Origin of the sequence: Clostridium sp. AM25-23AC, assembly GCF_003435125.1 — a bacterium.
GTDB lineage: Bacteria > Bacillota > Clostridia > Lachnospirales > Lachnospiraceae > Pilosibacter > Pilosibacter fragilis.
Genome location: NZ_QWGI01000023.1, coordinates 1 through 50,797 on the forward strand (window position 1 = coordinate 1; position 50,797 = coordinate 50,797).

Annotated in this window: 44 protein-coding genes and 1 pseudogene; 7 read left to right on the top strand and 38 right to left on the bottom strand. The window is 48.2% G+C overall.

Annotated features, from left to right (window positions below; genetic code table 11):
* Positions 1 to 441 (top strand): RNA-guided endonuclease TnpB family protein (locus DW677_RS13265; protein WP_117567565.1); only part of this gene is annotated, 441 nt, incomplete at its 5' end.
* A gap of 346 nt (positions 442 to 787) precedes the next feature.
* Here DW677_RS13265 and DW677_RS13270 read toward each other — a convergent pair.
* From DW677_RS13270 to DW677_RS13295, 6 genes are all read right to left on the bottom strand, one after another.
* A complete protein-coding gene (locus DW677_RS13270) occupies positions 788 to 2,266 on the bottom strand; it encodes an altronate dehydratase family protein (RefSeq protein ID WP_117567566.1) in 1,479 nt (492 codons plus the stop codon).
* A 7-nt stretch (positions 2,267 to 2,273) separates the two neighbouring features.
* Complete coding sequence (locus DW677_RS13275; RefSeq protein ID WP_117567567.1) at positions 2,274 to 3,773, bottom strand: tagaturonate reductase; 1,500 nt, start codon at positions 3,771 to 3,773, stop codon at positions 2,274 to 2,276.
* A 97-nt stretch (positions 3,774 to 3,870) separates the two neighbouring features.
* Positions 3,871 to 5,157, bottom strand: coding sequence for a TRAP transporter large permease (locus tag DW677_RS13280; protein WP_021905265.1), 1,287 nt, complete (start codon positions 5,155 to 5,157; stop codon positions 3,871 to 3,873).
* On the bottom strand, positions 5,150 to 5,659 hold the full coding sequence (locus DW677_RS13285; RefSeq protein WP_021905264.1) for a TRAP transporter small permease: 510 nt from the start codon (positions 5,657 to 5,659) through the stop codon (positions 5,150 to 5,152). Before DW677_RS13285 ends, DW677_RS13280 begins: the two co-directional genes overlap by 8 nt.
* Before the next feature lie 85 nt (positions 5,660 to 5,744).
* Positions 5,745 to 6,848, bottom strand: a complete 1,104-nt coding sequence (locus DW677_RS13290; RefSeq protein WP_117567568.1) for a C4-dicarboxylate TRAP transporter substrate-binding protein — start codon at positions 6,846 to 6,848, stop codon at positions 5,745 to 5,747.
* Positions 6,849 to 6,959: 111 nt separating this feature from the next.
* Positions 6,960 to 7,994 (bottom strand): zinc-binding alcohol dehydrogenase family protein, encoded by a 1,035-nt coding sequence (locus DW677_RS13295; protein WP_021905262.1) that lies wholly within the window; start codon positions 7,992 to 7,994, stop codon positions 6,960 to 6,962.
* A 296-nt stretch (positions 7,995 to 8,290) separates the two neighbouring features.
* On the opposite strand from DW677_RS13295, the gene DW677_RS13300 reads away from it, so the two are divergent.
* Positions 8,291 to 8,962 (top strand): GntR family transcriptional regulator, encoded by a 672-nt coding sequence (locus DW677_RS13300; protein ID WP_117567569.1) that lies wholly within the window; start codon positions 8,291 to 8,293, stop codon positions 8,960 to 8,962.
* A 97-nt stretch (positions 8,963 to 9,059) separates the two neighbouring features.
* Here the strand turns inward: DW677_RS13300 and DW677_RS13305 are convergent, their stop codons facing one another.
* The 5 genes from DW677_RS13305 to pepD form a co-directional block, all read right to left on the bottom strand.
* Positions 9,060 to 10,364, bottom strand: a complete 1,305-nt coding sequence (locus DW677_RS13305; protein ID WP_117514867.1) for an ABC transporter permease — start codon at positions 10,362 to 10,364, stop codon at positions 9,060 to 9,062.
* A complete protein-coding gene (locus DW677_RS13310; RefSeq protein ID WP_117514869.1) occupies positions 10,361 to 11,401 on the bottom strand; it encodes an ABC transporter permease in 1,041 nt (346 codons plus the stop codon). The genes DW677_RS13305 and DW677_RS13310 overlap by 4 nt, the downstream gene beginning before the upstream one ends.
* Positions 11,394 to 12,983, bottom strand: coding sequence for a sugar ABC transporter ATP-binding protein (locus tag DW677_RS13315; protein WP_117514871.1), 1,590 nt, complete (start codon positions 12,981 to 12,983; stop codon positions 11,394 to 11,396). The genes DW677_RS13310 and DW677_RS13315 overlap by 8 nt, the downstream gene beginning before the upstream one ends.
* Positions 12,984 to 13,112: 129 nt before the next feature.
* The gene (locus tag DW677_RS13320) at positions 13,113 to 14,318 is read right to left on the bottom strand and encodes a DUF3798 domain-containing protein (protein WP_117514873.1); all 1,206 of its coding nucleotides are present in this window, start codon (positions 14,316 to 14,318) and stop codon (positions 13,113 to 13,115) included.
* 55 nt (positions 14,319 to 14,373) lie between these two features.
* Positions 14,374 to 15,837 carry a beta-Ala-His dipeptidase gene (gene pepD, locus DW677_RS13325; protein WP_117514875.1) on the bottom strand — a complete coding sequence of 488 codons (1,464 nt, stop codon included), beginning with the start codon at positions 15,835 to 15,837 and terminating at the stop codon, positions 14,374 to 14,376.
* A gap of 284 nt (positions 15,838 to 16,121) precedes the next feature.
* Here pepD and DW677_RS13330 point away from each other — a divergent pair, with 284 nt between their 5' ends.
* Positions 16,122 to 16,793 (top strand): GntR family transcriptional regulator, encoded by a 672-nt coding sequence (locus DW677_RS13330; RefSeq protein WP_117514877.1) that lies wholly within the window; start codon positions 16,122 to 16,124, stop codon positions 16,791 to 16,793.
* Between the two features lie 617 nt (positions 16,794 to 17,410).
* Positions 17,411 to 18,808 (top strand): ATP-binding protein, encoded by a 1,398-nt coding sequence (locus DW677_RS13335; protein ID WP_117567570.1) that lies wholly within the window; start codon positions 17,411 to 17,413, stop codon positions 18,806 to 18,808.
* A gap of 119 nt (positions 18,809 to 18,927) precedes the next feature.
* On the opposite strand, the gene dusB is transcribed toward DW677_RS13335, so the two are convergent.
* The 6 genes from dusB to DW677_RS13365 all read right to left on the bottom strand — a co-directional run bounded on the left by dusB (position 18,928) and on the right by DW677_RS13365 (position 23,725).
* On the bottom strand, positions 18,928 to 19,887 hold the full coding sequence (gene dusB / locus DW677_RS13340; RefSeq protein WP_117567571.1) for a tRNA dihydrouridine synthase DusB: 960 nt from the start codon (positions 19,885 to 19,887) through the stop codon (positions 18,928 to 18,930).
* Complete coding sequence (locus tag DW677_RS13345) at positions 19,884 to 20,666, bottom strand: hypothetical protein (RefSeq protein ID WP_181968361.1); 783 nt, start codon at positions 20,664 to 20,666, stop codon at positions 19,884 to 19,886. Before DW677_RS13345 ends, dusB begins: the two co-directional genes overlap by 4 nt.
* A 95-nt stretch (positions 20,667 to 20,761) precedes the next feature.
* Positions 20,762 to 21,133, bottom strand: coding sequence for a DUF6145 family protein (locus tag DW677_RS13350; RefSeq protein WP_117470040.1), 372 nt, complete (start codon positions 21,131 to 21,133; stop codon positions 20,762 to 20,764).
* 148 nt (positions 21,134 to 21,281) lie between these two features.
* On the bottom strand, positions 21,282 to 21,932 hold the full coding sequence (locus tag DW677_RS13355) for an HAD family phosphatase (RefSeq protein WP_117567572.1): 651 nt from the start codon (positions 21,930 to 21,932) through the stop codon (positions 21,282 to 21,284).
* Positions 21,933 to 22,119: 187 nt separating this feature from the next.
* Positions 22,120 to 22,758, bottom strand: coding sequence for a cytidylate kinase-like family protein (locus DW677_RS13360; protein ID WP_015552589.1), 639 nt, complete (start codon positions 22,756 to 22,758; stop codon positions 22,120 to 22,122).
* Positions 22,759 to 22,939: 181 nt separating this feature from the next.
* Positions 22,940 to 23,725, bottom strand: coding sequence for an N-acetylmuramoyl-L-alanine amidase (locus tag DW677_RS13365; RefSeq protein ID WP_117470042.1), 786 nt, complete (start codon positions 23,723 to 23,725; stop codon positions 22,940 to 22,942).
* A 192-nt stretch (positions 23,726 to 23,917) separates the two neighbouring features.
* Between DW677_RS13365 and DW677_RS13370 the strand changes: the two genes are divergently transcribed.
* Positions 23,918 to 24,892: an AEC family transporter gene (locus DW677_RS13370; protein WP_165859991.1), complete on the top strand. Its 975-nt coding sequence runs from the start codon at positions 23,918 to 23,920 to the stop codon at positions 24,890 to 24,892.
* 147 nt (positions 24,893 to 25,039) lie between these two features.
* Here the strand turns inward: DW677_RS13370 and DW677_RS13375 are convergent, their stop codons facing one another.
* The 13 genes from DW677_RS13375 to DW677_RS13435 form a co-directional block, all read right to left on the bottom strand.
* The gene (locus DW677_RS13375) at positions 25,040 to 25,477 is read right to left on the bottom strand and encodes an Lrp/AsnC family transcriptional regulator (RefSeq protein ID WP_015552591.1); all 438 of its coding nucleotides are present in this window, start codon (positions 25,475 to 25,477) and stop codon (positions 25,040 to 25,042) included.
* Between the two features lie 230 nt (positions 25,478 to 25,707).
* A complete protein-coding gene (dapF, locus tag DW677_RS13380; RefSeq protein WP_117503422.1) occupies positions 25,708 to 26,502 on the bottom strand; it encodes a diaminopimelate epimerase in 795 nt (264 codons plus the stop codon).
* On the bottom strand, positions 26,499 to 26,876 hold the full coding sequence (locus DW677_RS13385) for a metalloregulator ArsR/SmtB family transcription factor (RefSeq protein ID WP_015552593.1): 378 nt from the start codon (positions 26,874 to 26,876) through the stop codon (positions 26,499 to 26,501). The genes dapF and DW677_RS13385 overlap by 4 nt, the downstream gene beginning before the upstream one ends.
* A gap of 60 nt (positions 26,877 to 26,936) precedes the next feature.
* The gene (gene pfkA / locus DW677_RS13390) at positions 26,937 to 27,914 is read right to left on the bottom strand and encodes a 6-phosphofructokinase (RefSeq protein WP_015552594.1); all 978 of its coding nucleotides are present in this window, start codon (positions 27,912 to 27,914) and stop codon (positions 26,937 to 26,939) included.
* A 196-nt stretch (positions 27,915 to 28,110) separates the two neighbouring features.
* Positions 28,111 to 31,590 carry a DNA polymerase III subunit alpha gene (locus DW677_RS13395; protein WP_117567574.1) on the bottom strand — a complete coding sequence of 1,160 codons (3,480 nt, stop codon included), beginning with the start codon at positions 31,588 to 31,590 and terminating at the stop codon, positions 28,111 to 28,113.
* Between the two features lie 93 nt (positions 31,591 to 31,683).
* Positions 31,684 to 31,938, bottom strand: coding sequence for an HPr family phosphocarrier protein (locus DW677_RS13400; protein ID WP_015552596.1), 255 nt, complete (start codon positions 31,936 to 31,938; stop codon positions 31,684 to 31,686).
* Positions 31,939 to 31,985: 47 nt separating this feature from the next.
* Entirely contained in the window at positions 31,986 to 32,945 is a 960-nt protein-coding gene (gene whiA, locus DW677_RS13405) for a DNA-binding protein WhiA (RefSeq protein WP_117484977.1), read from the bottom strand.
* A gap of 2 nt (positions 32,946 to 32,947) precedes the next feature.
* Positions 32,948 to 33,817, bottom strand: a complete 870-nt coding sequence (rapZ, locus tag DW677_RS13410) for an RNase adapter RapZ (RefSeq protein ID WP_117470045.1) — start codon at positions 33,815 to 33,817, stop codon at positions 32,948 to 32,950.
* Positions 33,818 to 33,845: 28 nt separating this feature from the next.
* Entirely contained in the window at positions 33,846 to 34,715 is an 870-nt protein-coding gene (gene murB, locus DW677_RS13415; RefSeq protein WP_117470046.1) for a UDP-N-acetylmuramate dehydrogenase, read from the bottom strand.
* A 15-nt stretch (positions 34,716 to 34,730) separates the two neighbouring features.
* Positions 34,731 to 35,660, bottom strand: coding sequence for an HPr(Ser) kinase/phosphatase (gene hprK / locus DW677_RS13420; RefSeq protein WP_117567575.1), 930 nt, complete (start codon positions 35,658 to 35,660; stop codon positions 34,731 to 34,733).
* Between the two features lie 363 nt (positions 35,661 to 36,023).
* Positions 36,024 to 37,946 (bottom strand): excinuclease ABC subunit UvrC, encoded by a 1,923-nt coding sequence (uvrC, locus tag DW677_RS13425; protein ID WP_347465916.1) that lies wholly within the window; start codon positions 37,944 to 37,946, stop codon positions 36,024 to 36,026.
* Positions 37,943 to 38,557: a DUF1653 domain-containing protein gene (locus tag DW677_RS13430; protein ID WP_242990571.1), complete on the bottom strand. Its 615-nt coding sequence runs from the start codon at positions 38,555 to 38,557 to the stop codon at positions 37,943 to 37,945. The genes uvrC and DW677_RS13430 overlap by 4 nt, the downstream gene beginning before the upstream one ends.
* 14 nt (positions 38,558 to 38,571) lie before the next feature.
* On the bottom strand, positions 38,572 to 39,915 hold the full coding sequence (locus tag DW677_RS13435) for a putative glycoside hydrolase (RefSeq protein WP_117470047.1): 1,344 nt from the start codon (positions 39,913 to 39,915) through the stop codon (positions 38,572 to 38,574).
* 409 nt (positions 39,916 to 40,324) lie between these two features.
* On the opposite strand from DW677_RS13435, the gene DW677_RS13440 reads away from it, so the two are divergent.
* Both DW677_RS13440 and DW677_RS13445 read left to right on the top strand, forming a co-directional pair.
* Entirely contained in the window at positions 40,325 to 41,800 is a 1,476-nt protein-coding gene (locus tag DW677_RS13440; protein WP_117470130.1) for a DUF1846 domain-containing protein, read from the top strand.
* Positions 41,801 to 41,970: 170 nt separating this feature from the next.
* A complete protein-coding gene (locus DW677_RS13445; RefSeq protein ID WP_133304047.1) occupies positions 41,971 to 43,002 on the top strand; it encodes a L,D-transpeptidase in 1,032 nt (343 codons plus the stop codon).
* A 123-nt stretch (positions 43,003 to 43,125) separates the two neighbouring features.
* On the opposite strand, the gene DW677_RS13450 is transcribed toward DW677_RS13445, so the two are convergent.
* The 8 genes and pseudogenes from DW677_RS13450 to DW677_RS13485 form a co-directional block, all read right to left on the bottom strand.
* Positions 43,126 to 44,385 (bottom strand): FAD-dependent oxidoreductase, encoded by a 1,260-nt coding sequence (locus DW677_RS13450; RefSeq protein ID WP_117472246.1) that lies wholly within the window; start codon positions 44,383 to 44,385, stop codon positions 43,126 to 43,128.
* 224 nt (positions 44,386 to 44,609) lie between these two features.
* Positions 44,610 to 45,713 carry an IS200/IS605 family element RNA-guided endonuclease TnpB gene (gene tnpB / locus DW677_RS13455; RefSeq protein WP_117470050.1) on the bottom strand — a complete coding sequence of 368 codons (1,104 nt, stop codon included), beginning with the start codon at positions 45,711 to 45,713 and terminating at the stop codon, positions 44,610 to 44,612.
* A gap of 17 nt (positions 45,714 to 45,730) precedes the next feature.
* Positions 45,731 to 45,826 (bottom strand): annotated as a pseudogene (locus DW677_RS13460) (transposase); the annotation flags it as partial.
* Positions 45,827 to 45,937: 111 nt separating this feature from the next.
* On the bottom strand, positions 45,938 to 46,276 hold the full coding sequence (gene tnpA, locus DW677_RS13465) for an IS200/IS605 family transposase (protein WP_242990570.1): 339 nt from the start codon (positions 46,274 to 46,276) through the stop codon (positions 45,938 to 45,940).
* A gap of 102 nt (positions 46,277 to 46,378) precedes the next feature.
* Positions 46,379 to 46,870: a low molecular weight protein-tyrosine-phosphatase gene (locus tag DW677_RS13470; protein ID WP_117470051.1), complete on the bottom strand. Its 492-nt coding sequence runs from the start codon at positions 46,868 to 46,870 to the stop codon at positions 46,379 to 46,381.
* 489 nt (positions 46,871 to 47,359) lie between these two features.
* Positions 47,360 to 48,739, bottom strand: a complete 1,380-nt coding sequence (locus DW677_RS13475) for a hypothetical protein (protein WP_117567576.1) — start codon at positions 48,737 to 48,739, stop codon at positions 47,360 to 47,362.
* Positions 48,740 to 49,099: 360 nt separating this feature from the next.
* Positions 49,100 to 50,251 carry an IS91 family transposase gene (locus tag DW677_RS13480; RefSeq protein ID WP_117503415.1) on the bottom strand — a complete coding sequence of 384 codons (1,152 nt, stop codon included), beginning with the start codon at positions 50,249 to 50,251 and terminating at the stop codon, positions 49,100 to 49,102.
* Between the two features lie 126 nt (positions 50,252 to 50,377).
* On the bottom strand, positions 50,378 to 50,797 hold a 420-nt coding region (locus DW677_RS13485; protein ID WP_242992175.1), incomplete at its 5' end, for a hypothetical protein.

Genomic DNA, 50,797 nt, shown 5'->3' on the forward strand with positions numbered 1-50,797 from the left:
ATGAAACAGAAAAAGAAAATAGCCAGACTCCATGCTCATATTGCACATCAGCGGAAAGATTATCTGCACAAGGAATCCAGAAAGATAACCAATTTTTACGATCTTGTGTGCATAGAATCTTTGAACATGAAAGAAATGAGCCAGGATTCAAGGTTTGGAACGAGTGTTCATGATAATGGATGGGGAATGTTTACTGATTTTCTTTCCTACAAATTAGAACGTGCCGGTAAGAAAATGGTTCGTATTGATAAGTGGTATCCCAGTTCAAAAATCTGCAGCTGCTGCGGAAAACTCAAAAAGGAATTGAAACTGGAAGAACGTATCTATAGCTGCACCTGCGGAAATCAGATGAACCGTGATGAGAATGCAGCTATCAATATTTGCAGGGAAGGATTGAGAATATTGGGAGTTGAACTTGAAACAGAAAGAAAAATTTCCTGATCTCCTCCAAAACGTAGATTTTGTTCGGGACTGCGTAGATACGAAACAGTCCCGCTCGTAATAACAGAACCGTGGGACACACGGGGATAGCTCGCCTATGCTTTGCCCAATAGGGCAATCGAACGAGAAGCCCCCACTTCAAGTGTTAGCTAAGTGGAGGGAGTATGTCACTATAGGACGATCCCACGCGGACGCCCACAGAACCTGCCGCAAGCGGCTTTTTCGGATGCTCCGTAAAATGAATTCCACGGAATTTCCTATATTACAAAAGACACCCGCTTCCGGTCATCTCTGACCAGAAACAGGTGTCTCTATAAGGGAAACATAAAAAATTGTGAAGCTGTTATTACAGCACAACACCGTCTTTAAAAATGGAGATCTCGCGGAAGCCTTTCTCCTCGGCTTTTGTCTGTTTTCCGCCGGCAACCTCGATCACAAGCTGCAGAAGTCTCTTCGCAGCATCATCAATGGTCTCGCCGTCAGCGATCGGACCGGCATCGAAGTCGATCCAGCCTTTCTTTCTCTCCGCAAGCTGGCTGTTTGTCGCCAGTTTTAAGGTCGGAGCCGGTGCACCAAACGGTGTTCCGCGACCTGTTGTGAACAGGATCATGTGCGCTCCGGCAGCCGTCATGGCTGTTGCAGATACCAGATCATTGCCTGGTCCGTAAAGCATATTAAGTCCCTTTGTGACAACAGGATCACCGTAGCCGATAACGTCCATGATCGGGGCTGTACCGCCCTTCTGGACACATCCGCAGGATTTATCCTCAAGGGTAGTGATACCGCCCTGCTTGTTTCCTGGGCTCGGGTTGTCGTATACGACCTCGTGGTGGCTGATGAAGTAGTTCTTAAAGCCGTTGATCATGTTGACGGCTTTGTCGAATACTTCTTTATTTACACAGCGGTTCATTAAGAAACCTTCCGCTCCGAACATCTCCGGAACCTCTGTAAGCACAGTAGAACCGCCTCTGGCTGCCATCATATCGCTGAAACGTCCGACAGTCGGGTTTGCGGTGATGCCGGAAAGTCCGTCGGAGCCTCCGCACTTCATGCCGACAACAAGCTCACTGACCGGGATCGGCTCTCTCTCAAACTGCGCCGCGTATGCGGAACATTCCTCAAGAAGCTTTCTTCCTGCCTCAAACTCATCATCCACTTCCTGACAGGTCAGGAATTTTACACGATCATGGTCGTAATCGCCAAGCTCTTCCAGGAACTGCTCGTGGGTCAGGTTCTCACAGCCAAGTCCTAATACGAGGACCGCGGCCGCATTCGGATGACGGACAAGGGCTGCCAAAAGCTTTCTTGTCTGTGCATGATCTGCGCCTGTCTGGCTGCAGCCGAACGGATGCGGAAATGTATAGAGTCCGTCGATGGTACCCTTCACAAGGTCCTGATTATCGTGGACCATTTTCTTTGCGATATCATTGACACAGCCAACAGTCGGAATGATCCAGATCTCATTGCGGATCGCCGCGCGGCCGTCTTTTCTGCGGAATCCCATAAAGGTCTCCGGCTCCACTTTTTCCGGGAAGTTGAGGGACGGAGTATAGGTATACTCCATCTCTCCTTCCAGATTTGTCTTAACGTTGTGGGTGTGCATCCATGCACCGGCCTCTGCGTCTGCTGTCGCATGACCGATGGCAAAGCCGTATTTGATAATGTTCTCACCGTTTTTGATCGGTTTTAACGCGATCTTGTGGCCCTGTGGGATGTCCTCAAGGGCTGTCACTGTGATACCGCCGGCAGTGACCTCCTCACCCTTTTTGATCGGGTGAAGAGCGACCGCAACATTATCCAGTTTGGAAATCTGAATTACTTTCATATGTTAATTAAAGGCAGCTTGCAAATGCAGCCTTTGCTCCTTCCGTGCGAATCTTCTTAAGGTCAGCGACAACTTTCTCCTCAAGACCAGCGATCTTTGTGAGATCCTGATCCCACATCTTCTCGTTAGTGAGAACTGCGTTTACAAGAGCCTCTGCGGAGTCGTCCTTGTGAGCATAGTAGAACTCAAGAGCCCATCTGTCATCACTTACCGTGTACTCGTTGCCAGCCGGACGTTTGCAAACAAGTCCTGCGTCTGTCAGAGCCTGAATGTCATTGCTGTAGAATGCGATATAAGCCGCTAAGGACATGGTCAGGCACTCCGGAAGCTTACCCGTCTCTTTGATGTACTCAAGGAAGGACGGCATATTTCTTGCTTTCCACTTAGATGTGGAGTTTAAGGAAATGCTCATTAACTCATGGTCAACGAACGGGTTGTTGAAACGATCCTGTACTGCGGACGCGAACTGCATTAAGTCGTTCTTGTCAAGCGGGAGTGTCGGGATAACCTCCTCGTAGAGCATCTTGTTCATGAAGCCCTTGATAACCTCGTCATGCATGCAGTCACGAACGATATTCTCTCCTGCAAGGTAAGCGCCGAGTACGAAACCTGTGTGAGCGCCGTTTAAGATTCTAACTTTTCTCTTCTTGTACGGGCTCATATCCGGTGTTACGAATACTTTGTCAAGAAGTCCTGCTTTCTTGAACGGAAGAATGTCGTTTAACTTCTCATCGCCTTCGATGACCCAGACGCCGAATACCTCGCCGACATCTGTAAGCGGGTCAGCGTAGCCGTTCTTCTGCTCAAGCTCAGCAACTTCGTTTGCGTCTTTGATACGGCCCGGAACGATACGGTCTACTAAGGAACCGCAGAATGTGCAGTCTTCATTTACGTACTTCTTGAATCCGTCCTCAAGTCCCCACTGCTCGATGTACTGGTTTACGCACTTTAAGAGCTCTTTACCGTTATTGTCGATCAGCTCGCAGGCAAGCATGATGATACCTTTCTTTCCTGCTTTGTAACGATGATAGAGAACCTGAGTTAATTTTGCCGGGAAGCTGGACGGCGGGCAGTCATCCTGTTTGCAGGACGGATCATACTGGATACCGGCCTCTGTTGTGTTGGAAACGATGATCTCAAGGTCGTCGCTTGCAGCAACCTCCATCATCTTCTCGTAATCCTCTTTCTCATATGGATTTAAGCAGCGGTTTACGCTGGAGATCACTCTCTTAGCGTCTACCTTCTGTCCGTTCTCGCTTCCGCGGAGGTACAGTGTGTAGAGACCTTCCTGCTCGTTGATCATCTTTGCAAGACCCGGAGCGATCGGCTGTACCAGACAGCACTTTCCATTCCAGCCTGCCTTCTCATTTGCAAGGTCGAACCAGTAATCTACGAAAGCACGAAGGAAGTTTCCTTCACCGAACTGGAGAACTTTCTCCGGCGCGTCTTTTAATACATATCCATCATAGCCAGATTTTTTGAGAACATCATAATTTAAGCGTTCCATAATAATTTCCTTTCTTCATATAAAAGAATTCATGGTATATAAATCAAAACTGCCAGACGGGGCATCATACCGATCCCCATCTGGCAGCAAGTTTACCCTAATAGAACAGATTTACAAGGAATGTGGTAAACGGCTCGACCCAGGTAAGGAGCATCAGGTTGATAATAAGCAGAATGTAGAACGGTACTGCTTCTTTGATGAATGCCGCGGTCTTACACTTTGTAATAGAGCAGGTTACGAACATCAGGGTTCCCATAGGCGGTGATAATGCGCCGATGGCGTTATTGAAGATGTAGATCATTGCGAACTGGATCTCGTTGATTCCGTACTGTGCAGCGATCGGTGCAAGAAGCGGAACCAGGATGATCATGGAAGCGTTACCTTCGATGAACATACCAACGATCAGTAAGAAGATGTTTACAACGATCAGGAATACATATTTGCTGTGGATGTTAGCAAGCATCCATGCAGTCAGCGCCTGCGGGATTCTCTCTTTTGTAAGGATCCAGGAGAATACAGACGCAGCGGATACGATGAGCATGATGGAAGCCGTCGTGCAGACAGTCTCCTTTAAGCCCTGGATCATATCCTTGATGTGCATCTCATGGTAGATAAAACCAAGGAATGCAGCGTAGAGGATCGCTACAGCTCCTGCCTCGGTAGCTGTAAAGATACCGATACGGATACCACCGATGATGATGATCGGAAGAAGCAGCGGCAGGATCGCCGGTTTTAAAGCAGTCCAGAATTTGGACCAGGTTAATTTTTCTGTTGTTAAAAGACCATAGCCACGTTTCTTGGAGATCACTCCTACGAGGATCATCATAGAAACGCAGAGAAGACCTCCGACACCGAAGCCGGAAATGAACAGCTTACCGATGGAAACGTTCGCGATACATCCGTAAAGGATCATCGCGATTCCCGGCGGGATCAGCGGTGTGATCATGGAGGAAGCGGCTGTTACAACGCTGGAAAACTCCAGAGAGAAGCCCTTCTTTGTCATCTCCGGAACCATCATTTTAGACTCCATCGCTGCATCGGCGATGTTGGATCCGGAAAGTCCGCCCATAACGGTGGATAAAAGTACGTTTACCTGTGCGAGACCGCCAGGAAGACGTCCTGTTACAACCTCACAGAAATCCATGATTCTCTTTGTAACACCGGTGTAGTTCATGAAGATACCGGCACAAACGAAGAACGGGATCGCCATAAGAGAAATTTTCTCAGTACCAATGATTGCCTGCTGGGCAAAGATAACGGTATTGATTCCCGGGTTCATTACAAAGTAAACCATGGAACCGCCGAGGACAGCGATAAATACCGGAACCTTGAAGAAAAGAAGAACCAGCATCACAATTGCAGATAACATTAACACATTACTCATTGCTGCTTGCTGCCTCCTTTGCCTCAGATTTTACGCCGTGGAACAGGGCGTAGAAATAGCTGATGATCATATCAAAATAGGATACGATCGCGATACCGTATACCCAGGAATACGGAATTTTTAACATACTGGTGGAACGTCCGCTCTTTACGAACACCTGGATGAAACCGATACTCTGCATGAACAGATATCCGATTACGACTACAACTACGATGGAAATCAGGATTTCCATGATCTTCTGCATGCTCTTCGGCATCAGGTCCACGATCATCTCGATCGCAACATGGTTGCCGGAGCGGAATGCCGCGCCTGCGCCTGCAAATACAATCCAGACCATACATGAGGTCTGAACCTCCTCAAGCCATGTAAATGGTGCGTTGAAGATATATCTCCATACAACGCCGAGGAATGTCAGGACGATCAGGATCGCAAGAATAATGGAAGCGACAACGATGTCAATGTTCATCAGGATCGCTGAAGCTTTATTTTCTTTCTTCTCCATAGATTTTCAGACTCCTATCAGGGAAACTGCCCCGGCGGACAGATCCGCCGGGAACAGTTACTTTATGCATTTACTGCAAAATGGATTATTCAGCACCCATAGCCTTTTTAACTGTGTCATAGAGGCCATCGCTCCAGCCAAAGTCAGCACCCATCTCATAGAACGGCTGTGCTTTCTCCTTGAATCCGGCAAGAACTTCCTCGGACGGCTCAACAACAGTTACGCCTTCGTCTTTCATCTTCTGAAGGTACTCAGCGTCAGCAGCCTGCTGTACTTCGTTGTTGTACTCACCAGCTTCTTCTGCTGTCTCAAGTAACCATGTCTGCTGCTCTTCCGGAAGGCTGTTGAACCAGTCAGCGGATACAACCCATGTTGTGAAGTTCTTTACATGTCCGTCAAGGATTAAGTATTTAGCAACCTCGTGAAGCTTTCTGCCGTACAAAGTTGCGAGCGGGTTCTCAGCACCGTCGATGGTCTTTGTCTGAAGAGCCTGATAAACATCTCCGAGTGCCATACCTGTGGATGTTGCGCCAAGTACATCGAAGCCCTTGGACTGGATCTCGTTGGACGGAACACGGATCTTTAATCCCTTTAAGTCATCAACTGTGTTGACCGGAACGTTTGTAAGAGTATGTCTCTCACCGTAGATCCAGTTGGAAGCGATGATCTTTAAGCCTTTTTCTTCAAGCTTGTCACACTGCTCTTTGTACCAGTCGGAATCAACCAGTTTCCAAACCTGATCCCAGGAATCGAACAGGAACGGTCCGAATACGATACCGAAATCCGGTACACCGTAGTCAGCGTAGAAAGCACCGTCTGCAAGTGTGCAGACATTCTCGCCGAGAAGCATGGAGTCGATTAAGGAAGACTTATCACCAAGCTGGGAATCCGGGTAGATCTCGATTGCCATCTTGCCGCCGGATTTTTCTTTGATGATCTCCTGAGCTTTCTCCCAGCCCTGTCCAACCGGCTCGGAAATGGAGTTCTCGAAAGCGACCTGAAGAACTGTCTCAGCATCGGAAGAACCGTTATCTGCTGCTGAAGCTGCTGTAGTATCTGCTGCTGCGGCTGCTGTTGTCTCAGCTGCCTTTGTTGTCTCTGTTGTGGAAGAGCTGCTTCCGCAAGCGGTAAGTGTTGTTGCTGCCATAGCACCTGCCATGGTTAATGCCATAACTTTTTTGAGTTTCATAATGTTTCCCTCCGTTTTTGTTTTAAAAACATTTATCCGGTCTTCTGCCCGATCCCCATCAGGCAGAAAACCTCGCACCCCGTTTTCCGGGGAAAGCTTCATGATTTTTGATTATTTGGAAATCTTGGAAAAATCAAATACAACCTTTAACATATCGCCCGGGTTGTGCGCAAAGTCATCGAATGCCTTTGCAGCATCATCAAACGCATATGTATTTGTGATGATCTTGTGGAGCGGTGCCTTGCCTGCGTTCACGATATCGATCAGCTCTAAGAAGTCCTTCTTTAATGCGTTTCTGGAACCGAATACATTTAATTCCTTCTTCTGGATCAGTGTGAAGTTGAAGTCAAGGTTCTTCTTGCCGACTCCGATCAGAACCATGCGGCCACCGAAGCAGCAGGCATCGATACAGTTCTGGAATGTGGACGGAAGACCAACTGCCTCGATCGTTACATCAAAGCCGTTGCCGTTTGTGATCTCAGCAACACCTTTCTCGAAGTTTTCCGGAGAATCATTTAATAAGGTTCCGTCAACACCGAAGTCCTTCGCCATTTCAAGCTTACCTGCGGATACATCAGAGATGTATACAGTAGCGCCCTTCGCTTTTGCTGCAATCGCTGCGAGAACACCGATGGTACCGGCGCCGACTACGAGAACTTTGTCTCCCTCTTTTACGTTTGCACGGCTCACACCATGGTAGCTGATGCAGAACGGCTCAATTGCCGCAAGTGTCTTTGCGTCCATTCCCTTACCGTCATACACACGCTCGATCGGCATTGTGATGTACTCCTGGAAAGCACCGTCTCTCTGACATCCCATGGTCTGGTTGTCCATACATGCGTTTACGATTCCGTGCTCGCAGGAATAGCAGTGTCCGCAGTTGAAGTACGGATTGCAGGTTACGATCATTCCCGGCTTGATGCCGTAAGCATTGTTCTCATCTGCCTCGATAACCTCAGCGGAGAACTCGTGGCCCGGGATTCTCGGATAATCAAAATATGCGAATGTTCCACGGTAGGAACCAAGATCGCTTCCGCAGATTCCACCGTAAAGGATCTTTAATAATACTTCTCCTTCTTTTCTTACCGGCATTTCTACATCTTTAATAGAAACCTGACCCGGTGCGTCAATATACATTGCTTTCATCGTTGTTTCCTCCTTGATTTTACGATTTTTGCCTTCTGTATAATTTTCCAAAATCAAATCTGTTGTATTCTTTGTTGTATACAACAGATTATAGTACTTTTTACACCAATGTCAATAAGTGTTAAGAAATTTGCACCACTTTTGACTTTTTCAACAAAATCGAGCTTTTTGGCTTGTGCAAAACGCCAATTGACGTTTTTAGCAAAAACCGTCGACATCTGCTTGAAAACGATTTTGTTTTGTGTTAGTATGAATCTATATATTTTTTATTGAGAAGAAAAAGACAGGAGTCCATTATGCCTAAAATAAACCTGAAAACCCTGGCGTACAATACGATCCGTTCCAAGATCGTCACTTGTCAATATACGCCGGGTACTTTTTTGAATGAAGAACAGCTTACCACTGAATTATCTCTGAGCCGTACCCCGGTACGGGACGCGCTTGGACGTCTCGAACAGGAAGGTCTTCTGGAAATCCGCCCGAAATGCGGAATTCTCGTTCGTCCTCTGACATTAAATGACATTGATATGATCTTTGAAGTCCGAATGATGTATGAGCCGTATGTCCTGACCCATTACGGAGCAAATCTTTCCGTCTCCGCTTTGAATGAATTCTATGATATTTTCAAGAAATGGGATCCTAACAAAGAAATATACCGGGACAAGGATTCCTTCTATGACCTCGATTATCGCTTCCATGCGTTGATCATGTCCGCCTGCCCGAATGAATTTATCAACAGAAGCTACGATACGATCCAGACGCAGAATGAGCGTTTCCGATATATGACAGGAAATGTTTCGAATTTCCGCCTGGAGGCGACTTTCAAGGAGCACATGGCGATCGTAGAACCGTGCCTGAAAGGTGACTGGGAAAAGGCAAAAGAGCAGCTCATCTACCACCTTGAACAATCAAAAGCTTCCGCGTTCCGTCTTGTTGCAAAGTCCAATCCGGGATTCTTAAATGTATAACTTTTCATGCGGTCCTGTACATTTCCGCAAGGATCGCTTTTTTCTGCAAAAAATCCCGGCGCTTCTCAAAACGCCGGGATTTTTATAATTCTCTTCTTTATTCCTTCTCTTCTTCCGTATTCTCTTCCTCCGCTTTCTTAGCCATCGTTGTCTTCCACGCATGTAAAGCAAGTGCCACTGCAATTACTGCATAGCAGACAAATACTCGGAAATACTCACCTAACTGTGCGTTGTTGAACAGGTTCTTTCCTGCCAGCGGGGAGATGATGAACATTGTGTGGAACAGTAATGCTCCGAGGATCGCATGTCCAATGTTCGCCTTCTTGATGGAGGCACCTCCGACTAAGAGGGCCGCGATAGAGAAGGTACCAACGTTCTCATGTGCCGTGTATGTTGTAAAGTTTCCGATATCCTGGATAAATACCAGCTGGCCAAGAGCCGCAAGCAACGTAGAGATCATAATCGCCGTGATACGAATCTTATCTGCCGGGATTCCCATAGAGATCGCGATATTTCTGTTCTGTCCGACCGCATTGATATCGCTGCCGAGCTTCGTCTTTGAGAGGAATGTGATGTAAGCTCCGACGATGGCAATCAGGATTCCTGTTGCGACCGGGACATCTGTAAAGTTTAGGGCAAATTTTACGGTTTCAGATGACATGAGAAGAACCTGGTATGCGATTAGACCGATCACTGCTGAGATCAGACCATACTGCTTTTTCCAGTTCACCGCTGCTTTCTTCTTTCTGCTCTTTAAAAGAGCGCTGATAAGAAGCACAACGATCGTGATGATCAGGATCACATATAAAAATTTCTCAAGAGAAACCGTCCACATCTTATTGATGGCACCCTTTGTCGCGGAATCCAGGTTGATCGGTGTTGTAAGTCCGATTCCGTTTGTCAGGAGCAGCGTCTCGTTCTTTACCGGGATCACCGGTCCGCATAAGAACATGAATACGAGGTCATAAAGTCCTTTCGCGAAGAACCCGACGATCATACCCGTGATCATCTCCTGGCCTTTTGTCCGGTTAAACAGACGTCCGATCAGATTTCCGAAGAATAAGGATAACGGCACGCTCACGATAAATGCCAGTATCAGAGCCGCAACTCCGCTTAAGGAGAAATTGATTGATACGATAATGCCAATCTGGGCTGCCATGGCGCCGAGAACAATACTGAAGTTCATTCCCATGCCTGCCCATACAGGGACGAGAAGTGCAAGGATCAGGATCAGGTTTCTGAACAGTCTTGTTGAAATTTCACCGATAACATAGGACAACGGCTGGTTCGCTAAAATGATTCCGGCGATACAGATCACCACAAACAGAATTGTAACAACATTATCGATCAGGAGCTTCTTGATCAGCGCCCCTGTTCTGTTTTTATGTTTACTCTCCATCATTTCTTTCCTCCTTGCATTTGAGATAACGCATACAGGATGATGCCGTTGCTGACGATCGTTCTGACAACCTCCGATAAGTTTCCTTCCGGAATCAGGCTGTTTGCAACAGGAACCGCAATTGCAAGCATGCTCTGGAACATAATTGTTCCGAGAACTACATTAAATACACTTACACGGCTCGGCGTTGCTCCTCCGATGAGAACTGCGGCGATAGCCGGGAACGCCATCATAAGCGGAGCGTTGTATAGCTGATAGAAACCGAACCCCTGTGCATAGATGATGATTCCGAAGCCGCCGAGAATTGTTGAGATGATCGTTGCCATGGTTCTCATAGAATCGACCTTTACACCATTCGCCTTCGCGAAATTCGGGTTGGATCCGGCTGCCTTCATCATGAGACCCAAATGGCTCTTCATAAACAGTTTTACAAGGATACAGAACACCGCAATCACAAGGATCAATCCCACCGGAATATCGATTCCTCCGATAGAGAATGCCCAGAGCCTATTGAGCGCGCGATCATACCACTCTTCCAGAGTGATCGTTGTACGGAGTCCGTCACCGATCGGCCATACGATGGACGCATTGTTGAACGGAAGTACCAGCCAGCCGATACACATTAACGCAACAACGGAGAAACCGACGTAAGTGGATACCATCATCTCACTGCCCTTTACGCGGTTTACCAACTGGCTGTATGCCAGTCCCGCAAGGACACTAAACGGAATGGAGATCAGCATCGCTGCGAAGATTCCCGGAACACCCTTCATGTTGAACTGAAGACTGATCATACCTGCTAAAAGTCCGCACTCAATGCCTAACGGCAGTGCAAAGTTCATTCCCGTACCGGCCATGATTCCAGGCACCATCGCGAGGGCAAGGACCACGTTGATTCCCACACGGACGATACACTGTGAGATCGTCAGCGGAACCGGAACATTCAAAATAAACATCATAACAATCAGAAGCGCAAGGAATGCCAGAATGATCATCCTCGGAAATCCGAACGCCCGAATTCTGTTTTTAACCTCAGTCATGGTTCTCTCCTCCTTCTCCGGACATCAATAACGCAAAATCTACATTTGGAGAATCCGGTTTCAAAATTCCCTGTACTGTGCCCTGTCCGATGATCGCGATTCGGTCGCAGACGGAACGAAGCTCATTTAACTCACTGGATGTCATTACGATCGTAATTCCCAGTTCTTTGTTGATCTTTACGAGATAATTTAAAAGTACCTGCTTTGCTCCGATATCGATTCCTCGTGTTGGCTCCGATACAAAGAGGAGCTTCGGCTTTGAGAGCAACGCTCTCGCCATGCAGACCTTCTGCTGGTTTCCGCCTGATAATCTTCCGACGATCTGATCCGGACCGGTACAACGGATGTACAGCTCCTTAATCATCTCCTCTGCCTTTTCATCCGACGTTTTCTCATCAAACTGGCTGAAGAATCCGAATTTTTTGAGGAAATTGCGGTTTACCTTCATGTCCGTATAGACCATGTTCATGGCGATGGACTCGTCGAGGAGAAGTCCGACACCCTTTCTGTCCTCTGAGACGAAGGCCATTCCCTTGTTTAATGCCTCGCCCGTCTTCTTGTAATTCAGCTCTTCGCCGTTATAGAGCACGGAACCGGATGACGGGTACATACCGAAGATTCCGTTGGAAATACTTGTCTTTCCATGTCCTGCAAGTCCGCCAATTCCGAAGATTTCTCCACGTCTTACCTTGAAGGAGACATCTTTTGTCTTCTCACCCGGCATATTGACGCGGAAATTCTTTACTTCCAGAATATAGTCGTCCTTGAACTGGCGGTTCACATTGATCATGCTGTCCGCTTCCAGTTTTCGTCCAACCATCATCTCCGCGATTTCATTTTTGTTCGTGTTCTTTGTCTTTTCCTTAAATACCAGCTGACCATCTCTCAGAATGACCACATCGTCCGCGAGCTTCATAACCTCGTCCAGACGGTGGCTGATGAAGATAACGGCAATCCCGCTGTCGGCTACAGACCGGATACATTCGAGGAATTTTTCGGCCTCACTCTCCGTCAGAACCGCCGTCGGCTCGTCAAGTACCAGAAGCTTTAAGTTCTTTTTATCGATCTCTCTCGCGATCTCGACAAACTGCATATGTCCAACCGGAAGCTTGTCTACCGTCGTTTCCGGGTTGATTTCCATTCCAAGGCGTTTTAAGGCTTCGCCTGCCTCCACAACAATCTGATGGTTGTCAAGAAGTTCGTAGCTCTTTCCGGCCACCTTGCTGATTGGTGTGGGAATCAGATTTTCTCTGTTTAATTTAATGTTGCGGGCAACCGTAAAACCGGGAAGCAGCATAAATTCCTGATGAACCATTCCGATTCCGAGAGCCATCGCATCTTCAGGGGATTGTACTTTGACGGTTTTTCCTTCAAAAATAATCTCGCCTTCGTAGCCGCCTGTCTCTCGAATTACGCTCATACCGAAAAGGATGTTCATCAGCGTGGATTTTCCCGCGCCGTTTTCACCTGCCAGAGCAATTACCTGTCCCGGATAAATTTCAAAGTCGACGCCATCCAGAACTACATTTCCTGAAAAGCTTTTTTTAATATTTTTAAAATGAAGGAGCGCTTCTCTGGACATATTCAACCCTCTTTCTTGTGTAATTTCCTATATTTGTGTCATGTGTTTTTAAAAGAACGGGTGCTGCAAAACTGCAGCACCCATTCCGTAACGATCTGTTTTCATACAGTTCCGTTTTTTCTTATTTTATTAGAATTTAATGAACTTACCTAATACAACGAAGAAATTGTCGTAGCTCTTGCCAGTCTCGATATCTGTGTACTGACGAACGCTTACCTCGCCGCCTGCAAGCTCGGAGAAGATCTCTGTGAACTTATCAAGGTCTGCTCTATCTGTGAACTCACCGTTACAGTAAGCGATTGCGTACTCTGTAGCACCGTTGATGAACATAGTGTGCATCGGAGCGCTCCAAGCACCCATACGACCTGTCATATCGTTCTCAGCTAATTTCGCGCTGATCTGTTCTCTCATGTAGTCAACGCTGCCCTTCTTGTCTTCCGGAACTTCGATACCAAGAGCACCCGGAAATGCGTAGAATACGCTTGGGTTATCCGGCATCGGGTAGATAGCCTTGGACTCAAAAACAGCTTTACACATTGGCTCCTGCTGACCTGCGTTTGTTCCGAAGAATGCTGTGTCTGCGCCGTACTCTGCAACCTTACGCGGAACATCCTCGAGGATGTACTGCTGTGTTGCTGCGATGCCTGCATCACTCATCGGATCCGGGGAAGTACCATCTACGAACTGGATTCCGAGTTCCTCACATTTTGCTTTCATGTTGTCATGTCTTGCAATGTTTAACGGCTGTGCCATATGACGCGGGAAGGAGTAATGAACAAGTGTTTTTGCCCCCATCTCTGCCGCTGCCTCTGCAACCTGTGTTCCCATCTCAGCTACATCCGGGTGAAATACAAGGTCAGCTGCTTCACAGATAACGTCCGGAGCTTCACTCGGAACGCCTGCTAAAAGGAGAATGTCAGGACGTTTCTCTTTTACCTTCTCCATAGCTGCTGCGGTACCTTCCATTGCGGTGTTGCAGATGATCGCCTTTACATCCGGATCTGCTGCCATGGAAAGTGCGATGGAGATCGTTGTCTCCTGCTCACTTGCCGCTTTATCCGGGAATGTCTGGTGAATGATCATGTCGCCGTATTTTTCCTTTACGGACTCAGCTGCACGATACTCTTCCTCAGACTGGGATACGGTAGCTGTGATGATACCAATCTTGAAATCTCCCTGTGCTGCCTCTGTCTCACCGGAGCCGGACTCTGCAGCTACCGCTGTTGTATCTGCCTGTGCTTCTGTCGTTGTTGCTGTTGTGGATGATGATCCGCCACATCCTGCGAGGGATACTGTCATAGCTGCCGCCATGATCACTGCTAATGCTTTTTTCATTCTTTGTTCCTCCTCTTTTCGTGTTTATTTAAAATGATAAGCATTTTAATTCTCTTTAGTATTCCAGCATTCCTTTTAACTCAAGCTGGAGCATTTCCCATTCTTTCTGGATGATGCTAACCATGACGCTCTCGTTCGGGGTATGAGGTCCGATGATCTGCGTTCCTGTGCAGACAATATCTGCATCCGGGAAATGTTTGAAGAATGTACCGCACTCATTTCCGCCGTGGGAGACCTCAACCTTGATAGGCTGCCCATAGCGTTTTAAATAGATTCGCTGGATCAGGGCGCTTAAGCGGCTGTCTGATTTATACTCCCACTCGGAAGAACTGGATTCTACCGCAAATCCGGCATGTGCCATTCTCGCGAGACGTCTGCTCTTTTCAATCGTGTATTCTTTCTTGCTGTTGAGTCCGCTTCTGTAGCATACACGGACAGTAACTGTGTCATTGTCTGTGACGATCGTTCCTACGTTTCCGCTTGTCTCCGCAACACCCGGAACTTCCATGTTCATCGCGATCACACCGCTGTCGAGGCTCATCATAAAGTCGATGATCTTTGCGGAACCTTCTGCAGTAAAGCGGGTCTCCGCTTTTTCTGCCTCATCCAGAACCACCTTCACATCCGGATCGCTGATCTTGAATTCCTTCTTTAAGATCTTCTGCCATTCCTGGACCAGATCCTGAAGTTCAGCTTTTTTTTCCTTTGCAATCGTTACAGCCGCCTCTGCCTCACGGCAGATTGCATTATTCTGTAAACCGCCTGTTATGGTTACAAGTTTCGTTCCGGTCCTGTCTTCGGCTGACGCGAGAATTCTTGTGAGAAGGACATTAGCATTTCCGCGCTCCTTCGTGATATCCAGACCACTGTGACCACCCTTTAATCCCTGTACACGGAGCTTTACGGTCTCCTCGTCTGCATTTACCGTTTCTCTCTCTTCCTTGAGATCGAAGCGGACCACCGCAGATCCGGCACATCCTACAACAATTCCTTCATCGCTGCAATCCAGATTGATAATCACACGACCCTGGATCTTCGAAAAGTCGAGTGCCTGGATGCCGCTCATTCCAGCTTCCTCATCAGTTGTCAGGATGACTTCCAGATTCGGATGAACGATCGATTCATCTTCCAGGACACACATTGCGAATGCCACGCCGGTCGCATCATCCGCACCGAGCGTTGTTCCGTCCGCATGAATCCTATCGCCGTCACGCAGGATGTGAATCGGATCTTTTTTGAAATCATGAACCACATCGGCGTTCTTCTCGCACACCATATCCATATGCGCCTGCAGGATCACGGTCGGCGCGTTCTCATATCCCGGGGATGCCGGCTTCTTGATAATGAGGTTGTTCGCCTGATCCTGATAGCATTCAAGGTTTAAGTTCTTTGCGAAATTGTAGATGTAATCACTGATTGCCTTTTCGTTTTTAGAACCGTGCGGGATCTGGCAGAGATCGCTAAAAATTTCAAGCACACGCTTCGGTTCCAATCCTTCAAGACACGATGCCATAGCCATATGGTATGTACCTCCCTTTCATTCACTAATCAATCGATATTGTCATGAATTTATCATACATATATCTATGTATCCGCTGTTGTATATATCAAATTATAGGGTATTCGCCCGTGTTTTGTCAATTTAATTCTGCTTTTGTCACACAATTTGTGGAATATATCTAATTTCATTTTTTGTTTTTGTATAATATTCACAAGTCTATCTTTCTTTCATTCTTTTGTTGTTTTATCTGTAATTCTATGATAGAATTTGATGTATACATCTCAAAACAGGAGTACAATACTATGGCAAAAACAAACCTGAAAACTCTCGCCTATAACAGTATCCGCCAGAAGATCGTCGCCTGCGAATATGCCCCTGGGACATTTCTGAATGAGGAATTTCTCACCGAGGATCTTAACCTCAGCCGCACGCCAGTCCGGGATGCCTTAGGCCGTCTGGAGCAGGAAGGTCTCATACAGATCCGCCCCAAGCGCGGAATTATGGTCACCGGACTTTCCATTAACGATATCAACATGATCTTCGAGATGCGCATGCTCTACGAGCCCTATGTGATCTTAAATTACGGTTCCCTGATGCCGGAGAAGAAACTGGCAGAGTTTTATAATATTTTCTGTAATACAAAAATCAATGAAAACTTCGCTGAGAAAAAAGATTACTACTATGATCTCGATACCGATTTTCACTCCATGATTATCCATTCCTGCCCAAATATTTATATCCACCAGAATTACAATCTGATCAGCACCCAGGATATCCGTTTCCGTCATATGACAGGAGATTGTTCGGTTTCCCGCCTGGAGGAAACTTTTAAAGAACACCTAGCGATCATTACACCCTGTATTCAGAAAAACTGGGAAGAAGCTGCGGAAAAGATGCGGATTCATATTCAGGAATCAAAGAAAGCTGCTTTTAACCTCGTGTTTACGAATAACGTAGGGATGATGACATTCTAAACTCACAGACGTTTTTGCAGACTGAGGTTCTATTCTTTTATTTACCCTAAGCTGGCAGGCGTTTATACATTTTTGTCTGTGTGGCACTATTGACACCCAGGTTTCGTGCAAGTATATACTTTTGCTTATCATTTTCATAAATCATTTTCCACCTCTAAAAGAGTGGTTTGTTTGTGTTAAGATTATAAGCCCACTATTATCAGGTCAGTGTCTTAAGATGCTGACCTTCTTTTTGCGGTTACAAGAATCCTGCTTACGCAGTCTTCCCACCGCTCCGTTCATGGCATTCTGTGCTTGACTGTCGCTACCTTTCAAGGAACGTGGATACTCTTGTCACAAACACAAAAAGTCTCATATTTTTTTCATTTAAAATTCAAAGCATTGAGCAACATTCCTGTTGCCTAAATATACAAATGATATCTATGTATAATTTTTTATATTTGACTCAATCATACATAAGTAAATCATAAATGACTATTTTGTATTTGACTGGATTATTTTTATCATCTATAATTGAGATGTAACCATTCAATCCTGCGTTGGTTTGTGTGCAAGAACATTTTGATGCACACGCAAATCTGTTTTTACTAAACTCATATATGGCCGGAGGTGAAATCATGTTCATTGGAAGAGAAAGAGAGCTATCCTCTCTTGAAAAACTATATCGATCGGATAAATTTGAATTTGCAGTTGTCTACGGACGACGCCGGGTTGGAAAAACCGCATTGCTCAGCCATTTTATTAAAGATAAAAATTCTATTTATTTTATGGGAATTGAAAGCAACGCAAAGCAGAACCTTGAAAACTTTAGCAGAAGTATTCTGGAATCAGACAGTCGTAATCCTGCTGAATCTGTCTTTCTTACCTTCCAGTCAGCATTAGAGTATGTTTTTAGACGTTCAGAACAGGAACGGATCATCCTTGTTATTGATGAATATCCTTATGTTGCACGATCATCAAAAAGCTTTTCTTCTGTACTCCAGCTGTTAATCGACCAATATAAAGATCGCTCAAAACTCATGCTGATCCTCTGCGGTTCCTCCATGTCTTATATGGAGGATCATGTGCTGGCATATAAAGCCCCCCTGTACGGGCGACGAACCGCACAGTTTAAGATCTTACCCTTTAACTTTTTTGAAACATGCCGCTATTTCAGAAATTTTTCTCCATCTGACTGTGCCCTGATTTACGGGATTGCCGGTGGAACCCCGCAATATCTTCTTCAGATGGATGATTCCATGAGTGTTGATGAAAACATAAAAAATACATTTTTAAATTCATCCTCCGCCCTCTTCGAGGAACCTGAAAATCTTCTCAAACAGGAAGTACGCGAACCATCGCTATATAACGCAATTATCTCAGCGATTGCTTCCGGTGCTTCCAAGCTATCGGAAATCAGCACAAAAGTCGGCGAAAACAGCAGCACCTGTACTGCTTATTTAAAAAATCTGATCTCTCTGGGACTAATTCACCGCGAAACACCTTACGGGGAAAAGAACTCCAAAAAAACAATTTACACGGTTGAGGACAACATGTTCCGCTTCTGGTACCGGTTTATTCCTGATAATGCCTCCCTGATCGTCCGCGGCGCATCTGATCTGGCCTATCAGAGGATCAGACCTCAGCTTTCCGACTATATGGGAAAAATCTTTGAAGATATCTGCACCCAATATTTATGGCAGCTGCTCTTAAATGGAAAATCTCCTGTTTTCTTCAAGGAGCTTGGGCGTTGGTGGGGAACTGATCCAGCCACACATGCGCAAACAGAAATCGACATCATGGGAGAACAGGACAAGAATACAGCCTTGTTTTGCGAATGCAAATGGACAAACGATCTCGTTGATTTCGGTGTTCTCGAGCTTCTTGTCCATCGAAGCCAGCTTTTCCACTACAACTCCACACATCTGTTTCTGTTTTCGAAAAACGGTTTTACAAGTGGATGTACGGAAATGGCCGAAAAACTCGGAAACGTGACTCTCGTCTCCTATTCAGATATCTATGGCAGTTGTCAATAGGCAAATCACCCCATTTTTTATAGAATGTGCCTTTTTTGTAACAGGGAATTTCACAGAATTCCCTGTTACGCAAGAATAAAGGGAGATCCGTTATCCTTCGGATCTCCCTTTGATATTTCTTATAGTCTCGTCCCGATCAACTCCGTCAGCTCCTCCAGTGTCGCAACCGAATTGATCTCATTTCTTAATGCCGCAGAATTCGGATACCCGGCGGTATACCAGGCGACGTGCTTCCGCATCTCCCGCATTCCCGCCAGCTCGCCTTTAAACTCCATCATCATCTGGCCATGCCGCAGGATCATGGCTTTCAGTTCCTCCACGGAAGGTCTCGGGAGAAGCTCGCCCGTTTCGAGATAGTGGGTGATCTGCTTAAAGATCCACGGATTTCCCTTCGCACCCCGGGCCACCATGATCCCGTCACAGCCCGTCCCCTCCACAAGGCGCTTCGCATCCTGCGGTGTAAAGACATCTCCGTTTCCGATTACCGGGATCTTCACAGCTTTTTTGACCTCGCGGATGATATTCCAGTCAGCTTTTCCAGAGTAATACTGCTCTCTCGTTCTACCATGGACAGCCACCGCCGCCACACCGGCACTCTCGGCGATCTTTGCGATCTCCACGGCGTTGATGCAGGTATCGTCAAAGCCCTTGCGGAATTTCACAGTCACCGGCTTTTTCACCGCTTTCACGAGTTTCGTGAGGATTTCCTCCACCAGCTTCGGATTTCTCATAAGGGCAGAGCCTTCACCATTCTTAACGATCTTCGGCACCGGGCAGCCCATGTTGATATCGAAAATATCGTATGGACCATCCTCCAGGCTCGCCGCGATATCCGCTACAATATCCGGATCAGAGCCAAAAAGCTGCAGGGACACGGGACGCTCCCGCTCATCCACCTTTAAGAGCTCCTGAGTATTTTTATTCTTGTAGAGGATCGCCTTCGCGCTCACCATCTCCATGCACACCAGACCTGCTCCCTGCTCCCTGCAGAGGATCCGGTACGGCATGTCCGTCACGCCCGCCATCGGGGCGAGGATCACATTGTTTTCAAGTTCCACATTTCCGATTTTTAACGTCATTGAATCAAAACTCCCTCTGCGTTTACGTACCGTCCGTCCGGCGCATAAGCGTTGGTTAACATGTCTCCGTCTGGTTTCTGGAAGTAATACCAGCTGCCCTGAGAGTTGACCCATCCGTATGCCATCGTTCCGTCCGTGTTCAGGAAATAATATTTTCCTTCTTTCAAGAGCCAGCCCGTCTGCATAGCTCCTTTGCTGTTTAAATAGTACCAGTTTCCATTGACATTCTGCCAGCCGGTCTGCATGATTCCATACATATCCAACAGATATGTCTTTCCATCTACATAGCCCCACTGACTCGAGACCGGATTTCCGTCCGGCTTATATAAGGCCCATTTCCCGTCAGCCCGCTGTCTCCAGCTGCCGCCGCGGTAGGTATTGTGGATGTAGATCGTGCTGTTTTCTGTTTTTGCGTACTGCTGTGCCGCCTCGTTTCCCGGGCCTTTCGAGTACACGTAATCTTTCTCGCTGTCGAGTCCGCCGCCCGGATTGGAACCGGACGCTCCGGGGCCGACATTGGAAGTCCAGCCGTTGTTGTAGGCCGGGTTGTTTTCCGGCTGCTCCCGATAATATATGATATCGTGATCCTCCATGCCCGGACCAATGTTGAAAGCATAGGGAGTCATTCTCGCAGCACCCAGAACTGTTATGCCGAAAAGCGCGGCGCCGACAGTCTTGATAACCGCTGTCTTCATATCTTTCCACGCGTTTTTATGATTCAGACATTCTGTATTGTTTCTGATCTTATTTATTCTGTTTTTTCGATCCATTCTTCTCATACCGTGTCCTCCGATACGGGATATTTTTTTCGCTTCTCCATCAGTAAAACCAACCATTAACAGTTGCTGTGGGGATTCAAAAGCAAAAACAAATTTTATTCTCCCTCTTTTTCCAGCTGGTCTTCCAGCTTGCCGCCGAGAAATACCACGCGGTAGAATAACTCCAGGGATTCTAAAAGTTCTTTCTTTTCTCTCTGGTACTGGCGGATCTTAAGGCCGCTGCCGATCTCATCGAAGAGATAATCCTGGTCCTCCGCCTCCACGCGGAACTCGAGGTTTCCTTCCGGGGTAAATTCAAGGAAGAGAATGCCGCCTACGTCCTCGGTGAAGAGAACGCACATGATCTGCAGTTCCTTTTTGATGTTTTCCGGGAGAAGTTTGAATTTCTCGTTGAAGTAATATTTCTGCTGGTATGAGTTTGCACCGCAGAGAATGATGTTTTCCTGTTTATTGTTGTTTTCTGCCATGATATATGTTTGCTCCGTTTCCTGTTATATCGTGTGATTTTTCTCTTTATTGATTCGTTATCTAAGTTCTAATGCATATTTAATTCTTTATTTTATATAACCTGTCCATGGTTTCAGCATTTTTGAAGTTTAACTGCTTTAGAAAAAATTACAGGTATTTTAAAATATCAGATATCGAATCAATATGGTAATCCGCCTTGCTCTGATCGAACCCGAACCGGTCATCTTTGAGTCCAGCGATCGACATTCCGGCCCGGTATGCAGCCTCGATCCCCACAGTGGAATCTTCCACGACAAAGCACTCATCCTCACGGATTCCCAGAGTATCCGCTGTATAGTGGTAGATCTCCGGATTCGGTTTGCTCTGTTTAAACTGCTTTCCACTGACGATCAGGTCAAATTCCGGGCGCATGCCCACCTCCTCCACGATCCTCGAGATCAGCTTCGGACCTGTGGAGGATACCAGCGCGACTGTATAGCCGCGGCGCTTTAATTCCTGCACTGTGGTCTTCATCTCCGGGCGGAAGATCTTCCGATAATCGATCCGGCTGTAAATGTCTCTTTCGGCCCACTCTTTGATCAGTGTTTCCCAGATCTCACCGTTGTCTACGGCCCGCTCCATGACCATCCAGCTATCCTGCCTGCTGCGGCCCACCATCGGGTTGATATCTTCCATTGTGACCGCCGGATTCTTCTCTCTCGCGAATTCCAGCAGATATTTCATGTATACAAATTCACTGTCTACCATAACACCGTCCATATCAAAGAGGACTGCGCGGATCGGGCGTGTGATTTTCATGTGTATTCCTTTCTAATGACCTGACAAAATAGTTTCTGTGTTTTTCTCGCTCTCGTTCCAGTCAGGAATGACGCACAGCGAATTTTACTGGTTTAAATTGTTTTATCATAAGGATCTTAATCCGACTCCCCATAATACAGAAAAGGCGGCTTAAGTGTAAGCCGCCTATATTCTATCGTATTTCCCTCTATTTTGCAAGAATCCCGCGCATTTTCAGGTAGTCTACCACGCACTCCACCATATCATCGTAGGAAAGTTTCGTGGTGTTGATCATCAGATCATAGTTCTCAAGATTCTCCCAGCTCTTTCCGGTATAGTAGCGGTAATAGTCGCGGCGCTCCCGGTCGATCCGCTTAATATTCTTTAAGATATCTTCCTCCGGGAAGTATCCTTTCTCACGGACTTTGTTGATCCTCTCCTCGATCTCCGCATACACAAAGAGCCGGACAAGGTTTTCAGTTCCGTCGAGGACATAGTCGGCGCAGCGGCCGATAATAATACAGGATTCTTCCTGAGCCAGTTTCCGGATGACCGATGACTGGAACCGGAACAGGTTGTCAGATGAGATCAGGTCAGATCCCAGAGACGGGGTTCCGTTTTCCGGAATCAGAGAGTGGATGATCCGGTATAACAGCTTATTTCCGGCTTTTTCATCGGCAAGGTGGAAATAGCTCTCGCGGATCCCGCTCTCCTCGGAGGTCATCTTTAAGATCTCCTTATCGTAAACATGAAGTCCAAGGCGCTCGCCGAGACGTTTCGCCATCTCCGCTCCGCCGCTTCCATACTGTCTTCCGACCGTGATCACAAATTTCTTATTCTCCGCCATAAATGCCTCCTTCTTCCCCTCCCGCCTCTCGGCAGATGTACCTGGAAAAATCATGGGAATGCTTTTTATTCTATCTGTATTTTACCATATATAGTTTGAAATTTTAAGTCTTTTTTATAATATTTTCGCTGTTTTTCAGCTCCTTCGTAAGTTTCACAATTACAAAATACAGGCATATAACTCATGTCTTTACAAGCAATGTCGGATATCCCAGCTTTCGAAGTTCCTGCTCCTGCCGCACTGCATTTTCCATATTCCGGAATGCCCCGGCGCGGACATAATAAAGTCCGTCCTTAAACGTCATAAACGCAGGGAATCCCTGGGATTTCAGGTGCTCCACTTCCCTCTCCGCGTTGGCTCTTACCCGATAGATCCCGGTCTGAACCATATAAAAGCCCGGCATCTCCTCGCCTGCCGTCTGCTTTTCCAGCTCCGCAAATGTCTGCACGATCCCATCCGCGATGGCATCCGCGGTCCGGCTCATGTTCTCATCGAAGAAGTCATTGTCCTTCTCATTGTCGATAAATCCAACTTCCACAAGAACCGCCGGAAGTGCTGTATCCCTGAGGACCACAAGATTCGGCCTCTCACTGATTCCAAGGTCGTTCCAGCCCACCGCCGCAAGCTTTTTGTTGATATTCTCCGCAAATGTCTCCGCATCGCCACCTCTCCCAAAGATCAGGCTCAGAGTTCCGGAAGCAGACCCCGGCACCGCCATGGCATTCCGATGGATCGACAAAAACAGATCCGCCGTGGAGCTGTTCCCGATCTGCGCCTTCTCATATGGACTGTTGTATACATCGCCGACTCTCGTGTACTCCACCCGGACCCCCCGGCGTTCCAGGGCATTTCCGATATCATAAGACAACGCCAGCGTATCGTCCTTCTCCCGTCTGTTCCCATATACCGCCCCCGGATCACTCCCGCCGTGACCCGGATCAATGATGACACTGTTCTGCTTTGCCAAAATTATTCTCCTTTTTCATAAATTTTATGATATGATACAATCATTGAGTCCAAAATCTGCGCTGTCTGGATACCCACAGCGATTTTTTGAATGAATGATCGGATACCTTATCATATTCCCGTATCATCAGACCTGCGCCATCCATGTCTTAAAACTTTCCCTGGCAATCACACGAAAGGATCTCTTTACACCATGTTAATCGTATTCAACCAGATGGTGAGTCTCTTTCTCTTAATGCTCACCGGCTATCTCGCCAACCGATCCGGCGTGATCGATAAGACTTTTGAGTCGAAGGTCTCCCGGTTTATCGTCAATATCTCCCTGCCCGCGACGATCTTAAACGCAGTCACGGGATCTGATATGGCCCATGACCGGGAGATGCTGCCGATCTTTGTGGCGGCGGTCTCCATCTTCCTGGTGGCCCATGTGATCTGCCACTTTATTCAGAAGACCATCCGCTGGAACACGACATATGAACTCATGTTAAACTACAGCAACCTGGGATTCATGGGAATCCCGATCATCTCCACGATTTACGGTGGGGAGTATGTGCTGCATGTTTCGATCTTCATGATGACATTTAACCTGAGTCTTTTTAGTTACGGAGTGTATCTGCTGTCAAAAGATGACGCAAAAAATACTGCTGCGGCTGCTGTTTCTGAAGTGCAGGCTGCCGCTCCAGAAAACAGCGGTTCTCAGAAATCCTCCGGGTTCAACGTCAAAAGGCTTCTCTCCCCCGGGATCCTCTCCGCATTCCTCGCCATCGGCATTTATCTTCTCGATATCCGCCTCCCGCAGCATGCGGTCAGCCTGTTTTCTACCATTGGTGTCACAACAACACCGCTTGCGATGATCGTCATCGGTTCCACTCTGGCCGGAGTGAAGTTTTCCACGGTGTTTACCGATAAGGAATTGTATCTCTTCTCCTTCCTGAAGCTCCTGGTTCTCCCGATGATCACCTTTTTCGTCCTGAGATTCTTTATCAAAGACCGTACATTATTGGAGATCTCCACGATCCTCTCCGGCTGCCCTATTGCTGGAAACGTGTCCATGCTCTGTATGGAATACAACCAAGATGTCACCCTGGTGTCGAAAGGGATCTGTATCTCCACTCTGCTGTCCATGATCTCGATCCCGATCGTGTCGGCATTGGTTGCGATCTTATAAATATCTCTGCCTCAGGCCATCCAACAATTGGTTGGAAATTCCTGCGGCAGATTAAAAAACGCTGTTTTTGCAGCAAAAAGGACATCTGAACCAGAAATACCCTCGTATCTCTCGTTCAGATGTCCTTTTTATTTTTCGTATGTATTCCTATTCCTGTACCTGCACGCCTCGTGGACCTACATGGGTGGCGAATACCACCTGGGTACTGGTCTTGCCGAACTTCTGGAGCTGGCCGAGGAAGCTATCGAGCTGCATTGTGCTCTCGAAGGCAACCTTCATGATCACGGAGTATTCTCCGGTAACGCTGCTGCACTCTAAGATGTTCGGGATTCCTTCCGCGTAGTTATAGAATTTCTGCTTGTCCTCCGGAAGCACGTTGAGGTTGATGAAGGCGAGGATGTGATATCCAAGCTTCATCGGATCGATCTGTGCCTGGTAGGATGTGATGATTCCATCTTTTTCCAGTTTTTCAATTCTTGCTGAAACCGCCGGGGAAGAAAGGAATGTCTTCTCCGCGATCATTTTCAAGGACGCTCTCGCGTTATGCTGCAGGATCTGCAGAATCTCCCTGTCAATATGATCCATAATTATCTCCTTTGTTCCGGTTTTCAAGTATATTTAGCTGTGTCATATGCCCGGAACTCCTTATCTATATACAGATAACCGTTCAGCCGCGCCGCATCCCTACGGCAGACATCTGTGATATCCAGACCACCAAACGATTCCTGCGTTCATGTTTTATCTATGCTGCCCGACCGTATTTTCACGGATCCAGCACTGTTTTAAAGGCACCCGGCTGCTGTCAGTCTGGTATTTCAGATCTCCCCGTGGAACACTTCCGCCGCCGGACCTGTCATAAATACAGTGTCCTTTTCTCTGTCCCAACGGATCAGAAGGTCGCCGCCGAGCAGTGTCACGCGGACTTCATCGTCAGTAAGACCGTTTAAGATGCAGGCGACCGCCGTCGCGCAGGCACCTGTTCCGCAGGCAAGAGTCTCTCCGGAACCACGCTCCCAGACACGCATATTTACATGTCCGCGGTCTACGATCTCCACGAATTCCGTGTTGGTGCGGTCCGGGAATTTTTCGTGGACTTCAAAGGACGGGCCGATCTTTTCGATCTCCATATCCTTGATTCCATCCATAAATACCACCGCGTGGGGATTTCCCATGGACACGCCGGTAAAACGGTACTCTTTTCCATCCACCGTGATCGGCTCCCCGATCTCGGAGGTCTGCACCGGACGCCCCATATCCACCGTCACAAGCTCTACCTTGCCGTCTTTTAATTTCATAGACAGATGCTTGATTCCGGATGCAGTCTCCACGTCGATCTCCGTCTTATCCACGATTCCGTGGTCATAGGCGTATTTTCCGACACAGCGAATCCCATTTCCGCACATGGCACCCCGGGATCCATCCAGATTGTACATGTCCATCTGGCAGTCCGCAACCCTTGACGGCTTAATTAAAATCAATCCGTCCGATCCGATTCCGAAATGGCGGTCGCTGACCATCTTTGCCGTCCCGCAGGGATCTTCCACAGTCTCTTCAAGACAGTTTACATAAACATAATCATTTCCGATGCCCTGCATCTTCGTGAATTTCATATTTTCTCTCCTATATGCTCCATCCCCTGTGCGAGGATCGTCTGGATGTGACCGTCCGCAAGAGAGTAGAGAACGCTCTTTCCTTCCCTGCGGAACTTGACAAGGCGCATCTGCTTCAGGATCCGAAGCTGGTGGGAGATCGCAGACTGTCCCATTCCGAGAAGACTTGCAATATCGCACACACATAACTCCGACTGGCTGAGTGCATACAGAATACGGATCCTTGTGGAATCGCCGAATACCCGGAAGAATTCCGCAAGATTCTGGAGCTCCTCGCCTTCCGGCATCACGTCCATCACCCGTTTTACCACCTTGTCGTGGACATGAATAAACTCACAGTGCGGGGCGATCTTTTCGTCCTCTCTGATACCCATGTTCCTGCTCCTTTACTGCTGCTGCCGCAGGTCATACGGACAGCAGTTCTTTCCACGCAGTTAGCGCACGAGAAGTTTGCTTACTTCGTACTGCTCCTCCGGGATGTCTTTCTTCATATTCAGTGCCTCCTGGATATCGAAATCCACGAACTTGCCGTCCTTGTAGGCTACGATACGGTTGCTCTTTCCTTCCGCCAGAAGTTCTGCAGCTCTCGCACCCATGATGGACGCGTAAACACGGTCCTTACAGGTCGGTGTACCGCCTCGCTGGATGTGGCCAATGATGGTGGCACGGGTCTCGATACCTGTCGCCGCCTCGATCCTTCTTGCCATGGAAGTGGAGTGTCCGATTCCTTCAGCGTTGATGATGATGTGATGCTTTTTGCCGCGCTTTCTGTTCTCAATGATCCGGTTGATCAGGTACTGCTCATTGCCGTCGTAGCGCTCCGGAAGGAGAATATCCTCCGCGCCGTTGGCAATACCGCACCAGAGAGCGATATATCCGGCATTTCTTCCCATAACCTCGATGATACTGCAGCGCTCATGGGAGGTGGAAGTATCACGGACTTTATCGATGGCTTCCATCGCTGTGTTTACAGCGGTATCGAAACCGATCGTATAGTCGGTACAGGCGATATCAAGGTCAATGGTTCCCGGAAGACCGATCGTGTTGATTCCGAGAGCGGAAAGCTTTCCGGCACCGCGGAAGGAACCGTCTCCTCCGATCACAACGATACCATCGATACCATGTTTCTTACATACCTCAGCGCCACGCTTCTGGCCTTCCTCAGTTGTGAACTCCTCACAGCGGGCTGTGTAAAGGATCGTACCGCCGCGGTTGATCGTGTCCGCAACGCTGACGCTGTCCATATCTACGATTTCTTCCTGAAGGAGTCCGGCGTAGCCACGCATGATTCCTTTTACCTTCAGGCCTTTATTGATAGCGGTTCTTACAACCGCACGGATTGCCGCATTCATTCCAGGGGCATCTCCGCCGCTGGTCAATACTCCGATCGTTCTGACTTCTTTCTTTGACATATGGGTTTCCTCCATAAAAAAATTCTGTCAATCATTCGCCGTACACGTCCTTATTTTAATGTAACTGCTCAGTTTTTTCGCAGTCACATGCAAAAATCCATTCCGGATCGACTTCGCCGATGGGATTTTTGCCTTCCAGCCAATGTTCTCTTACGGTCAGCGCAGTGAATGCACAGACCTACCAAACAGTTACATTTTAATACACTTTGCCCTTCTTTTCAATGACCTTTTGCACAACTTTGACATTTTTTTCACCAAGGATCTTATACAGGCGGTTCAGAAGATCCGGCCCTGCGAGGACTGCCCAGTTTTCGGAAAGTCTGCGCATTTTCCGTTCTTCTTTTAAATACATAATGACCCGGTCTTTTCCGTCGGAATCACGGAGTGCCGCCATGACATCGTCGATGTGGCTCGCGTAGAATGCCTGATTTTCGAACTGAAGCCAAAGCTCATTCGGGATATCGGTGAACGGGATCACTTCCTCACAGATCAGCTTTCCTACCGGGTCATCACCGATGGACGCCCGGCCGCGGATAAACACCTTGTTTTCCTCGGTGAACGCCTGACGGTTCTTCTCGTAGATCTTCGGGAACACGAGAACTTCCACCGTTCCCACAAGATCCTCAACGGTGATGAATGCCATGAGCTGGTTCGTCTTTGTAGTCTTCACCTTTTTCGACGTGATCATTCCGCCGATGACCACATTGGAATTATCCTCCACAATGGTCTTTCCGACCTCATCCACAACGAAATCGGAAGTTCTCGCCGTCACATTTTTCTCCCAGAGTTCCCGGTATTCCTCCATCGGATGACCGCTGACATAGATGCCGATGGTCTCCTTCTCGAATGCCAGAAGTGTCTGCTTGTCATACTCGCCCACATCCGGGAACGTGATATGGAAGTTGTCCTTTTCCTCCTCCGGGGCGATGTCAAAGAAGCTCATCTGGCCTTCCATGACCGTCTTTTTCTCTTTTGACTTGCTCTCCAGAAGGTCACCGGAGACAATAAGCTTCTGCTTTCTCGTTCCCGGAAGTGTGTCCAGGGCACCAGATTTAATGAAGCTCTCCAGCGTTCTCTTATTGACTTCCTTGTTGGACATTCTGGACACAAAATCATCGAGGTTTTTGAAGAGACCGCCGCTCTCACGCTCGGCGATGATCACGTCCACCACGGCCCGGCCCACACTCTTGATGGCGGAAAGTCCGTAACGGATACCGTTTCCGGATACGGAGAAGCCGCTGTATCCCTCGTTGATATCCGGCGGCAGGATCGGGATTCCCATGTTCCGGCAGGCGAGAATGTACTCGGAGACCTTCGTGGTGTTGTCCATCACGGAGGTCATGAGCGCCGCCATGAATTCCTTTGGATAATAATATTTTAAAAACGCGGTCTGGTATGCAACCACCGCATAGGCCGCCGCATGGGACTTGTTGAAGGCGTACTTTGCGAAGTCCGTCATGTCATCGTAAATCTGGTTTGCCGTCTTCTCGTCGATCCCGTTGGCGATACAGCCCTTTACGCCCTCTTCCTCATTTCCGTAAACAAAGTTCTGGCGCTCCTTCGCCATGACCGCCGCCTTTTTCTTCGACATGGCACGGCGCACAAGGTCGCTTCGGCCGAGGGTATATCCGGCGAGATCTCGGACGATCTGCATGACCTGCTCCTGGTAGACGATACAGCCGTAGGTCGGCTTTAAGATCGGCTCCAGCTGCGGGCAGGTGTAGGTGATGGATTCCGGGTCATTCTTTCCCTTTAAATATTTCGGAATAAAGTCCATTGGACCCGGACGGTACAGGGAGATTCCGGCTATGATATCCTCCAGGGTAGTCGGCTTCAATTCCTTCATGAAGGTCTTGAAGCCGCCGCTTTCCAGCTGGAACACGCCCTCGTTCTTTCCTGTTCCGAGAGAATCCATGACCTTTTTATCATCATAATCGATGTGCTCGAGATCGAGCTTCACACCGCAGTTCTTTTCGATCATCTTCACCGCGTCCTGGATGACAGTGAGTGTGCGGAGTCCCAGGAAGTCCATCTTTAAAAGGCCCAGTTCTTCCAGCGTCGTCATCGTAAACTGGGTCACGATGGTGCCGTCGGCACCTCTCGATAACGGGACATACTCGTCAATGGAGGTCCTGGAGATCACGACGCCCGCCGCGTGCATGGAGGTGTGGCGCGGGAGTCCTTCCAGTCGCTTTGACATGTCGATGAGCTTTCTTACCTGCTCATCTGAATCATATAGCGCCTTTAATTCCGGGTTTTTCCTGAGTGCCAGGTCCAACGTGATATTTAATTCCGCCGGGACCATCTTCGATACCTGGTCGCAGAGGCTGTAGGGCAGGTCCATGACGCGCCCCACATCGCGGATCACGCCGCGGGCCGCCAACGTACCGAAGGTAACGATCTGCGCCACCTGATCCTTCCCGTACTTTTCCACAACGTAGTCGATAACTTCCTGACGGCGCTCGTAGCAGAAATCCACGTCGATATCGGGCATGGATACTCGTTCCGGGTTCAGGAAACGCTCAAAGAGGAGCTGGTACCGGATCGGATCGATATCTGTGATTTTTAAGCAGTACGCCACGATACTTCCCGCCGCAGACCCCCGCCCCGGTCCCACAGCGATCCCATGGGATTTCGCGAAGTTGATGAAATCCCACACGATCAGGAAGTAGTCCACGTAGCCCATGCTCTTGATGGTTCCGAGTTCATAATCCAGGCGGGCGCGGAGCGTTCCGTCATCATTCGGATAGCGCATCGCGAAGCCCTCATCGCAGAGGTGGTTTAAATAGCCCCAGGAATCGTAGCCCTCCGGCACATCGAATCTCGGAAGTTTTGTGACACCAAACTCGATCTCCACGTTGCAGCGCTCCGCGATCTTGTGGGTGTTCTCGATGGCTTCCGGGGCGTATGGGAAGAGTCTACGCATCTCCTCCTCGGACTTCACATAGTACTGTCCGCCCTCGTAGCGCATACGGTTCTCGTCGGAGACTTTTTTCCCTGTCTGGATACAGAGCAGAATGTCGTGGGCCTCCCAGTCCTCGGCGTTGATGTAGTGGCAGTCGTTTGTCGCCACAAGCGGGATATTTAATTCTTTTGAGAGGCGCATGATCCCCTGATTTACCTGGCGCTGCATCGGAATACCGTGGTCCTGGAGCTCTAGGAAATAGTTGCCATCGCCGAAGATCTCCAGGTGGCGTTTTGCAGCCGCCTTCGCGTCCTCGTAGAGACCTTTTTCCAGATATCTCGGGACTTCACCGGCAAGGCAGGCGCTTAAGGCGATGATTCCCTCGTGGTACTCCCGCATGACCTCCTCATCGATCCTCGGTTTATAGTAGAAGCCGTCCACAAAGCCCTTGGAGACGATCTTCATCAGGTTCTGGTATCCTGTATTGTTTTCCGCGAGGAGGACCAGATGGTAGTAGCGGTCCTCGCCGTGGACAGTCTCACGGTCAAATCTTGAACCCGGGGAGACATACACCTCGCAGCCGATGATCGGTTTGACCCCGGCCGCACGGGCTGCCCGGTAAAAATCGATCACCCCATACATGACACCGTGATCGGTGATCGCCATGCTGTCCATGCCAAGCTCTTTTGCCCGCGCCGCCAACTCTCCGATTTTACTGGATCCGTCCAAAAGACTGTACTCTGTATGGACATGCAAGTGTGTAAATGCCATCTGTCTCCTCCGTATTTTTTATCATCAATTGCAAAAGGACTGTCACCCCGAAAGGCGGCAGTCCCGTAATGTCGCTATATACAGACATGCTTCTTAGTTGTTGCTTAAATATTTCTCAATATCGTTTACTGCTTTCTCTTCGTCCACTCCGTCCGCTGTCACGACCACCTGCTCGCCGACCGGAAGATCAAGCGTCATCATGCCCATGATACTCTTGGCATTGATCTTTTTGTTGTCGCTCTGGACGTAAATTGTACTCTCATAGCTGCTTGCAAGCTGCACTAACATCGCAATCGGTCGAGCCTCCAGACCAGAAGCAAGTTCGATAGTCACCGTACGTTTTGTCATAATAATCCTCCTCAATTGCACAAAGAATGGCGCTTACTAGTCTCCATTCACGTTTCGGTTCCCTGTTCCCGCAGTTTCTCCGCCATCTCACCAAGCTTCCTCAATCGATGGTTGACACCCGATTTTCCAACCGGCGGTTCCAGGTCTTCGCCCAGTTCCTTCAGCGTCGCTTCCGGTTTTAAAAGTCTTGCCTTTGCAATCTGCGCAAGACCATCTGGAAGACTTTCAAAGCCTACCGTGTCGCGGATAAACTCGATATCCTCGATCTGCTTCACAGCGGCTGACACTGTTTTGTTGATGTTTGCCGTCTCGCAGTTGACCTGGCGGTTGACATTTCCGCGCATCTCTTTCAGGATGCGGATGTTCTCCAGTTCCATCAGTGACAGATGGGCCTCCATCACATTCAGGATATCCACGATCTGGCTCCCCTCTTTAATATATACCACATAATAGCGTTTGCGGATGACAATTTTTGCATCAATGTCAAACGTTGCCATAATGGACTGGATCTGGCGGGCTTTCGCATCTGTCGCGCAGACGATCTCAAAATGGTAAAACTTCTCCGGATCACTGATGGAGCCGGATGCAAGAAAAGCGCCGCGCAGAAATGCCCTGCGGCAGCAGGGGTTCTGTACGACCACATTTCCCACAACGGAAAGATTCTCTCCGACCTCTCCGTCCTCCGTAAGAAGTTTTGTGGCTTTCAATACGCGGAGTGCATCCTCATGCTGTTTCACACAGACTGAATAGATCCTGTTTTTTCCCAGGTGCGCATTCCGCCGTATAGAGATATCAGTTTCTATATTAAATGTTTTTCTCAATAATGTAAAGCACTTTCTGGCAACTGTCACATTTTCCGTGTGGATCTTGATGCTGTAATGATCGTCCCCGGAGATCTGGATTCGTCCGCAAAGGCTTAAAATCGCCGCAATTTCGGCGATCTGGCAATGCCTTGCCGGACTCATATGCCTGGAAAGCTCTTCCTTGATCCTGGAAGAAAAAGACATACTTACTTTCCTCCATCCTTCCCCGCGTCCCTGTGTTCCAGCCGGATCTCGTACCGCCCGGACTCCGTCAGACGCTTAAATACTTCTCCTGCGATCGTCACCGAACGATGGCGTCCGCCGGTGCATCCGATCGCGATCACGAGCTGCGTTTTTCCTTCCTGTTCATATTTCGGAATCACGAATTCCAGAAGATCATTCAGTTTCTTTAAGAACTCTTCCCCGGTACCACCCTGCATCACATAGTCCTGTACCGCCTGCTCCGTTCCCGTATGGAACCGGAGTTCCTCCACATAGTAGGGATTCGGGAGGAAGCGCACGTCAAACACCAGGTCGGCATCCGCCGGGATCCCATACTTGAAACCGAAACTCACGACTGTGATGAACATGCTGCTGCATCCATCCGCTTCGCTGTAGAGATTTTCCAGCTCATGGCGCAGTTCTTTTGTCAGAAGTCTGCTGGTGTCGATGACCTGGTCCGCCTCTTTTTTTAAGAAGGCGAGCTTCTCCCGCTCCAGCTCGATTCCCTTTTCCACGCGGCCGTTTCTTGAGAGCGGATGGCTGCGTCTCGTCTCCTTGAAGCGCTTGATAAGAACTTCATCGGAGGAATCCAGGAACAGGATCGAGAACGGGTATTTGTTTTCTCTCCATTTCCGGATGATAATCTCCAGATACGGCAGCTCCTCACCGCTTCGGACATCCACACCCAGGGCGATGTCCTGCTTTTCGCTCTGTCCGTTCATGACCAGCTCCGCAAATTTTTCAATTAAAAGGACCGGCAGGTTGTCGGCACAATAGAAGCCCATGTCTTCCAGTGTTTTTAATGCCGTGGTCTTTCCTGCGCCCGACATGCCTGTCACGATTACAAGTCTCAACGAGAATTCCTCCCTGTATTGTGCACCTTTAAAATTCACCTAAGAGTTTTACTTCCAGCTCGAGATCTACCCCGGAACTCGCCTTTACCCGGCGTTTTACCTCATTGCAAAGTCCCAAAATATCCGCCGCCGTTCCATGATCCTTATTGATCACGAATCCGGCGTGTTTCTCGGAGACCGCGGCTCCGCCGACGGAAAATCCCTTTAAACCGGCATCCTCGATCAGTTTTCCGGCGAAATATCCTTCCGGGCGCTTGAAGGTGCTTCCGGCGCTCGGGTATTCTAACGGCTGCTTCTCTTTTCTCTTTCTTGCCAGCTCTTCCATCTGCGACCGGATCACCTCCGGATCGCCAGGTGTCAGCTTGAATGCCGCGCGGACTGTGAAAAGTCCCAGGCGCTCCAGACAGCTCGTTCTATATCCCAACTCCAGCTCCTCGTTTTTCATCAGCTTCACATTTCCGTCCTGGTCCATCACATCCGCCCACAGGAGTACGTTCTTCATCTCGGATCCGTAAGCGCCCGCATTCATCATGACCGCACCGCCGACGGTTCCCGGGATTCCCGCTGCGAACTCCAGGCCGGTGAGCTCCTCTCTCGCCGCCGTGTTCGCAAGCTTTGAGAGCATCACGCCTGCCCCGGCGATGATAATGTTTTCGTTTTTCTGAACTTCTAATTCAGCGAGACGCTCTGTGCTGATGATCGTGCCACGGAAACCTTTATCTCCCACGAGGAGATTGCTTCCGTTGCCGATCATGTACCAGGGCTGTCCTGACTTTTTACAGTCCAGGACCGCCTCGCGGAGTTCTGTCTCTGATTCCGGAATCATGAACCGGTCTGCCGGACCGCCGACGCGGAATGATATGTGCCGCGCCATCGGCTCATTTGTTCTGATTTCCATGAATGTTTCTCCTTTTTATTCGCTTCTTTTAGCGATATTCGCCTGCACGCGGTTGTAGAGCTCCTGGGCCGCGTTGTAGCCCATCTTCTTCTGACGGTAGTTGACCGCCGCGGACTCTACGATTACTGCCAGATTACGTCCCGGACGGACCGGAATGTTGTGGCAGACAACTTTATTTCCAAGGAACTCCGTGTACTGGTCCTCAAGTCCGAGACGGTCGTATTCCTTATTCTTATCCCACTCTTCGAGCTTGATGACCATGTCGATGGACTGGGTATCTTTTACACTCTCGACACCGAACAGGGTCTTCACGTCGATGATGCCGATCCCGCGCACCTCGATGAGATATCTTGTGATATCCGGGGCGGAACCGACGAGAGTTTCATCGCTGACCTTGCGAATCTCCACAACGTCATCACTTACGAGACGGTGTCCACGCTTGATGAGCTCCAGGGCGGCCTCGCTCTTACCGATTCCGCTCTCGCCTGTGATCAGAACGCCTTCGCCAAATACATCGACGAGAACGCCGTGAATGCTGATGCACGGGGCAAGTTTTGCCTTCAGCCAGCGGATGACTTCCGCCATGGTATCGGATGTCGGTTTTGCGGAGAGCAGGCACGGAACACCGTAATGACTGCAGAGTTCTGCGACCTCCGGCTCCGGTGTCTGGTTTCTGCAGAACACGAGACATGGGATCTTGCTGGAGATCAGCTTGTCATACATGGCGATCCGGCGCTCTCTTGTGAGCCCGGAGAGGTACGCGATCTCCACGTTTCCGATCATCTGTACACGCTCATTGTCAAAATGTGCGTAGAATCCGGTGAGCTGAAGCGCCGGACGGTTCACGTCCGGGTGGGAGACAACGATCTTCTCGCAGTCCAGCTCCGGGGTCAGGTTTTTGAAATCCATTTTTTCTATTAATTCAGCTATTGTAACTCCGTACATGGCATAGTTCTCCTTTCCTGTATCTGGCCGCTGCCTCGAATCATGGCGGCAGTTCTTCGGAACAATTCGCAGCTATTCTATCGATTTAAAATACTGTGTAACTATTCAGTACCTTCATAGTTACACGCAAAAATCCATTCCAGATCAGCTTCGCTGATGGGATTTTTGCCCTCCAGCCTATGTTTTCTTACGGTCAGCGCAGCAAGTGCGCAGACCTACTGAACAGTTACAATACTGTTCTTTTTATCTTATATCCTGTCGGCATCGCTTCTGATATAAATTTACAGCTCTGCGCACAGTTATCTCCATCCTATCATATCACAGGCCGAATGTCACGAGATTTTCCTGCTTCATCCCGTGCATTTACTCCGTGATCTCCGGCGCACGGTCCTTCTCGCGGAAATAGGCGTAGACGCTCTCCGCCGCCCGCTTATTCATGCCCTCCGTGCTCTCAAGCTCCTCCAAGGTTGCATCACGCACCGCCTCCAGGCACTTGAACCGGCGCATCAATGCTTTTCTTCTCGCCGGTCCGATGCCCTCGATATCGTCGAGGACTGAGTGTACCTGTGCCTTGCTTCGCAGACTTCTGTGGTACTCGATGGCGAACCGGTGTGCCTCATCCTGGATCCTCGTCACGAGCTTGAAGCCCTCGGAATGGCGGTCGATGGGGATCTCAACATTATTATAGTAGAGTCCCCTGGTCCGGTGATTGTCATCCTTTACCATGCCGCAGACCGGAATGTTAAGCTTCAGTTCGCTCAGCACACTCAGCGCGATGTTCACCTGTCCGCGGCCGCCGTCCATGAGGATCAGGTCTGGGAACCGCGTAAAGCTTCCGAAGCTTCCATCCGGCGCTTCCGCCCCGTCTTCCTGGTTCTTTCGCTCCTCTTCCAGCTCCTCCATGCCATGGGTGAACCGGCGGGTCAGCACCTCTTCCATGGACGCGTAATCGTTGGGTCCCTGAACGGTCTTTATTTTAAATTTCCGGTAATCATTCCGCTTCGGACGTCCGTCCTCGAAGACTACCATGGAACCAACGGACTCGAAACCGCTGATATTGGAGATATCGTAGGCCTCCATCCTGCGGACTTTTTCCAGCCCCAGCCAGTCTCCCACCTGGTTCATGGCGCCGATGGTCCGGAGTTCTTCTCTCTTGATCTTATCCTTATCCTGGTCAAGCACAAGCTTCGCGTTCTTCTGCGCAAGCTCCACCAGTCGCTCTTTCTGGCCTTTTTTCGGGATCAGGAATTTTACCGCCTGACCGCGGCGTTTCGTGAGCCACTCTGCGATGAGATCCATCTCCGGAAATTTTTCCTGCACCCATATCTCTCTCGGGATAAATGGAGTTCCCGCGTAGAACTGTTTTACAAAGCTTCCGATGATCTGGTAATTGTTGTCTGCCGTGGATGCGGAGACACGGAAATGTTCCCGGCCGATCATCTTTCCATCCCGGACAAAGAATACCTGCACCACAGCGTCCGCGTCGTCCCTCGCCATGGCAATCACATCCCGGTCTTCCATGCTATGGCTCGTGATCTTCTGCTTCTGGGCGACCTGCTTCACGCTGTTTAAGAGTTCCCGGTACTCGATAGCCTGCTCGTACTCCATCGCGTCGGAGGCCGCCATCATCTTTTCCTCCAGCATCGTCAGCACCGGAGTGTACTTTCCGTCCAGAAATTCGATGACCTCGGAGACAGATTTCTTATATTCCACCTCGGAAATATAGCCCTGGCACGGCCCTGAGCACTGTTTGATGTGGTAGTTCAGGCACGGACGTTCCTTTCCGATGTCCTTCGGAAGATTCCTGCTGCATGTCCGGAGCTTCCAGAGCTTGTGGATCAGGTCGATGGTGTCCTTCACCGCTCCGGCGCTGGTATATGGTCCGAAATACCGGCATTTGTCCTTTTTCATGGTTCTGGAGAACAGGACTCTCGGGAACGGCTCGTCCGTAGTGACCTTGATGTAGGGATATGTCTTGTCATCCTTTAACATCGTGTTGTACCGAGGGCGGTGTTCCTTGATGAGGTTGCACTCTAAAACCAGGGCCTCCAGCTCGGAGTCCGTGATGATATACTCGAATCTCGCGATCCTGGATACCATCTTCTCGATCTTGGCCGTCTTGTTCCGGCTGCTCTGGAAATACTGGCGCACACGGTTCTTCAAGCTTATGGCTTTTCCTACATATATGATCTCATCGTGCTTATCATGCATGAGATAAACTCCCGGCGATGCTGGGAGTTTTTTTAATTCTTCTTCAATATTGAAAGGAATATCATTCTCTGTCAACGCAATCTCTCCCCGTCAAACTTTCTGATCATCGCAAGGTGGCGCTTGATGAACATGATCTGGGATCCAACATCATCGCAGCCCACCGGCGGATGGATGTCCAGAACCATGCAGATATCATCCAGTTCTTTCTGGGTTGCATGGGTCTGGAGCTTTGTCAGGCATTCCAGCATCAGATCATAGTTTTTTTCGTCCATGGCATCGAAGAAGTCCAGGAGCTCCTGGTTGACGGGCTGGTCTTCATCTGGGGCCTGGGCGGTGGTGTTTTTGGCGCTGCTGTCGCTGTCTGCCGACGGCTTCTGTTCTGCTGGTACCTGCCGCACTGGCTGAGCTGCATTCTGAGCGGAATTTTCCGCATTCTGTGGCTTTACAAGCCGTACTCTCTCAAACCGATACTTCTGCACCGCATCCGGGTATTTCTCCCGGTCAACTTCCTCTAAAAACATGTCAAGCGGACGCACCCAGATCTTGAAGTCCCCGTAGAGCGCCTGGTAGACTACCATTTCTTCCCCGGTCTCCGAGTGGGTCGCAACCACGATGATCTGATATAACTTATTTTTAAAGTGCCGGTAGAATTCTCCCGGCACTGGTGTTTTACGAATCTGATTCATTTTGTTCTCCATTTTTACTGTTGAGCCGTTTCGGACTCTGTCCCTGCAGATGTTTCTCCGCCATCCGGACCAGCCTCGCCTTCGCCCGGAACTTCCGCTGCCGCTGCGCTGCTTCCGTCCCCGGAAAGTCCCTCTAAATGGTACTTATTCACCGCGCTCCACAGCATCCACTCCTCGTATCCTGCATCCTGGACGGCGCGGACTTCCTCCGCGACCTCAGCATTTCCGTAGGTGATATAATTTCCTTCCCCGAGATATGTGGCTGTGAAGTCCTGAAGCCACGGGCGGACGATCGCCTGGCGGCTCTCATGGTTGTCGGCTCTCGATGCATCCAGCAGGACCTTTCCAGATTTCTGAAGTGCCCCGAAGATCGTTTTATACGGTTCCGTATCCGGGTGTTCCAGCCCGAAGTTTCCAGAGCTGTAGTGGGACGGGTAGATCATCGGGCAGATATAGTCGAGAATCTTCGCCATCTCCGTATAATTCTGTCCGACGGCAGTGGAATCCACGCCGCTTCCGATGATCGTGCCGAACACATCCGCAGAGACGAAAAGTCCCTGGGACGCGAGATTTTCATATAAATACTTGGTACACTCCAGGATCGTATCCGTCTTGGAACGCCCCCGGATCACTGCTTCGTCGTAGACGACCTGACCCGCCGACGCCTCGTTCGGGAATCTCAGATAGTCAAGCTGGACCTCATCAAAGCCGAGATCTTTCGCCTCCGTTCCGACTTCCAGAAGATATTCCCAGACCTCCTGGCGGTGCGGATCCACCCAGTACATTCCCTGGCGGTCCTGGTATAGGCTGCCGTCCGGCAGTTTCAGGCTCCACTCCGGCTTCTTCTCCGCGAGATAGGAATCCCTGAAGGCCGCGACCCGCGCGATCACATAGAGATCCTTCTCCTTGAGGCTCTCGATCAGTTCTTTCATGTCCCGCACATACGGGATACTGGCGCCGATCTCGTTCACCGTCGCCGCATCCACCGGACATGTGATCCGTCCCTGATCCTCCTTGAAGTCGATGACCACCGCGTTGATTCCCGCAGTCAGGGCACCGTCCAGAACACTGTTTAAGACTTCCTCATTTCCTGCCACCGGTCCCGTAATGTAGATGCCGCGGACCTTCTTCGCCTCGCGCCCCGGAAGCGCCGGGTTCGAGGAGTCCACGATCCGCACGGAGATCGTCTTATTTTTATCTTCCCCAGCATCCTCGATCACCAGGACACCGCTGGTCTCCTGGGTGCTCTCCGCCCCGGCTGTTGTCCCTGCTGTCTCAGTCTCCTCCGCCGCCGGTCTGCTGCATGCCGATAACAGGAACAGACCCGCCATGGAGAACGCAAATAGCATTTTTTTCATGTTCGCTCATCCTTTATTTCAATCCACAGTCAGTAATTTCACGGAGACTGGCACATTTATTGATTCCTTGTCAACAGGGAATACTGATTTTTCTCCGTCACTACTGCCATTAAGTTTTCCTGCAGTTTATTTCATCATCTGCCAGGAGATAAGAACTCAAGTTACCACCATAATATCATAAGTATATGGATTTGGGAAAGAAAAATTAAAAAACTACTGTTCAAAATGAGGTTTTTGATGGATAATAGATAGATAGGTACGAACGGCTGCCAAAAGCCGCAGGTACGAAAACTTTTTGAAAATGATCCGGATGTCTGCCCCACAGCTGTTTCAGCCGGATGTCTTTCCTGGAAACTCCAGACCGGCTCATTTTCATTTAATATGACTATTAAGAGGAGAAAAACAAATGATCAAGCAGGGTTTCGACAACGACAAATACCTCGCCATGCAGTCTGACCATATCCGCGAGAGGATCAGCAAATTCGGCGATAAATTATATCTGGAATTTGGCGGCAAGCTGTACGATGATTACCATGCATCCCGTGTACTTCCGGGCTTCGAGCCGGACAGCAAGCTCCGCATGCTCATGCAGCTGGCTGACCAGGCAGAGATCGTCATCGCCATCAATGCCGCTGATATCACAAAGAACAAGGTCCGCTACGATCTGGGCATTACATACGATCTGGATGTGCTGCGCCTGATCCATGTATTCACCGACCGCGGACTCTATGTCAGCAGTGTCGTAATTACCCGCTACGTTGACACACCGGCGATCCAGCAGTTCAAACACAAGCTGGAGAAGCTTGGCCTTAAGGTATACCGCCACTATGAGATCGACGGCTATCCGAGCAACATTCCGCTTATCGTCAGCGATGAAGGTTACGGAAAGAATGACTATATCGAGACGACACGTCCACTCGTTGTCGTTACAGCTCCGGGGCCGGGAAGCGGAAAGATGGCGACCTGCCTTTCCCAGCTGTACCACGAAAATAAGCGCGGCGTAAAGGCCGGATACGCGAAATTCGAGACATTCCCGATCTGGAACCTGCCGTTAAAGCACCCGGTAAACTTAGCTTACGAGGCCGCAACTGCAGACTTGAACGATGTGAACATGATCGACCCGTTCCATCTCGAGGCTTACGGAAAGACCACCGTCAACTACAACCGCGACGTTGAAATCTATCCTGTGCTCAGCGCCATCTTTGAGGGAATCTTCGGCGAATGCCCGTACAAATCCCCGACCGATATGGGTGTCAACATGGCCGGTCTCTGCATCTTCGATGACGAGGCATGCCGCGAGGCTTCCTGCCAGGAGATCATCCGCCGCTACTACCAGGCTCTTGAGAAGGTCGTAAAAGATGATTCCTGCCAGAACGAGGCATACAAGATCGAACTGATCATGAAGCAGGCAAAGATCTCCCCGAAGGACCGCGTTGTTGTTCCTGCCGCTGTAAATCTTGCGAAAGAGACAGATGCCCCGGCTGCTGCCCTGGAACTCCCGGACGGAAAGATCGTTCTCGGTAAGACAAAGGAGCTCCTCGGCGCTTCCGCTGCCGTTCTCTTAAACGCAGTGAAGGAGCTGGGCGGAATCGACCACTCCATCGACCTGATCTCCCCGGAGTCCATCGCTCCGATCCAGGAATTAAAGGTCCGTTACCTCGGCAGCGGCAACCCGAGACTGCACACCGATGAGGTGCTCATCGCCCTCTCCACCTGTGCTGCTACCGACGAGAACGCAAGGATCGCTTTAGAACAGCTCCCGAAGCTCCGCGGTTGCCAGGTACACACAACAGTTATGCTGTCCAATGTAGATAAGAATGTCTTTAAGAAGCTCGGCATCGGACTTACCTGTGAGCCGGTGCAGGAAGATAAGAAAATTGGGTAATTCCTAGATTGCAAAGACCGCCGTCTGCCAGTAGGATGTCCTGCGACAGACGAGCGGTTCTTTTTTCGTCCGACACTCTGTTGAAACGCAAAGTTTGTCGAAAAAAATGATTGCCTTTTCGACAGAATGTACCTACAATAGGTAGGAAGAAAACTTTGGAGAATCAGATCATGAATCAGAAATCAAGAAATGCACTTTACGCAGGTCTCGGGACTGTTTTTGCGGTCATGCTCGCGAATCCGGCTATAGCCTATGCCGGAACATGGTCCAACGAGGGCGGACCGAACCAGTGGAAATACTATACCGATGACAATACAAGCGCCGCCGACGGCTGGTACTGGATCGACGGAGATCAGGACGGCTTGGAGGAATGCTATTATTTCGATAAAAACGGCTTTATGATGGCGGACACAAGAACACCAGACGGTTTCCAGGTAAATTCCGACGGATTCTGGACCGTAAGTGGACAGGTACAGAAACGTGAAACGCCGGTGCAGGACCTTCCAACCGGACTTCATGAACAGGAAGGCGGGCTTATCTACCGCGACGAGGGCGGCGAGCTCGCTGCGAACGCCTGGAGAAGCTCGGACGGAAGCTGGTACTATTTCGACGCTGCGGGTCATGCCGTCAAGGGATGGCAGTATATTGACGGATACAAATTCTACTTCGATGAGAATGCTTGCACGCTGGTCCAGAACCTTGAGGGCATCCTCTCTGCACAGTCTTTCCAGATCGTTGTGGACCGTGCCCGCTGCCAGGTAACCGTATATGCCCCGGATGATGGAAACGGATATATCATTCCTTACCGGACCTTTATCTGTTCCCCGGGAAAAGAAAATTCCCAGACTCCAACGGGAACCTTTAAAACCACACGCAAATACCGATGGCATGCCCTCGTCGAGTCCACATACGGTCAATATTGTACAAGACTCGGCAACACCAACATCCTCTTCCACAGCGTCCCGGGAAAGACCACAAGCATTCACAACATTACCGCTGAGGAATACAACAAACTCGGCGCTCCTGCCTCCCACGGCTGCATCCGCATGACCGTTGCCGACTGCAAATGGATCTACGACCACTGCCCGTCCGGCACTGTCGTCACCGTAGGCGACAATCTTCCAGCACCGTTTGACAGACCGGAAGCCGAGAAGATTCCGGAAGGTCAGGATTGGGATCCTACGGATCCGGAGATCGGATAAACTATTTACAAAAAGGACCTGACGCTCGCAGGTCCTTTTTGTATTTCAACTGCTTCAATTGCTTAGTTCTCTTTTCCACCAATAGAACGGCTGCCATATTATTTCACTGCAATTTCTGAATATTTATACCAAAGCATTCTGCTCCTTCAATATTTCCCTGACATGCTCGATCTCCGCTCTTTCATCCACCGCCAGACACGCCGCCCCGACGCCTGCTGCATGCCCGGTCGCAAAGCATGTTCCCATAACACGCACAGCCGCAAATGCCGCCTCATCCGCCGAGATCATTCTCCCTGCCCCAAACAGATTTTTCACATTCTCCGACTGAAGTGCCCCGAGAGGAATGTCAAAATAGCTTCCCGACTTCACTTCCATATAAGTCGCCATCTTGTTGACATCCCTGTGAATCTCCGGTTTCCATCCGCCCCGGGCCACACCGTCCGGGCGCTTTCTCCCGGAGATCACGTCGTCCGCCGTGATCGTCTCCTTTCCCACCAGCTTTCTCGTCTCCCGAAAACCGATCGATGGTCCGATCACCGCCAGCTCACTGTGCTCCATTCCCGGCATATAAGTTCTCAACGCCTGGATATACCCGAGCACCTGTTTCCTCGTCTCCCTCTCCATCCGTGTCATCTCTTCCGCTGAAAGTCCTTCCGGAATAATGCTCGGAAGAAGTACATGGACGATCCCAGAATTTTCCATTTTGAGAATAAATCCTTTTTCTCTGGTAAGGTTTCTGATCCCTTCTGCCTTCGCTCTCACCACTGCCCGCTCAACCGCCGCCGGTGACAGATCCACATCCGCTGCCACACCGCTCAGCCGGAAGGTCAGCGTCGCTGCCTGCGGATGTCCGCCATCGGTTCCCCATATGAGCTTCGCACCCGCAAGTCTGGACAGATTTGCGTCTCCAGTTGCATCCACGAATGCCTTTGCTGAAACGGTAAACAGGCCTTCATCATCCGCACACTGAATCGTCCGGATCGTATTCTCCACAGTCTCTGCCCCGATCAGCACCGTATGTAAAAAATAATCCACATGTTCCTTTTCCAACAGGTTATCCAGCGCGCATTTCAAATATTCCGGCTGAAAGATAATATCCCGGTTCCCGGATGCGGAAATCTCCTCAGCGATCGTCGGACCCAGTGCCCTCATCTCATCCAGCACAAGCTGCCCGATCCCTTTCACCACCCGCACCGGATCCGATCCGCATGTATAAAATCCACAGAAGCAATTAACTCCTGAGTTCGTCGCCTCTCCTCCGAGATAAGCATTCCGCTCCACCAAAAGCGTTTTCGCTCCAGCCTTCGCCGCTCCGACTGCCGCGGCCACACCTGCAGTACCGCCGCCAACAACTACTATATCATATTGATAGGAACGCTCCATATCAAGATTCACTCCTTTTTGTAAGCACATGTTGTCAATCAAGTCAGAGCCACTACTCCCGCCGATATGAATTTACGATAATTCACGATCGGAAAAAGGTGTGGCTTATCTGACCAGGGTGAACTACCCATTGTCTTAAGCTAATGGGCTTCCTGATTCATCGACCTCGTAACCTACTATCTCCACAGGCGTTAATTTGGGCAGTCCCTGCCCTATATATTTCTTTATGCTATTTGTCTTAATCCTTCTGTCAGTATATTTTTCGCGGCATTGATATCCCTGTCATGTTCTGCTCCGCATTTCGGACATATCCATGTCCTCACTGACAAATCTTTTGTATCTGGATTCTGATACCCGCAAACAGAACATAATTGACTACTAGCATAAAATGTATCTATTTTGATGTATTTCCTGCCATTCCATTTTGCCTTATACTCTAACTGTCTTGTCAGCTCATACCATGATACATCACTTATGGCTTTTGCCAGATGATGATTTTTTACCATGTTTTTTATCTGTAAATTCTCTGAAACTATCACTTGGTTTTCGCCAATAATCTCATGTGAAACTTTATGTAGATAATCTTTTCTTATATTCCTTATTTTCTCATGGCATAATGCTATCTTTTTCTTTGTTTTATAATAGTTCTTGCTTCTCTTTCCTTTATGTGACACTTGCCTTTGCAGCTTTACAAGCTGTTTCTCGTATTTTTTTATGATTTTTAGATTCTCATATACCTTCCCATCGGAAGTAATACATAAATCTTTAATTCCTAAATCGATTCCTATGTTATGATTTGTATGTGCCAGTTCCTTATGCTCCGTTTCTACAAGTATGGACACATAGTATTTTCCACTGGAAACCTGCGAAACGGTCGCTGACTTAATCTGCCCACGATATTCCCTGTGTAACCTTGCTTTTACCGCTTTTAATTTTGGCAATTTTATCTTCCCTGTCTCAAAATCTACCGCAATGTTTCCATTTGTGAAGTTTGTTGTGTATGATTTATGGTTATCGTGTTTGCTCTTGAATTTCGGATATCCCGCATGTTCCTTAAAGAATTTTTGATATGCGGCGTCCATGTTATAGATTGCGTTGGTCAGAGCAAATTTATCTATTGCTTTTAACCATTCATAGTCTTTCTTTAATTCTCTGTTACAGTAATTATTACAATCCGTTTTACTAACTGACTTTTTCTCTTTCTCGTATATTTCTTTCCGATATGCCAATGTCTGATTGTAAACAAAACGGCAACAGCCAAATGTTTTTGCAATCTGAATTCTTTGTTCGCTATTAGGATATATCCTGTATTTATATGCTTTTAACACCCACTGCCGCCACCTTTCTACCCTTGATTTTCTATATATTTTCGGGGCATCTCTTCTGAAACATTTCCTACACTGCAGACAAAATATCCGTCCGTCCAAAAAGTATGTTCTTTCGTAACTATTCAGTAGGTCTGCGCACATGCTGCGCTGACCGTAAGAACACATAGGCCAGAAAGCAAAAATCCCATCAGCGAAGCTGATCTGGAATGGATTTTTGCTCGTAACTATGAAGGCACTGAATAGTTATGTTCTTTCCAGAAATGTTTTCGTAGATAATCCGGATATCTTTTCCAAATATGATAGGTTGTATAACTCTTCATCAGATTTACTATTTTACTGATAGACATTGTTGGTTCTGTTTCTATCATGTAATGAATATGATCTTTATCTGCCTCCATATATCTGATAATGACTTTATGCTTTTGACATATCTCATAAGAAAACTGCTTTATATCATCTGATATTTGTTTTGACATCAGCAATTTCTTTCTATACTTGCATACGAAAATAATATGATACTGTAACAAATATTTGTGTCTGTTTTTTGATTTCCACGTTCCCATAACGCAAGTATAGCACAAACCTCCACTTCCGGCTACCTTAACCCACCGTCTAAAGCCAGTGGGATTGCGGTAGCCCTATTTCAAGTCGAAATATTTGCACAACTATAACAGAAATTTTAAAAGTCCCTGACACCCGGCTGTCACATCCCGCCAGGTATTATCAAAATTCCCGGTATACCACGGATCCGCCACATCCGGCACCTTATCCGGGTTCCGCTTTCCGGCTTTAAGCTCCTTCCAGCCATCCCCGGCAAATTCCAGCATCTTATAGATCTTCTTCTCGGGATCACCGCCCGCGATCTGCGTTATATTCCGGATATTTGCCTGATCCATCCCGATCAGATAATCGAATTTCCGGTAATCCTCCCTCTCCATACATCTCGCGGTCTTTCCCGCGCAGGAGATACCTGCCGCCGCCAGCTTCTTTCGCGTTCCGGGATGTACCGGGTTTCCGGTCTCCTCATAGGAGGTCGCCGCGGATTCGATATAAAATTCAGCGGAAAGGTTGTGTTTTGCTACGAGGTCTTTAAAGTAGAACTCGGCGAGTGGGCTTCGACAGATGTTGCCGAGGCATATGAAAAGTATTTTTATCATGCCTTAAAAACTCCTTGAAAATACTGATTTTCCTTGATTTTACACCACTTTCTACGATTTGCTGTGATAGATTGTTTTCTTCGTTTTCGTCGCATATCGTGGCATAAACTCGTATATCTTATCATTCAGATTTAGTAAAAATCTTAGTAAAACAGCTCGATTTTCTCATTTTACTAAAGACTTTTTCCACTTAGGTTATCATTTAGTTGTATCAATTTTCTTAATATTTTAAGCTTCATCCTGTGAAGCTCTGCTACAAGCAATACCCAGTACTTAGTGGCGAAACGCCACTAACTGGGCAATGGTTGCACCCTTGACCGGCTAAGGCGCTTCGCCCTTAACCCGAGCAGAGTCTTTCTCCTGCACCTTGCATAAGGCTCTGTCTTTACAATCCGACAAACTTGAAATTATATGTTATTCAATCCAAAGCTTCATATAATCGCCCTCTTGATAGTCATATACTCGTTTGCCTGCTTCTTCTTTTTTCAATTACTTCAGTATCTGATAGCTCATCATAAAAAGAATAACCATCAGACCTAAAAATATCTTGACCAGTTTCTGATACATCGTTGTTGCCGGACTTATGAGTGGGTTCCAGGTTTCCTCTGTGCCAGGCATATTGTTTTTATTGCTCCAATTTTCTCCAGTTATCTTCTGGGCATAGAGACGGTTGGATGCATAAGAGAGCATTTCCTTGGCGGCTTCTGCCTCGTGTTCTGACAATTCAAGGGTTCTGCCATCTGCGAAAGAGAGCATTTTCCATTTGCCTGCTTTCTTTCTCGGGGAGGCCCATCCGCTGATGTCTGTGAGAAGCGGAAGATAGTAAACACCAGCGGCGTCCTGTTCGTCAATGATAAAATGATGAGTGACCGTGAACGATCTGTTGCTGGAAACTGGCTGCATGAGAAAATATTCCGTACAGAAAAGCTCTCTGATCTGCTTGCGCTGTCCCCATGCATCGAAGCAGGAAAGTGTCCGCATGACCGGACCAATGGTGATAAGAACGACAAACACTGCGCCTGTCAGCAGCAAAATGGCTGCGTATATCATAGTCGACGAGTAATCGCTGAAAGGCGATGCCGCTTCCCGAAGCATCACTCCACAAAGCGGAATCACCAACGCAGCTTCCAGCAGGGAAATCCCACGAAAAATGGCATTCTGGCAAAACAGATAATAAAAGCTGACAAAGGTAACAGCATTCTGCCCACTATGGTAGCGAAGCGGAATCCGCATAAGCAAAAGTTCAGATAAAAGGCCGACAAGCAGCACCGCTTCCTTACATGCAAGGATATAAATTCCATACATCCATATATAGAGCCAAGTTCCGTGGGAACCAGAAAAGGCCAGCAAATCTCCCTCCTTCGCATTTTCCAGAACACTATTCAGGATATTTTCCCCGAAAAACAGGTGATAACCGATGCCCAATATCAGTATGATCCATGCAATATAATCAGGAATGCAGGACAGCACCCAGCGTTTGCGGCTGCCGTGTTCATGCCTCTTTTGTCGTAAGAGCCCGATTCCCCATAGAATCGGATAAAGAAATGCAATAAGAAGCAGCGCAAGATTCGTTTGTGGCTGTATTGCCGTTATAAGCAGGCTCAGGCGTTTGGCCTGTGAAGCTATGCTCTGCAGATTCGGTACATGCTCAAAAATTGATAGTATCAACACGAAAATTACTGCAAAGACTCCTGGTATCGCCATCAGACTGAATGTTTCCGCTTTTGACTTGCGCTTCACCAGATTATATAGGTCGTTAAGATACAGACCTGCATTCAGATAAAGAAGTATCATTGTAAGCCAAAAGTCTGGTAAATAATCGGCATCCATCGTATATAATTGAAAGAAATCCAAGAACGCCTCTATCATTTTTCACTCTTCTCCCTATTGAGATTTATCCTGTTTATTCTTACGGAAACACCCTTGTTCATAGTCATTAAAAATGTCTCCTTTAATTCTTTAGGTTACAATCGATGATGGGGTAAACGAAAAAGCAGTTTTGACATTGCAGAGAACTGCCCCTTCGTTTACACCATTTTCGAGTTGACCTAATTGAACAAAGTGAGCGTCCGGGTAGCCGCAACCTATGGACTTTCAATTCTTTGTTCCTGTCCATGATTATATATGATTCTCGGTATGAAAGCTACAACATTTTATAAAAAACAGGCAAATGGGCATGACGATAAAACCTCAGAAACTGAGGCTTTTGAAAGTATTAGATGTTGCTCTTTAGCAGCGCAGTGGCATTCTCATCTGTGGCTTTCCGAGATGCCCACCACATGCTTTACACGCACAGACTTTGATGCCATAAAGATGTTCCAATATTTCAGGCATTTCCATGTCACGAAGCTTTGAAAGATACTTCTTACATCCAAGTAAATTTCTGCAAAGGGTGAGCTTCTGGTTTTTAGTACGGAAACATAGCAGTCCGTAGTGCCTGATGCGGACAAAACGCCTTGGTGGTACATGCATGAGAAACCGCCGGACAAACTCTACACCCGAAATGGTCAGTTCCTTCCACTGTCCCTCATTACGGTAATCCTTTACTAAGAATGTAACGGTATCATCATCCATACGGACGATGCGGTGATTGCTGACGGCAATGCGATGAGTATACTTACCAAGGTATTTCATTACTGTTTGAGCACCATTGAATGTCTTTTTACAATGAGGAATCCAGTCCATACCATAACAGGAATCTAAAAGCTCCTTGAACGTATAATGGTTACGAAATTTTTCTGCAGTACCATGAAATACCAGCTTATCCTCTTCCCACAGCCTCTTTAGTTCCTCCAGATATTTTCCGCGGAACACTTTGGAGATGACCCGGATGGGAAGAAAGAAATTTTCACCATTGTCCTTCCACTGGTTGTTGGAAGCCAGTCCTCCACCCAGCAGGATGGTATGAATGTGGGGATGAAAGTTCATTTCAGAACCCCATGTATGTAAAATGCAGATGTATCCCACCTTTGTGCCGAGATGTTTTGGGTCGGCAGTCAGTTCGCTGATTGTGGAAGAAGCTGCATGGTATAAGGCATCATAAAGAAGTCTCTGGTTGCTGTAAATGACAGGGTTTAAAATATCAGGAACCGTAAAAACCAGATGGAAATAAGGAGCATCAAGGACATCCTCTCTGCGTGCATCCATCCACATTTCTTTCGGAACAGCCTGACACATGGGGCAGCAACAGTTACGGCAGGAATTGTAATGAATCTGTATGAAGCCACAATCCTCACATACACATACATTTGCACCATAGGCACCGGTCTTGCAGTTCATGATGTTATGTGCAACCTTTGCCTGTACAGGGGAAGGTGAATATTGATCAAGGTATGCCGGATAAAAACGATGAAAAATATCCTGTACTGTGGGCTTATCCATTGGCTGTACCATCCTTTCTGTCAAAAGGACCACTATACTCGCCTTCCAGCAGTCCAAGATAAAAACGGGGATAATAATAGCTAGTGTCCGGCACTAACGGAAGTCCAAGCTGGGACGCCATTTTTTTTATAATCTTCCCAATTCTTTATCAACTTTCATTTGGAGCAATGCAGTTTTTTCTCCCATATATTGCTTAGCCACCTTTAGAATTGCCTTATCATTTCCTAAAATTTCTAACACAGTAACAGAAAAAATATTAATCAAATGTGAATCATTCTTATTTAATATTTCTTCAAAATAATTAAACATATTGCTTAATAATTCAGCATCTTCATTCTTAGCTAATAATGTTAAAAGCTCCGGCATAAAAATATCTTCTATTACAACTGTTTCTAATACTTCTCCATATTCTTTTACACTTTCAATGTATGCATTCTTCGTTGATGGAAAAAATTCTTGCATTTTTTCAAAAAACTCTCTTACATTTTTACTCACATTTATATTTTGCAACGGTGTACAAAGGGAACATAATAAAAAACTTAATAA

Coding starts and splice junctions, on each gene's coding strand:
- DW677_RS13270 (WP_117567566.1), bottom strand. CDS start 2,266: ATGAAAGTAATTCAGATTTCCAAACTGGATAATGTTGCGGTCGCTCTT.
- DW677_RS13275 (WP_117567567.1), bottom strand. CDS start 3,773: ATGGAACGCTTAAATTATGATGTTCTCAAAAAATCTGGCTATGATGGA.
- DW677_RS13280 (WP_021905265.1), bottom strand. CDS start 5,157: ATGAGTAATGTGTTAATGTTATCTGCAATTGTGATGCTGGTTCTTCTT.
- DW677_RS13285 (WP_021905264.1), bottom strand. CDS start 5,659: ATGGAGAAGAAAGAAAATAAAGCTTCAGCGATCCTGATGAACATTGAC.
- DW677_RS13290 (WP_117567568.1), bottom strand. CDS start 6,848: ATGAAACTCAAAAAAGTTATGGCATTAACCATGGCAGGTGCTATGGCA.
- DW677_RS13295 (WP_021905262.1), bottom strand. CDS start 7,994: ATGAAAGCAATGTATATTGACGCACCGGGTCAGGTTTCTATTAAAGAT.
- DW677_RS13300 (WP_117567569.1), top strand. CDS start 8,291: ATGCCTAAAATAAACCTGAAAACCCTGGCGTACAATACGATCCGTTCC.
- DW677_RS13305 (WP_117514867.1), bottom strand. CDS start 10,364: ATGATGGAGAGTAAACATAAAAACAGAACAGGGGCGCTGATCAAGAAG.
- DW677_RS13310 (WP_117514869.1), bottom strand. CDS start 11,401: ATGACTGAGGTTAAAAACAGAATTCGGGCGTTCGGATTTCCGAGGATG.
- DW677_RS13315 (WP_117514871.1), bottom strand. CDS start 12,983: ATGTCCAGAGAAGCGCTCCTTCATTTTAAAAATATTAAAAAAAGCTTT.
- DW677_RS13320 (WP_117514873.1), bottom strand. CDS start 14,318: ATGAAAAAAGCATTAGCAGTGATCATGGCGGCAGCTATGACAGTATCC.
- pepD (WP_117514875.1), bottom strand. CDS start 15,837: ATGGCTATGGCATCGTGTCTTGAAGGATTGGAACCGAAGCGTGTGCTT.
- DW677_RS13330 (WP_117514877.1), top strand. CDS start 16,122: ATGGCAAAAACAAACCTGAAAACTCTCGCCTATAACAGTATCCGCCAG.
- DW677_RS13335 (WP_117567570.1), top strand. CDS start 17,411: ATGTTCATTGGAAGAGAAAGAGAGCTATCCTCTCTTGAAAAACTATAT.
- dusB (WP_117567571.1), bottom strand. CDS start 19,887: ATGACGTTAAAAATCGGAAATGTGGAACTTGAAAACAATGTGATCCTC.
- DW677_RS13345 (WP_181968361.1), bottom strand. CDS start 20,666: ATGAGAAGAATGGATCGAAAAAACAGAATAAATAAGATCAGAAACAAT.
- DW677_RS13350 (WP_117470040.1), bottom strand. CDS start 21,133: ATGGCAGAAAACAACAATAAACAGGAAAACATCATTCTCTGCGGTGCA.
- DW677_RS13355 (WP_117567572.1), bottom strand. CDS start 21,932: ATGAAAATCACACGCCCGATCCGCGCAGTCCTCTTTGATATGGACGGT.
- DW677_RS13360 (WP_015552589.1), bottom strand. CDS start 22,758: ATGGCGGAGAATAAGAAATTTGTGATCACGGTCGGAAGACAGTATGGA.
- DW677_RS13370 (WP_165859991.1), top strand. CDS start 23,918: ATGTTAATCGTATTCAACCAGATGGTGAGTCTCTTTCTCTTAATGCTC.
- DW677_RS13375 (WP_015552591.1), bottom strand. CDS start 25,477: ATGGATCATATTGACAGGGAGATTCTGCAGATCCTGCAGCATAACGCG.
- dapF (WP_117503422.1), bottom strand. CDS start 26,502: ATGAAATTCACGAAGATGCAGGGCATCGGAAATGATTATGTTTATGTA.
- DW677_RS13385 (WP_015552593.1), bottom strand. CDS start 26,876: ATGGGTATCAGAGAGGACGAAAAGATCGCCCCGCACTGTGAGTTTATT.
- pfkA (WP_015552594.1), bottom strand. CDS start 27,914: ATGTCAAAGAAAGAAGTCAGAACGATCGGAGTATTGACCAGCGGCGGA.
- DW677_RS13395 (WP_117567574.1), bottom strand. CDS start 31,590: ATGGCATTTACACACTTGCATGTCCATACAGAGTACAGTCTTTTGGAC.
- DW677_RS13400 (WP_015552596.1), bottom strand. CDS start 31,938: ATGACAAAACGTACGGTGACTATCGAACTTGCTTCTGGTCTGGAGGCT.
- whiA (WP_117484977.1), bottom strand. CDS start 32,945: ATGTCTTTTTCTTCCAGGATCAAGGAAGAGCTTTCCAGGCATATGAGT.
- murB (WP_117470046.1), bottom strand. CDS start 34,715: ATGGAAATCAGAACAAATGAGCCGATGGCGCGGCACATATCATTCCGC.
- hprK (WP_117567575.1), bottom strand. CDS start 35,660: ATGTACGGAGTTACAATAGCTGAATTAATAGAAAAAATGGATTTCAAA.
- DW677_RS13430 (WP_242990571.1), bottom strand. CDS start 38,557: ATGAATCAGATTCGTAAAACACCAGTGCCGGGAGAATTCTACCGGCAC.
- DW677_RS13435 (WP_117470047.1), bottom strand. CDS start 39,915: ATGAAAAAAATGCTATTTGCGTTCTCCATGGCGGGTCTGTTCCTGTTA.
- DW677_RS13445 (WP_133304047.1), top strand. CDS start 41,971: ATGAATCAGAAATCAAGAAATGCACTTTACGCAGGTCTCGGGACTGTT.
- DW677_RS13450 (WP_117472246.1), bottom strand. CDS start 44,385: ATGGAGCGTTCCTATCAATATGATATAGTAGTTGTTGGCGGCGGTACT.
- tnpA (WP_242990570.1), bottom strand. CDS start 46,276: ATGGGAACGTGGAAATCAAAAAACAGACACAAATATTTGTTACAGTAT.
- DW677_RS13470 (WP_117470051.1), bottom strand. CDS start 46,870: ATGATAAAAATACTTTTCATATGCCTCGGCAACATCTGTCGAAGCCCA.
- DW677_RS13475 (WP_117567576.1), bottom strand. CDS start 48,739: ATGATAGAGGCGTTCTTGGATTTCTTTCAATTATATACGATGGATGCC.
- DW677_RS13480 (WP_117503415.1), bottom strand. CDS start 50,251: ATGGATAAGCCCACAGTACAGGATATTTTTCATCGTTTTTATCCGGCA.